Here is a 57671-nt window from a genome sequence, read left to right as displayed (position 1 = left end):
CCGCTGGCGCATGCCGCCTGAAAGCTCATGAGGGTATTGATTAAGGCGAGTCTCTGGAGAAGGAATACGCACCGCATCAAGCATTCTAATTGACTCGGCTTGTGCTTCAACGCGCGACAGTCCTTTGTGAATGATCAGTACTTCGCAAAGCTGCTTGCCGATTTTCATGAATGGGTTGAGTGAGGTCATCGGGTCTTGAAAGATCATGCTGATCTTCTCTGCTCGAATGTGGTTGAGCTGTCGTTTAGACATCGACAATAGGTTTTCGCCATGCAAGTTGGCCTCGCCAGACACCTTGCCATTGTGAGCCGTCAGCCCCATGAGCGCGAATACTGATTGGCTTTTGCCTGAGCCTGATTCGCCGACAATACCTAAAGTCTCGCCAGCACTGATGCTATAGCTGAGATTGTTGACCGCCTTGACCGTACCGTCAGGCGTTGCAAACTCAACGTTCATATTGTTTACCGTTAATATCGTCATAATGTGCATTCCTAGCGGTCTTTAGGGTCAAGTGCGTCGCGAAGACCATCACCAATGAAGTTAAAACAGAACAAGGTGGCGACCAAAAAAGCCGATGGAAACAGCAACTGCCACAAGGCGACATCAATGGTTTTTGCGCCCTCGGCTATCAAAATGCCCCAGCTAGTATCTGGCGGTTGAACGCCCAGACCCAAAAAGCTCAAAAACGATTCAAACATGATGAAACCCGGCACCATCAAAGAGGAGTAAACCATCACAATGCCAAGTACATTGGGCAAAACGTGGCGCCTTACTATGGTGAGCCTTGAGACACCAATAGAGTGCGCCGCTTCTATGAACTCACGTTTTTTAATACTGAAGGTCACGCCTCGCACCACGCGAGCGATGCCCAGCCAAGAAACCATGCCGATGACAACAAAAATTAGGTAGATGTTGTTGCCAAACAGCGTGACAAAGAGAATCACCATGAACATGAAGGGGACGGAATCGAGGATCTCGATGACTCGCATCATGACGCTATCGACGACTCCGCCGAGGTAGCCAGAGATACTGCCCCAAATAGTGCCGATAACCACTGCGACAAGCGCGCCCATAAAGCCCACCATGATGGAGAGCTGTCCGCCTTTCATGGTGCGAGCGAACAGATCTTGCCCTAAGTCATCGGTGCCAAAGTAGTGCTGTGAGGAGATGGATGGCTTACCCAGTTCATACGGTTCTGATACCACGTTCCAGTCGATTTCATCATGGCTAAATGGGGTCAGGTGTGGCCCTGCGGTTATGCATAGCACGATAAAAGCGAGCAGATAGATGGAAGTCATCGCAGCGCGGTTTTTGCGAAACCGGCTCCACGCATCTTGCCAAAGGCTGCGACCTTCGACAGCTTCAATCTGACTGGTTTCAATATGGTTGATGACCTGCTCGGAAAACTGAGAGGCATCGAGTTTTTTAGTAGTGATCATGGTGCCTCCTAGACGTTAATTCTTGGGTCAATCACTGTGTATAAGATATCGACAATCAAGTTGAACAGTATGGTCAGTGAAGCGACGATAAGTGTGATTCCCATAACCAGCCCATAGTCTCGGTTAAGTGCGCCCGATACAAAGTGCTGACCCATGCCGCCGGTACCAAAAAAGATATCGATGATTACTGAGCCCGTAACCACAGCAACAAACGCAGGTCCAAGCATGGCTACGACAGGGATCAAAGACGGCCTTAGGGCGTGATGAAACAGGATGTAGCTGGTGGAAAGCCCTTTTGCTTGAGCGGTGCGAATATAGGGTTGGTTTAGGGTTTCTATCATCGCGCCACGCATGACACGAGCGATACTGGCCACCGATCCAATCGCCAAACTGAGCACCGGCAATACTAGAAATGCCGCCGCGCCATTTTCCCAGCCGCCTGCAGGAAGCCAACCTAAATGAATCGAAAAAATGGTCACTAACACCGGCGCGAGCACAAAGGCGGGGATCACGACGCCTGTCATTGATAGCGACATCAAAAAGTAGTCCAACCGACTGTTACGATTAAGAGCAGCCAGCGTCCCTAATATCATCCCGACCGGTACTGAAATACAAAATGACAATACGCCCAACACCGCAGAGACAGGCCAAGACTGAGCGACCAACTGAGTCACCGTAAAGTCTTGATAAACAAAACTTGGTCCCAAATCGCCTTGAAGGAAATTTTTGATATAGATGCCGTATTGAATCAAAAAGGGCTCGTTGAGGTGAAACTTAGCCTCAATGTTGGCACGTACCACTTCTGGCATTGGACGCTCCATATCAAATGGACCACCGGGCGCAATGTGCATCAGCCAAAACGAGACTAGGGCGATAAAGAGTAGGGTAGGGATGGCGATGCAAAGACGCCGAAGGATGTACCACAACATAATCGTCTCCAATAAAGAAAAAAGGGCCTACCTACGTGCTATGACGTTGCTGTCAGGTCGACCCAAAAGTGGTGTCTTAATGTGCTGTGACGTAGACGTTCTTGCGGTAATAAGAAGACTCAGGATTGGTGCGCTCGTAGCCACCGATATAAGGCTTCACCAGATACTGGTCATTACCAGGGCGGTAGACGGGAATGATCGCCATCTCGTCAATGAGCAGAGTTTCTGCTTCGATGTACGCTTGCGATGGATCCGCCATGACTTTCGATTCATTCATGAGCTTGTCGTAGAGCGCATTGTTGAATTTAGAATCGTTGTACTCACCAGTGGAGACAAATATGTCTAACCAAGTCGATGCTTCGTTGTAGTCTGCTGTCCAGCCTCCGCGGCTGACGTTGCCTGGATCTTTGAGTGCATAGAATACTTTTGGCTCGAGCTGCTGGATTTCAACTTGTACGCCCAAGACGCTTTTCCACATCCCTACCATCGCAGTCGCCATCTTCACATCGTTAGAAAAGGTTGGAACTGTGAAGGTGAGTTTAAGCGGGTTGTCTTTGCCATACCCCGCATCAGCGAGAAGCTGCTTCGCTTTTTGATTACGCTCTTGCTGCGTCCAGTTAGCAAACTCAGGCGTGTGGCTGCGGTAACCATCGGTTTGCGGTGGTACTAGCGTAAACATAGGAATGCCGCCATTTTTCAAAATCGCACTGGTTAGAATGCTGCGGTCGATAGCGTAAGAGAGTGCTGTTCGAACGCGAACATCTTTGGTCGGTCCTTTTTCGGTATTAAGGTAGTAGAACGTCGAACCGAGTGATGCACTGGTATCTGCCACTTGCTCTGGGAACTGCTTAAGAAGCTTATTTTTTTGTGCCGACGGAATCGACAGCGCCTCATCAATTTCACCCGCTAGGTAACGATTGAGGGAGACGTTGGCATCACCAATGGGTAGCCAAGTGATCTCTTCAAGTACACGTTGCCGGCGTCCCAATAATGTGGGTTTTTCTTCATCACCATCTTCTCATTCACTTTCCAGCTCTCTACGCTGAAAGCACCGTTCGTGACGATATTGGCAGGCTGAGTCCATTCGCTGCCGTACTTTTCAACGGTGGCTTGATGTACGGGTGCTAATACGGGGTGGCTTAGCAGCTTAATAAAAAACGGTACTGGCTGCTCAAGAGTGACTTCGAAGGTTAGGTCATCGATGGCGCGTACGCCCAAAGTTTCTGGTGCGGCTTTGCCGGCCATAATGTTCGCCGAGTTTTTGATTTTCGGAATGGCGGCAAACCAAGCATAAGGGGAGGCCGTTTCTGGATTCAGTAGACGTTGCCAGCTGTAGACAAAATCGTGTGCCGTTAATGCCTCGCCATTGGACCAATTAGACTCACGCAGATTAAAGGTGTAGACCGTATTGTCGGCATTGGCACTCCAAGATTTAGCAATACCTGGAATCGTACGACCTTGTTTGTCTTGAACGGTGAGCCCTTCAAACAGGTCACGCCCTAGATTAAACGCAGGTTCTGCAGCTTGCTTTGCAGGGTCAATAGAGGTGACTTCCGCCCCGTTGTTGAGCGTGATTGATTGTTCAGGCGCAAGTTGCGTGCCTTGTGGGTAGGGTTTTGCTATTGCCCCCGTCGCGAGCACACTGGCGACGAGCGTTCCTAACATCAGTAGCTTGGTCTTTTTCATCACTTCCTCGTTGTGTTTGGTTCGTTATCGTTATCACAAGGAGAAAGGTATATTGTATAAAATGTGCTCGCAATAAATTGTTAACACGACATTAACAAAGAGTCGGATGCTAGGCTGGTGGGGCTTAGTTTTTGAGACTGGAGGAAGTTGGCTAGTTTAAACGCCTAATTCGGCATGGAATTAGATTAGTTGAAACCTTTTGTACACAGTTAAATCAATCTGGCTGAAATGTACATACTATTCTTTGTAGCCATTTTAGTGAGTAATACAATACAGATCGTCAGTCTTAATATGTGAAGAGAACCGAGTTGCTTTAATAATTGATACTAGAATGAGAATTTCTTCAGTTTCTAGTGGTAGATTTTAACGACCAAAGTGGAACTATGGAGTAAGTATGAAGCTAGTTTTTTCGATAGGTCGAGCTAGACTAAACTTGATCACGCCGTGCCTATCGTTATCGGTGAAGGCGACAAGTGGAAGAGGTAGTTGTCTTAACAACTCTTCATTGACATGTCAGATGAAGCTTTTGAAGGGCCTCTGCCTGTTGGAAACTACTATATTGATCCAAAAGAAATCAGTGATCCAAACATCGTGGGTGATCTACTTAGGAAAGTTTCGGGTGACTGGGGGACTGGCGAGTAAGACTTCATCCATTGGCTGGTTCAAAACGACATGGAAGAGATAACTTTTTTCTTCATGGTGGCAGTTTAGCTGGTTCAGCTGGATGTATCGATATTGGAGGTGGGCTTACTGGTAGCCCGATAACAGACAAAATACTTAGTTATATAAGTTCTAGCCAGGTGAAAATTCCCGTTGAGGTGACAGAATGAATAGATGGGTTTTTACCTCTGTGTACGCTTTTTCAGCTGTATGCCATGCCGAGATAATAGATAAATTACCATCCTTCGAAAGCATGTGGGCAACAGCTACTTTATTGGGAATCCTGTTCCTCCTAGCTTCGATGAGATTCAGCCTCTCGCCAATAATTGCTGCTTTTGTGTCATTGATATTGGCTTCGAGTTTTTATGATATGTATGTTGAACCATCGTTTAGGCAGGCTGTTCTAAGTGAAATGGGAAGCATGTACTTCTTCAATGGTTATGCATCTTCGCTTACTGTCTTCATTATGTCGTTAATAGGGCTTTATATGCGTAAAGTGCTTCGAAGTTAGCGTAGAAATAGCTTGCTAGCTTTCATTTGAGTGTGAACTATTACTGAGTTTAGCGCTGAAAGTGAAGTCACATTTCATTAACACTTTAGTTTACACCCCATCAGACTCTGTTATTTTCATGCGTGCACCAGTTCATATCTGAAAGGAGTCAGCATGCACGCAACATTGAGTCAAATCCTGGGCATTAATCTCGATATTATTCAGGCGCCGATGGCGGGCGTTCAAAATTGGGAGTTGGCGTTAGTTGTATCTGAAGCTGGCGGTTTGGGTTCGATCCCTTGTGGAATGCTGACACCTGAACAAGTCGTTTCTGAGATTGAAGCTTTCACAGCGCGCAGCATTAAGCCCTATAATCTCAACTTCTTTTGTCACGATATGCCCCAATCGATGAAGAGGCACTTGTGACTTGGCAGTCTACTCTGCAAGGCTATTACGACTTGCTCGATGCAAAAGTACCAAGTGGAATTGGCGGACTGCGTTATCCTTTTGATGTTGATATGGCAGATGCTATTGAAGCGTTTAAACCTCCGGTAGTTAGTTTTCACTTTGGATTGCCTTCACCTGAACTGGTGGCAAGAATTAAGTCTTGGGGCTCGGTGATCCTCTCTTCGGCAACCACACTCGAAGAAGGTGTATGGTTGCAAAACAATGGCGCTGATATGGTGATTGCCCAAGGCATTGAGGCGGGTGGTCACCGAGCGATGTTTTTAACCGACGAACTCTCCAGTCAAATGACCACTAATGACTTGGTAAGTGAGCTAAGGCAACACCTGACAGTGCCGATAATTGCAGCTGGTGGAATCGGTTCAAGCGCTGATGTTGAGCGCTTGATGGTAATGGGCTGTTGCGGCGTGCAGATAGGTACAGCGTTTCTACTCTGTGATGAAGCCAAAACCAGTCAAGTGCACCGTTCGGCCATTCAATCTAGCGATAGTAGAACGGAAGTCACCAATGTTTTCTCAGGCCGTCCTGCGAGAGGAATCATCAACAAGGTCATGATTGAACAAGGTTTTATTTCGACAAATGCGCCTGCATTTCCTTATGCGTCAATCGCTATGGCGCCTCTTCGCTCAAAAGCAGAATCACACGCGAGTGGGGATTATAGTCCTTTGTGGGCGGGAATGAACTTGGACAACTGCGTCGTGGGCAGAGCCAAAGATATTCTGGAAAAGCTGTCATAGTTACTTTTTAGAATGTTAATGATATTACTGTCAAAATAAACCTCTGATTATGTTTCGCTTTATATTTAACATCCAATGTTGATTATAGTGAAAGTGAGTTTTGTGATCTGTCTTAAGCCATTGAGGCTAATATAAACTACATTTATTACTATTCATAACAATACAGTGCAATAAAGCAAAATGTCGACATCGATTGAAGTTTTAGAAGCAAAGAAGTTAGAAGTAGAAATTCAAGCTATTAGAGATGAACGCAAACGACGCTGGCTCGTGAGTATATCTTTGGTGGTCGGCGTATTAGGCACTCTTATAAGTGCTGTCAACATACTTTCAAATATATCAAGATCTTATGATGAGCTTGCGTTAAATACTAGAATGCAAACAACTAAGATATTTTTGAGTGAAATAACACCCTTGATAAAGAGCGACAATCCTTTAGTCGGTGAGGCATTGAGAGAAAGTTCCTATCATCTATCATCTCAGCTGGCAGAAGATTATACGTTCTTAAGTGCACCTGTCTTTTCTCTATTGTGTGCGAGTTCTGACAGTGGTGATGGTGTAGCGAGTAAGGTTCTTGAGGCTAGAGGCAAAGAAGGGGAGTGTAAATGAGATGCTTAATTTTTATTTTGGTTGGTACTGTATCACTTTCTGTTACTGCGACTCCATACATCTCAAAGAGTTCTGTAATAAGAATAGCAGATAGCATTAACTATAGTGTATCGCCCTGGAGTTATTCTTTTATTCCAGCTGGAAAGATTATATATAAACTGAACAAATCTCGTAATCTCGATGGAGAAGAAAGAGAGCTTTTTTTAACAGAAGATGGTTATTATATTTACCTTCATGAAGATAGGTTTTGGAACGCCGGTTCTATTAGTAGTTTTAAACAATGGGATGATGTGGTTTTTATTAAGAGAGAGTATAAATCAAAAATAAAACATCAACATAGTACATTGGAATTCGTACTCACTAGAGGGGAAAGCTACCAGCTAATTAAAGAAACAGCGGATGGCTATGTGGTTGAACTCAGTGGTAATAATAAATTTTCCGGACCATTTTCAAATCTTAAGATCGATGTTGAAGTTCCTAGAGAGTATGTAAACCACGTCAAAGTGTCAGATGCGAGAAAAGTCGAATCAGTATCGCCGATGATGAAAGTTCTTGTTGGTGGTGTCTATGGTATCGAGTCTAGTTGTGGGGTAAGCAGCGTTAGAGCGTACCCTCAGACTAATTCTGAATATAGACTAAGGCAGTTGTATGATGCGGCTGGAGTTGTTGGTACAGAAGAAGTTAATGAGCTAAGTTCGTTAGGGAGTGATGTGATTGTGCGTAGAGAGTATTACAAACGTCTAAATACAGATGGGCTCTATAAAATTACAATAATTAAACCTTGCAACAACACGAATTATTCTTACTTCCGGATCTCGACTCCGTATGTAGATAATATTCTTATTGATAGAGAGTGGGTAAAGAACGCAACTAGCCAAGTTAGATTGAGCTCACCTTACGGACGAGCGCGTTTACAGTGCTCTGAAGATTATTTTGCAATGAAAGAGCAACTAGAGAATGATTTCCTTTCCGAGGATATACCATTTTTAATTTACAAGATGTCAAAGTGGGATAAATTCAAAGATCAGTGCTTAGAATAGCGATAATTATAATCTATTGCTTATAAGCTAAAAAGGGAGAGGGTAAGATTACCTACCACTCCCTCGTAAATCTCTCCGATACTTCCTTTAGCAACCCCCATCAATATTCGGCAAGCCATCAGAAAACAAGATTTGCTTGCCTGGGGTGAAACGCATGAGTACGTTGGTTTGCTCGCCTTCTTCGTTGGAATTGTTGATCGCGTTGAGTTCAATCAACTTGGCGTAGAAGTCTTCCTCGAGTTGCTCGCGTTGGGTTTGCGTCAGTCGGATACGGCCAATGCAAAAGCTCGGCGCAATCGGGTGGGAGAGAGACTCGTCTTGGAAGCGCTGTCGAAATAGGGAGTCTAACTCTGAGCCTTCTTCTGTGAGAAAACGGCTGCCTGATTGGTAGATGACGCCGTCGCCATAATCTTCGATGTAGCCAAGGATCTCTGCGATGCGCAGATAGAAGCGCAGGCTGGTGTCATCGAGGTTGTAGGTTTTAGCGATCTCTTCTGGAGCAATGTTGCGTGCGGTGAGCATGTAGACAAAGTCGAGTAAGTAAGGGTGCTCAAGAAACAGCTCACTGAGATCGCCGCCAATCATTTTCGCATTTTCATGCTGTATTTGGTTGGCGATCTTGGAAAGCTCTACTAGGTCGGTATTGAGATAGTTTACATACATCAGGATCTTGTCGAGACCTAACGTCGGGCTGTGCAAATGACGTTTAATGGTAGACAGTGGGATACCGGTCTTTTCGGACAGCGCACTGTACCCCAGTCTTTCGTCTTTGAGTTTTTTGCGGATCGCCGCAAGTATAAATCGAGGTCCTACATGCATCCTTGCTTACCTCCCAAGCGAGTCTAGTGCTAATTGCCAGCTTTCATTAAGCTGGCGTTTTTTGCCTCTCAAGCAGCAGATCGCGAATGGCGTTACCTGCTTCGATAATGTGTTTTTTCAACAGATATTTTGCGCCGTCGACGTCTTTGTTTCGGCACATATCGAACAGCGCTAAGTGTTCATCTTCCGCCTTTTTAATGCCAGTCGTGAACAGCAGCTGTAAGCGAATATAGCGATCGCATTTGGTGTTGAGATTGCTGATCACATCCATGGTTTCCGGCATGTTGGCTGGGCTATAGAGCGCTTTGTGGAACTCAAAATTGTAGTTGCTCCACTCTTCTATTTCATCACCGCTGTTGACCACGCTTTCGAAACGCTCGCGAACTTGTTGAGCGCGGGCCAGATCGTCTTCTGTCATGTTTTGAATCGCGCGTTCAAGGATGTGGCACTCAATGACGGCTCGCAGTTCAAACAGCTCATCGATTTTATCCGGTGAAAGCTCAGTCACCGTGGCACCTTTATGTGCTTCAAAGCTAACCAGCCCTTGAGCCTCAAGCTGAACCAATGCTTCACGTACGGGAATGCGGCTAACATTGAACTCTTTGGCTAAGGCGTCTTGTCTGAGGGGCTGTCCAGTTTGCAGTTCACCTTTGAGGATTTGCGTTCGAATAGCTTCTTCAACCAATTGAGTTCGAGTTTTAAAAACGGGCTTTTGTGACATCCAAGTCTCCAAGAAAAAGATATTTTATCCAATATACATTGAGTGTAGCGAATTTGGCGATGGTTCCGACTAGATTGCCACTATTCTGAGAAGCGCGAGGCAACAAAGGCACCAATTGGTGCCTTTTTGAACAGTCATTAACCAAGCGCGTCAAAGTTTTGCGGCACCGACAGTGGGTTGCTTGATCTTAACGCTTCAGGTAACAGGGCATCGGGGAGTGCTTGATAGGCAACAGGTCTGAGCCAGCGTTCGATAGCGCTCGCTCCAACCGAGGTTGAGGCTGCACTGGTCGAGGCTGGGTAGGGGCCACCATGAACCATGGCGTAACTCACCTCAACTCCCGTAGGCCAGCCGTTGAAGACGACTCTACCGACCATCTCTTCGAGTCGAGCCAGCAGTTGTTTCGCCGCAGGGTAGTCACCTTCTTGGGTGTGAAGTGTTGCAGTCAATGAGCCTGTTAGCGTTTCACTGATGGTCAACATGTCATCGACATCTTTGCACATTACGACCATGGACTGCGGGCCGAAAATTTCCTCTTCCCACTGTGGTTGGCACGCCACGCATCGCTATCGGTAACAAACAGTGCACTTGTAACCTCGGCAAAACCTTGGTCTTGGGTGGTGCACATCAATCCCGCTTCGCTTGCTCGATGTTTGCTTTGTTCACAGTAACTATTGCGGATGCTAGGGGTGAGCATAGTATGCGGCGCATGCGCAAGAAGCAGTGTCTGAGCAGACTCAATAAACGCGCTGGCAGGGTCACTATCGACAACAAATACCACGCCCGGCTTAGTACAAAACTGACCGCTACCTAATGTCATCGATTGAACATACTGCTCAGCAAGTTGCTGCGGATCATCGAGTGCTGAAGGCAGAATAAAGGTTGGGTTGATGGCACCCAGCTCACCATAGAATGGAATGGGGACCGCGCGCTGCTGAGCAAGATCAAACAAGGCACGACCGCCAGTGACAGAGCCAGTAAATCCAACGGCCTGGATCCTTGGATGCGTCACTAACGATGTACCAAGTTCGCGTTGATTACCTTGAAGTAGCGTGAAGATGGCTTGAGGAAGGTCGCACTCGGTGAGCGCTTGCTCGATACATTTAGCGACCAACTCGCTAGTTCCTGGATGTGCGCTGTGACCCTTAACAATCACTGGGCATCCTGCGGCGAGTGCCGATGCGGTATCGCCGCCAGCCGCTGAGAAGGCCAACGTAGCACGTGACCAAGCACCTTGTTTTAATACCTCAGAAAATAAGCGCAACTGATTGGCGGTTCGGCCTATCTCGCCGTTTAGCCTGACTAAAGGTAGCGCTGTTTCAAGGTGTGCACGCTCGGCAATGACACTGGCGTTTTGTTCTAGTTTGCTGGCGATCGTATCGAGAAGCTGAGCTCGCATATCGGCACTCTGCTGGCGAAATGATCGAGCTACCGCATGGGCATTTTTACAGGCGACATCCACATCCTGCTTACCATGAACGGGAAAGTCATCCGCTAGTGGCTCACCAGTGAAGGCGTTAATGGCTTGAAATGTAGGGGGCTTGAGCATGGTGGTCGTTTCCTTTGTTGTTATTTGACTTCAAATCCGTAGGCGTATGGGTCGTTGTCATCAACCCAAATCGTGTTATGTCCGTAAACCTGAGCCCAACCTTCGATGCTCGGCAATATCGCTGGGCGGCCATCGACGGTAGTCTCTGATTCAATTCGGCCATGAAACAGACTGCCGATGATGCTTTCATGAATAAAATCATCACCAGGTTTGAGCAGTCCCTTGGCGTGCCACTGTGCCATACGTGCACTGGTACCTGTGCCACAAGGTGAGCGATCTAAGCTTTATCGCCATAGAACACAGCATTCTTCGCCGTAGCGTTTGGCTGGGTTGGGGTGCCCGTCCAAAGGACGTGAGAGACCCCTTTCACGGTTGGGTCGTCGGGGTGCACGCACTCCACCGCTTCTGATACTGCTTGGCGAACTTTGGGACTGAGCATCAAAATCTCATCGGGAGAGTAATGTTCGAGTCCCGGGTAGTTTTCTTGTGGATCAACGATTACGTAGTAGTTGCCACCGTAAGAGACGTCGACGCTTATCTCACCCATACCTTCCACGTAAACCTTCACATCTCGATGAGCAAGGTAGGCTGGCACGTTATAGATCTTAACGGAGGTGACTTTGTCCTCTTGCATTTGGTAGTCGATGCGAATTTGTCCAGCGGGCACATCAAGGATCAACTTACCCGGCTGTTTTGGATGGATCAGCTTGTTCTCAATGGCAGAAGTCACGGTGCCAATGGTGCCGTGGCCGCACATGGGCAAACAGCCACTGGTCTCGATAAACAGAATTGAGGCATCGGCATTATCACTGCATGGTGGCAGTACGACGGAACCCGACATCATGGAATGGCCGCGTGGCTCAAACATCAACGCCTGACGGATCCAATCTAGGTTTTCCATAAAGTACTGGCGCTTTTCGCTCATGGTGGAGCCTTGTAAGGGGGAACACCGCCAGCGACGAGTCGCACCGGATTGCCACACGTATGGGCATCAATACAGAAAAACGTGCCTTGTCTCATTTTCAGATCCTCTGATAAGAAATTGGTTGAATTACACTCTAGCAATGTTACTGTGATGTTAAATATATTTTATACAATTTATTTTATGAAGTGTGACACGGAGCAAGATCATGACCGCTAAACAAGGATCAACTCAACAGAATGTCGCCGTGATCGGCGCGGGAGTTATCGGTATCACGTCGGCGCTTAAATTACAGCAGCTCGGATTCAATGTGACGATTTTTGATCCCCAAGGTGCCGCGCAAGGATGCTCAAAAGGCAACGCGGGACACATCGCAACAGAGCAAGTTTTCCCTCTTGCTTCACCCAGTACAATCAAGCAAATCCCCAGTATGTTGTTTGCGCCGCAAAGCCCATTATCCATCCGCTGGCGAGATGTGTTGAGCACTTTGCCATGGATGGTTCGCTTTCTTTTTAGTGCCAGAAAACGGTCATTTGATACATCTGCGCGTGCCCTAACAGAGCTTAATCAGCATTCATTACGGAGCTGGGAAACACTACTAAGTTCTATCAACGAAGAGGGGTTAATCAAGGTCGATGGCTCTCTGCTCGTGTTCGAAAGCGAGACTCTGTTTGAGTCCTACCAAGAGACGCTCAATGCCCTAAACCAAGCGGGTGTTGAATACCAAATTTGGGATCAAATTCGCCTGCGAAGAAAGCTGCCTAAGCTTGGTTTACAGGTTCGCTATGGGGTCTTTTTTCCTAACACTGGACATACCATAGAGCCTTATGAACTCTGCGTTTCGATCAATCAACGCTTTCAAGAATTGGGCGGAAAATTTGTCGAAAAAGGTGTGCTTTCGCTCACCAAGCAAGGCGAAGTCATTACCGAAAATGGTGCTCAACAATTTGATCGCATTGTACTCGCTGCAGGTCTTCATTCTGCGCCTATGGTGGCGTCTTTGACGGGTATCAAAGTGCCGATTCAAGCTGAACGTGGCTACCATGTCATGGTGGAGAAATTCGACCATGAATTACCGATGGCAGTAAGCAGTGCTGACCGAAAATTCATTATGACCCCATGAAGCATGGCCTTCGGTTAGCGGGCACCGTCGAGTACGGTTCGCCTTCCGCTCCCTTTAATCATAAACGTACCGAACTGTTGATAAAGCAGGGCGATATTATGCTGCAAGATGGGATTGATCGTCGCGCAGTTGGCGATCACTGGATGGGGGAGCGGCCATCAACCAGCGACTCTTTGCCGGTGATCGATACGATCTGCGATGACAAGATCGTGTTGGCGTTTGGGCATCAGCATCTTGGGCTTACTCAGGCGGCGATCACGGCGGACTTGGTCAGTCAGTTGATCGCTAATCAGCCAACTTCGATAAATGTGGCGCCATTCACACTACGCCGATTTAGCTAAAAAATTTTAGTATTTAATATTGTATAAAATATACTTCGTCATTATGTTAATTAAAGGTTAACAGAAATCGGGCATTATAAACCATAACAAGATGTTTTCCCCTAGCGTGAGTGCTTTCTGTGGAGGATGAATGAAAACAATTGAATCAGAGTGTATTAGCCAAAGTTTGACGATGACATCGCTTATTGCGGCGATGCGTCAAACTTATGCCAAACCTGCTAGTGTGCCTCAGCGCCAAGTATTGCCACTGTCCGCAGATAGTCACGATGCCTTGGCCTTGCTGCCAGCGTGGAATGATGAGTTGATCGCAGTTAAGACATTTACTTACTTTCCGGGCAATGGTGAACAAGGGAAGGATTGTGTTGGCTTCTCGACTGTTGGCATTTCGGCGCAGTGATGGTGCACCGCTCGCTTCCATGGATGCCAAAGTACTGACTTATTGGCGTACGGCAGCCGCATCGGCGCTTGCAGCGGACTATTTAGCACGTAAAGAGTCAAAGACTTTGCTGATTTGCGGCACGGGGCGATTGGCGCCTTATTTTGCTTGGGCTTACGCAGCGATTCGCCCTATTGAACGCGTCATTGTATGGGGCAGAGATGCTGCGAAGGCTGCGAATGCGGCAGAGCGTATTGTTCATGGTGATGAATACCAGCGCTTGCCAAGCGAGCGTCAGTTCTCAGTGTCGATAGTCACGGATATAGAGCAAGGTATTCAGGCGGCAGACATTATCAGCTGCGTAACGGGCTCTCTCGAACCATTGATATTGGGCGAGCAGGTGAAGCCGGGGACACATGTTGACTTGGTAGGTAATCATCATCGTCAGCACCGAGAATGTGACAGTGAGTTGGTGCTGCGCTCGCGGGTATATGTCGATAGCCGCATCAATGTGTTAGCTGAGGCGGGCGAGTTATTGATCCCAATCGCTGAGCAAATCTTCTCGCCAGAGCAGATAGTGGCGGATTTACCACAGCTTTGCGGCGCCGAGCTAAGCACAAAAACAAGCCCAAAAACAAGTCAAAACGCGGATTTGGGACGAACCGATCCCGAGTCAATAACTCTGTATAAATCTGTCGGTAGTGCTCTCGCTGATCTCGTAGCAGCGCAGGTGGTATTGACGAACTTAGCCCAAGTGGAATTGGGATAGTGAAGAGCTTTTTGCTCACTTCTAAAATTGCATACAATATACAAATGGAAGGATTTCAATGAACGTAGATTGGAAAGGTGTTTACCCAGCGGTCAGTACTCAGTTTAGACGCGACTTAACGATTGACTTAGATGCGACTCAAACTGTCATCGACAACCAAATCAACGACGGTGTTAACGGCATTATTTGTCTTGGCACGGTGGGGGAAAACTGCGCCCTTTACCCAGAGGAAAAGCGTCAGGTACTACAAGCCGCTAAAGAAGTGGTTAACGGCCGAGTACCGCTTATCGCAGGCACTGCAGAGTCAATTACCGCCGCATCGGTTGGTTACATGCAAGATGCGAAAGCCATTGGCGTTGACGGCTGTATGGTCATGCCTGCCATGGTTTATCGTACGTCAGATTCTGAGACGTATGAATACTACCGCACACTTGCGGAAGCAACGCCTGAGATGCCAATGATGATTTACAACAACCCAGTCTCTTATGGTGTGGATGTGAATCTGGACATCATGGAAAAACTGGCGAAGTTCGACAACATCGTCGCTATCAAAGAGTCGACCACGGACACGCGCCGCATCACCGAGCTTTATAATAAGTTTGATCAGCGCTTTACCATATTTGGTGGCGTGGATGATATTGCCCTAGAGTCTTTAATGCTCGGTGCAACGGGCTGGATCTCCGGTCTAACCAATGCGTTCCCAGCGGAATCGGTCGCTATCTACAAACTGGCGAGCCAAGGCCGCTATGCCGAAGCGCTCGAAATCTATCGTTGGTTCTTGCCACTTCTTAAACTCGATACTATTCCAACCTTAGTCCAATGCATCAAGCTCGCCGAGCAAGTTTGTGGTCGCGGTTCAGAGCAGGTGCGCCCACCACGTCAACTGCTGCAGGGTTCTGAGCGTGCAGAGGTGATTGGACTTGTTGAAGCCGCTTTGGCCACTCGCCAGATCTGAGTCGGTATCAGCTCTAGGGGAAGTTGGTACTAATGCGCAGAGTATTAACAACTGCGTACTGGTTTAGGTATATGTTTAAAAAAGCCCGAGCAATTTTTGTTGCTCGGGTTGGTAATTAACTTGACCTAAGTTCGCTGGCAGGATTGCCTATTGACAGAGTTAGTAACCCATCAACTGCAACAAGTTCTCGGCAGTGCTGATCGCCTCTTTACGGTTAGCAATGTTGAGCTTTTGGTACAGGTTACGAATGTGGGTTTTAATCGTTGTGCCTGCAACATCCAACTCTTGAGCAATTTGCTCGTTGCTGAATCCAGAGTAAATCAATCCTAGAACCTGCCATTCACGCTGGGTGAGTGGGCTAGTGCGTACTAACTCAGGGATGTTCGGGTGGTTGACCAGCTTCTCAACAAACTCTTCGTTAAAGTGCACAGAGCGGCTACGCTGAGTGGTGTTGATGTCTTTCATTAGCAGTTGAGCGCGGTGACGCTCAAGATCGCCAAGATCGGACTTCGATACTAGGTTAGCCAGCAAGTGCCCAATGGTTGCGCCATCAATCAGGAAGTTACCAATCATGCCTGTCTGGTTAGTCAGTACTAACGCTTCTTTCAAGAGCTGTTTGGCTCGGTCTTCATTCTTGCTGTGCACATTAAGGATCGCTTCGACAATCAGGTTACGATTGCGATCGGTCACCAACTGATGCTTGCTCGCTTCTTGCTCTAGGAAGTTCAGCGTGCTTTGCGCTTGCTCGTACTGACCCAATTGAATTTGTGCACGGGCAATATTACGCCACTGCAGTTGAGAGAAGTGATTACATGCTTCTGCAGGACGAGTAGCCGTTTCTAGCCACTGCTCAATCGACTCCATGTCGTTTCTTGCTTGCCAATAAAGCAGTAGTGACAATGAAGCATTCGCAGTCCAATCAACGTGATAGGTTGATTGCTTGATAAGGTGTTGAATCTGCTCAATCACCTTCGAAGCTTTGTCGAGCTCACCACGGCCGATGGCAATGCGAGCAATCATGGAATAGCTGTGCAAGTGTTTACTTGGGTCGATGTTACCCAGCACGTCGATGCCTTTGTAAGCGCACTCTTCGGCCTCATCAAGGCGATTCCAACACCAAAGCACTTGTGCACGAACGCGTAATAGGAACTCGTGCAGCGGGACTTGGTGCAGTTGCTGCTCTTCAATCAGTTTAAAGGCGCTTTCTTGGATCTCGAACGCGGCTTGTACATAACCTTGAGCGATCAAGATTTCACTTTGCTGCAGCTGCGCCCACAAGGCTTGATGATATACGTGATATTGACGCGCCAGCTTTTCGGTCTGCTGCATCATCGACAACGCACGCTGAGATTGCCAATTACGTGATTCACCTCGCCAACGACGGACGTCGCGACAATACGGCTGCGATATTCAGAGTGGTCGAGCTCGCTCAGTGCGAGTTCAGCCAGCTCGATAGCTTGGTCTGGTGAGTTTTGGTTGATGGCCACCTGAGCACGAAGCGCGTGGAATTCGCCCTCCTCTTTTTTGCTCAAATTGACTTTGCGCGCGGCCATCTCTTCACCGGCTCTGGCAATCAGCTCGCCCACTTCATTGTATCGGTGTTGGCTCTGTGCCAACCAAGCTTGCAGTACACATAGCTTAGGCTGACTGTAAAGCTGATCAGCACTTAACACACCAATGGCATCTTCCAGCGTGGTCAATTCACCGTGGTTAAACATCTTCCAGCCAAACTCCAGCAAAATACTCGCCACCAAATCTGCGTTGTTCGCAAGGCGCGCGTGGCGCAGTGCTTGGTGCGGGACTTTTTGCTCTAACCAAGCGTTCGCTGCCGCTAGGTGCAAGTCGTGCTCTTGTTGTGGAATTCGTGCTTTACGCTCGTGGGATAAGAACTCTGCAAATAGGTTATGGAACCTAAACCAGTTGTTCTCACCCTCTAGGGGATAGATAAACAGACCAAAGCGGTTGAGTGACTCGATCATACTGAGTGCATCATCACGTTTGGTAAGCGCGGTGACCAAGTTGTCATTGAAGTGATCAAGCACCGAGCACTGCATTAAGAAATGACGGGTTTCTTTATCAAGCAGATCAAACACTTCTTCAACAAGGTAGTCCCAAAGGTGTGCGTGATTGAACTGAGAGATAGTCTCCACCGATTGTGCCAGTGTGCGCTTTTGATGCTGCGCTTGCAGTGCGAAAAGTTGCAAGGCCGATGGCCAGCCTTCCACATAGGTACGAAGTGTATTCGCGGTTTCGTTATCGATCTCACTGGCAAGGCGCTGACTAAAGAAACGTGTGGTTTCTTCAGTATCGAAGGCAAGAAGCTCGTTACCAATTTCAATCATGAGATCGCGAACGCGTAGGTTCGCTGTACCCAATGGCGGATTACCTCGGCTGGTGACGACCAAAGTAATGTTATCTGGCATGTGCTTTAGGAAAAAGCGCATTGCTTCATGGATGTCTTCATCGCTAATTAGGTGGTAGTCATCCAGAACGATGTAACACTCATGGTGGTAGCTGGTTAACTCGGCGAATACTTCACTAAACAGGGAATGCAAAGAAGAAAACTGTCGGCGCTCTGCAAGCTTTTGTGCATTCGGGCAACTGTTGCTGGTGGCTTTGTTAATGGCCTGCAGCAAATAGTTGACGAAGCGAAATGGGTCATTATCACTTTCATCAATGCTGTACCAACCTACATGAGGTTTGTCCGATAGCCATTGAGCGGCCATGGTGGTTTTGCCGTAACCGGCTGGCGAGCGGAATAATACCAGTTTATAAAAAGGTGCCTGTGCAAGCAGGTCTAAAACTCGAGGACGAACAATGGCATTGTGCAAGCGGCCAGGTCGAGTCAACTTTGAAGGAATCCACATAAGTTATTTCCTACGATTATTATTTTTCAATGCCCCGGGGTGGAGGGCGTGTTTACCACAGCTTTGTTGAGCCAGCTCGAAGATATAAAACAGTGGGTTATACAGTTTTTGATCAAGCGCTCGGTTTTGATTATTGTGTGGCCAATCCCGCTACTACGCCTCGTATTTGTGATCTCTGTCACTATATCCTTGGTGTGGAAGGGGGATTGGTCTGCCATGTATACAAAATTTCGGGAAATTTTGATTCTTTTTTGCGGGTAACTGTGATCTTCGCAACAATTTTTGTAATTAGTTATCCGCTTGATAGCATTTCTTTCTTAGTTCGTGGCTAGATTAAAAACTGAGCTTGGCGTGATCGCTATCACCAGAAAAAACCGAATCAGATAGCGGAATGGGAGATCGATCACTAAGTGGAGGGGAGTACGCCCTCTACGCCCTCCTCACTCATCCTCCAGGGAGTCGGACTTAGGAGGATGTTTATGGATACGTCACCATGCACGATATGTGACAGATGGATAAAACTTGAAAGTGAGATTTCGTAATGAAACCTGCGCAACAGAAAAAATTTGATAAAGCTTCTTTCCAAGAAAGTGTTAAAAAACACCTATCAGCAACTTACGCAACGACAGTAGAAACTGCGACTGAACGTCAGTGGTATCTAGCAATGGGTCGTGCGCTTGCTGAGCTAACGACTTTTGACCTGCTTGAAACTGAAGCAGACGAGCGCATCAAGAGCGCAAAAAGTGTTAACTACCTATCTCTAGAATTCCTAATCGGTCGTCTGACGGGTAACAACCTAATCAGCATGGGTCTTTACGAGCAAGTAACTGACGCAATGGCTGAACTAGGTCACAACCTAACTGACCTTCTAGAAGAAGAGCGTGACCCATCACTCGGTAACGGTGGTCTAGGTCGTCTAGCAGCATGTTTCATGGATTCATGTGCGGCTCAAGAATTCCCAACTGTTGGCTACGGTCTTCATTACGAATACGGTCTATTCAAGCAATCATTCGAGAACGGTCGCCAAAAAGAAGCACCAGACGCATGGTGTGGTGTTGAAGGTTACCCATGGGAAGTGGCTCGTCCAGAACTTGCACAAGAGATCGGTTTCTTTGGTCACGTTGAAATTGTAAACGTTGATGGCAAAGAAGTGCGTAAATGGGTTCCTGGCATGACAGTGAAAGCAATGCCTTGGGATCTTCCAATTGTTGGTTACGAATCTGACACGGTATACCCACTACGTCTTTGGGAATGTCAGGCAATCGCACCATTCTCTCTAGAAAGCTTCAACAATGGTGATTACTTCGAAGCACAGCACGCGCTAATCGATGCGGGCAACATCACTAAAGTTCTATACCCGAACGATAACCACGAGAAAGGTAAGACACTGCGTCTAATGCAGCAGTACTTCCACTCAGCCGCGTCTGTACGTGACATTCTACGTCGTCATGAAGCTGCAGGTTACACGCTTGCGGATCTTCCTAAGCAAGAAACCATTCAGCTTAACGATACGCACCCAACCATTGCTATCCCTGAACTCATGCGCATCCTTCTTGATGAGAAAGGTTTGAGCTGGGATGACGCGTGGGCGATTTCTTCTAAGACTTTTGCATACACAAACCACACGCTACTTCCAGAAGCACTAGAGACTTGGTCTGAGTCGCTAATCCAGCGTCTACTTCCACGTCACATGGAAATCATCTTTGAAATCAACCACCGCTTCCTACAAGAAGTACGTGCAATGTGGCCTGGTGATGGTGAGAAGCAAGCGAAGCTTTCTATCATCCAAGAAGGTTTCCACCGCATGGTTCGTATGGCTAACCTATGTGTTATCGGTTCGTACGCTGTGAACGGTGTAGCGGCACTTCACTCTGAGCTAGTGAAATCTGACCTATTCCCTGAGTTCCACGAGATGTACCCAACTCGTCTACACAACGTAACGAACGGTGTGACACCACGTCGTTGGTTGAAGTTCTGTAACCCAGGTCTATCGGCTCTTATCACTGACAAGATTGGCAGCGAGTGGCCAGCTAAGCTTGAGCAGCTAGAAGGCATCGCGAAATACGCGGATGACGCTAAGTTCCAGAAAGACTACATGGCTGTTAAGAAGCAGAACAAACAGCGTCTAGCGGACTGGGTTAAAGAGAACATGGGTATTGAGCTAGATACGAATGCTATCTTTGATGTAATGATCAAGCGCCTACACGAGTACAAGCGTCAGCAACTTGATTTGCTACACGTGTTGTCTCTATACCACCGTCTACTGAATGACCCAACATTTGATATGACGCCACGCGTTGTATTCTTCGGCTCTAAAGCTGCACCGGGTTACCACCTAGCGAAAGAAATCATCTTTGCGATTAACAAGGTGGCTGAGAAAGTAAACAACGACCCACGCCTAGGCGGTAAGCTGAAAGTGGTATTCATCCCTGACTACCGTGTAAGCATGGCTGAAATGTTGATTCCAGCTGCTGACGTTTCTCAGCAAATCTCTATGGCAGGTAAAGAAGCATCGGGTACAGGTAACATGAAGATGGCGCTTAACGGTGCCCTAACTATCGGTACGATGGATGGTGCGAACGTTGAGATCCGTGAAGAAGTCGGTGACGAGAACATCTACATCTTCGGTCTTGAGGTTGATGGTGTGAAACGCACCAAAGCGGCAGGTTACAACCCATACGACTTCTACAACGCTGACCCACTACTGAAAGCATCTCTAGACCTACTACTAGGTGAAGAGTTCACTCCAGGTCAACCAGGTCTGCTACGTGCAACATACGACAGCCTACTAGATGGCGGTGACCCGTACCTATGTCTTGCTGACTTCGCATCTTACGTGAAGGCGCATGAAGACATGGACGCGCAATACCGTGACCAAGCGGGTTGGGCGAAGAAAGCGATTCTTAACACGGCGCTCGTTGGCAAGTTCAGCTCAGACCGTTCGATTCGCGATTACGTGAACAACATTTGGAAGCTTGAATCAGTTTCACGCTAACAAGTTTAACCAAGGTACCCCAGTTTGAGTGGGGTACCTTGGCTTTTTATATAAATTAATAACAACCCTACCGATTTGAAGGTTAAGAGAAGTCCTTCGGAGAGAGCGATGACAGAACAAACAGCATTAAAACAAGTTGCTGAGATGGCAAGAATAGCCGACAGCTACGTAAGTGCGTGGGGCGATGAAGCCAAAGTTGAGGACGAAACCATTCTTCGTCTGCTTGCGTCTTTAGGCTACGACACGACAAATGATGAATCACTACTAAAATCTGCTGAGAAAAAGCACAAGAAAGAAGTGCTCGATCCAGTACTGGTTGTTAAAGACGGTGATGCAGTAGAAGTAGAACTTCATTTAGGTGTAAGCGCGAGAGAAAGTGATTTCAGCTGGCGTCTAGAGACTGAGCAAGGAGAAGTACTTGAAGGCTATCTTCAATCTCAGATCGTTCGTGATGAACGTGCTGAGGGTGGCCCTTTAGTATTTGCGTTACCAAACAACCTTCCATGGGGTTATCACAAGCTTTACCTAGAGCGTAAGCGCCGCAAAGCGCCTTACGAGATGACGCTTATTCGCACACCTCGTGCCTGCTACAAGCAAAGTGCAATTGACGAAGGTAAAAAGCTTTGGGGTCCAAGTATCCAGCTTTACACACTTCGCACTCAGCACAACTGGGGTATTGGTGATTTTGGCGATCTTAAACAGCTGGTTGCCGATATCGCGGCACGTGGCGGTGATTTTGTGGGCCTTAACCCAATTCACTCGCTATTCCCAGCAAACCCAGAAGGCGCGAGCCATACAGCCCATCTTCACGTCGCTGGTTAAACATTCTTTACATCGACGTAAGCTCGGTTGCGGAATTTGCACTAAGTGCAGACGCACAACAAATCGTTGGCGGCTCTGAGTTCCAAGCACGCCTACAAAAAGCGCGTGAGTCACACTGGGTGAACTACACCGAAGTGGCTGAGCTTAAGATGAGCGTATTGCCGCTGCTATTCGATGAGTTTAAGACTCGTCACCTAGACAAACAGTCTGAGCGCGCGAAACTGTTCCTAGACTTCATTGAAGCAGGCGGTGAGAGCCTACTGCATCAAGCCGCGTTCGACGCGATCCACGCTGAGCTTCATGCAGAAGACAGCAACATGTGGGGCTGGCCGGTATTCCCAGAGAAGTACCGCCGTTTCGAAAATGCAGCGACACAGAAGTTCATTGCCGATAACCAAGACAAAGTTCAGCTTTACATGTACTTGCAGTGGATTGCTGATGTTCAAATTAACGAAGCTCAAGCACTAGCAGAAGAGAAGGGTATGGCAGTCGGTCTATACCGTGACCTTGCTGTAGGTGTGGCAGATTCTGGTTCTGAAACTTGGGCGGACAATGGCAACTTAGTGATGGATGCTAGCATCGGTGCGCCACCAGATATTCTTGGTCCTTTGGGTCAAAACTGGGGTCTACCGCCACTCAACCCACAAGTACTGCAAGCAACGTCTTACGATGCGTACATCCAACTGTTGCGCGCCAACATGAAGCATTGTGGCTCATTGCGTATCGACCACGTTCTTGGTCTACTGCGCCTTTGGTGGATTCCAAAAGGTGAGAACGCAACAAAAGGTGCGTACATCTACTACCCAGTAGAAGACATGCTAGCCATCCTAGCGCTAGAGTCACACCGTCATCAATGTAGCGTTATCGGTGAAGACTTGGGTACTGTGCCTGATGAAATCGTAGAGATCCTTCGTGACGCAGGCGTACACTCGTACAAGGTGTTCTTCTTCGAAACAGCAGAAGACGGCGGCTTTATTTCTCCTGAGCACTACGCAGATCAATCAATGTCTGCACTGTGTACGCACGATATGCCAACGCTACGTGGCTTCTGGCACTGTGATGATCTGAAGATGGGTCGCGAAATTGGTCTGTATCCAAATGAAGAACAGCTCGCAGGGCTATTTGATGATCGCCTAGTGTGTAAGCAAGGCATTCTAGATAGCGTGGCATGGCACGGTTACCTGCCTGAAGGTGTGGGTCGTGATGCAAGCCTTGTCCCTATGGATGCGCATTTAAGCGAAGCACTACAGCTTCACGTAGCAGCGGGCTCTTCTGCACTACTTAGTGTTCAGCTAGAAGACTGGCTAGAAATGGATAAGCCAGTCAACATTCCTGGTACGGTTAATGAGTACCCGAACTGGCGTCGTAAACTGTCGATGAACCTAGAAGAAATCTTCGCTCAAGAAGGGGTAAATCGCATCGCTAAACGCCTAACGGAAGTACGCGCGAAAGCCAGCTAATTATAGATTATTGAATCGCTAACAAAGCACGACTCTCTTGGATATTTGTTCTGTCATTTCCAAAGAGTCGTGCTTTTCTTCGTTTTGGCGTCTGGCTTATATCATTCTCAAATTTATATTGTAAATTGTCGGTGAAATAGGCCAATTGCAATGCAAAATTGGGCGCTTGTCACTTCCCGTACAAGATGTTTCCAGTACAATGAAATCTTGCAGATAGCCCGCGTATCGCGGGCTTTTTATTTTGTGCCTCCGACGTCTTTGCCATTGGCTGAGACTCAACAATAAAAAGGGGGGCACAGTGTTAGGTCGAGGGAGATGAACGTTGAACAAAAAAGGGCTTAAAAGACAACAACAGGCGTACGATCGACTCTCGAGTGCATCGTTTGCTGACCCATTCTCATTTCTAGGTCCATACCTACAAGATGAGACTCATGCGCTAAGGGTTTGGATGCCCGGCGCGGACGCCGTAACGGTTGTTTTGAAAGATGGCACCAGAATGCCAATGGTGCGAGACAAAGCGTCTGGATTTATCCTTGAATCGGATCTCGATTTACGATTTACCCACTATCAGTTGGCGATTGATTGGAATGGCACTGAGCAGTTGCTCGATGACCCATACCAATACCACGGTTTGTATGCGGAGTATGAAGAGCTGCATACACCAAAAGAGATGTATCACCACATGGGTGCGCAATTTATTACCCAAGAGCGTGATGGAGAAACCATCGAAGGTACGCGTTTCTTGGTGTACGCACCGCATGCATCCGCGGTCAGTCTAGTCGGTAACTTCAACGCTTGGGATGGTCGTCGCAACCCAATGCAGCGACTTGACTACGGTATTTGGGGATTGTTTGTACCGAACTTGCCAGAAGGCACTCAGTATAAGTTTGAACTTAAAGGACCGGATGGTGAAGGTCTGCCGCACAAAGCGGATCCTTGGGGCTTTTACTCTGAGCAATACCCATCGTTTTCTTCCGTTACTTATAACCATGACCGCTATGACTGGCAAGACAGCTCTTGGCAGCAGCGTCCGGTAACAGAAAAACGCAAAGAAGCACTGTCATTCTACGAGCTGCACGCAGGCTCTTGGAAACGCAATGACAATGGTGACTTCCTAAATTATCGCGAACTGGCTGATGAACTGATCCCTTACTTGACCGATATGGGCTACACCCATGTTGAATTGATGCCAGTGTCTGAGCACCCGTTCTACGGTTCATGGGGCTATCAGCCAGTAGGTTTGTTTGCACCGACCAGCCGTTTTGGTTCACCAGATGACTTTAAGTACTTTGTCGACCAGTGTCACCAAGCTGGCCTTGGCGTAGTACTCGACTGGGTTCCAGCGCACTTCCCATCGGATGATCATGGCCTAGCGAACTTTGATGGCACGCCATTGTTCCACGATCCAGATCCACGTCGCGGTTGGCACCAAGATTGGAACTCGTACATTTACGATCTTGGACGCGAGCACGTTCGTCGTTTCTTGGTATCTAATGCCCTTTACTGGTTTGAGCAATTCCATATCGATGGCATCCGCGTCGATGCGGTAGCTTCTATGCTGTATCTTGACTACTCACGTAGTCATGACCAGTGGATCCCAAATGTCGATGGCGGCCGTGAAAACTACGATGCGATTGCGACGTTGAAATGGATGAACGAAGAAGTGTACAAGCACTTCCCGAATGCCATGACGATCGCTGAAGAATCGACAGCTTTCCCTGGCGTATCTGCACCAACCTTTGCTGGTGGTTTAGGCTTTGGGTTTAAGTGGAATATGGGTTGGATGCATGACAGCTTGTCGTACATTCAAGAAGATCCAGTTCACCGCAAATACCATCACGATACCATCACATTCCCGCTTGTTTATGCGCATAGTGAAAACTACGTTCTGTCTCTATCACACGATGAAGTGGTATACGGCAAACGTTCTATCCATAACAAGATGCCGGGCGATGAGTGGCAACAAACAGCGAACCTTCGTGCTTACCTAGGTTACATGTACGCTCAGCCAGGTAAGAAGCTAAACTTCATGGGTGCTGAGTTCGGTCAAACCGGTGAGTGGAACCACGATGACCAGCTGCAATGGTTCTTGCTTGATTTTGAGCGCCACCAAGGTGTGAAAGCGCTGACGAAAGACTTGAACTTACTCTATCGCCGAGAAAAAGCGCTGTTTGATCAAGACTCAGATCCGCAAGGTTTTGAGTGGCGACTGCAAGATGCCGCAGAAGCGAGTATTTTAGCGCACGAGCGCATTAGCGAAGACGGCGAACGTGTGCTGGTTATCAGCAACTTTACGCCAGTGCCACACGAAGCGTTCCGATTGGGTGTACCGCTAGCGGGTCGTTATGAGCTATTGCTAAACACCGACGACAGCTCTATGCAGGCAGTGGTTTTGGTGTGGCTCAGGTGGCAGAAACGGAAAGTGTTGAGAGTGAAGCGCAGCCTCAGTCTCTATCACTGCGTTTGCCACCGCTTTCAACAGTATTCTACAAATACCAAGGCTAAATGAGTTGAAGCCCCAGCACTTTGCTGGGGCTTTTGTTTATCACGCTCTGCGAGAGAGGTAGATTCGTTAACGAGTATGAAGACCCGAGATAAAATCATTCAAGCCAGCTTGAAGCTATTCAATGAGAAAGGCGAGCGCGCCATCACCACCAACCATATTGCCGCCCACCTAGGATGAGTCCTGGCAATCTCTATTACTACTTTCGCAATAAAGAAGACATCATAAAGTCGATATTTTCCGACTACATCGCCTACGTACGTGAGTCCTTTGTTCCGGTATCCAGTGACACGCCTGCGGAGGTTTACCTGCAACGCTATTGCGAAGAAGTATTTGGCAGTATCTGGCGCTTTCGTTTCTTCCACGCCAGCATGCCTGAAATCGTGATGCGCGATAAAGCCCTGCATCAAGCCTACTTGCAAGCGCATGATGTACTGGTCGCCAGAGCTCACGAGTCGGTGCTTAATCTGCGCCGCGACGGATTTATTGTCATCGACGATGATCAAATCGATGAGCTCATTGAATTGATGCGCGTCGTTGGTGGCTTCTGGGTAAGCTATTTAATGGCAAACTCCGTGAGCAAGTCGATAACCAAAGCCGATGTGAATCGCGGTGTTGTTAAGTTTATCGTTCTGTTGTGGCCTTATAGTACCGATAAAGGGAAAGAGGTGCTGACTAAGTTGAAATTGAAATATAAGACAGAGAACTAGTTGTGCCTAGTAACGTTCACTCTTACATGTAGACCAATGAATCATTACCAAATTAATTATAAATTTCTGTTATCATAATAATAATTTTTGATAATTTTTTATTTAAGTTCATCGTGCTTATACTTCTCCACATCGAAACGAAACACGAAACAAATAATCAAATCAGTTTTTGGAGAAAGTTATGAAAATGAATCACGTTGGTATCATGGTTGGCGATATGGACAAAGCGGTAGAGTTCTACACTAAAGCGGTAGGTCTTCGCGTTGTAATGAACAATACAAAAGTTATCGAAGAGCGCGAGTCAGCAATCGGTCGTATGTGTATTGCCGTATTTGGTGAAGGCTTTAAAGGTTTCAACATTGCTCACCTAGTGACAACTGATGGCATCGGCGTGGAGTTGTTCGAAATGGTTGACCGCGACGAGCGTCACAATGTTGATTTTTCTCGCCTAGGTATCTTCCACTTCTGTCTACAGCTTCCAAAAGAGCAGTTTGAATCAGCAATCAAACGTGTAGAAGAGTTCGGCGGTAAAGTGCGTATGGATATTCACCGTTACCACCCAGAAGATGATTCTAAGCAAGCGCAGATGGTTTACCTAGAAGACCCGTTTGGCAACCTATTCGAGTTCTACTCTCACTCTTACGAAGACACTTACGCTTCTGATTACGAGTAATGCTCTTATCTGATAAGTGAAAGTTTTCATGCCCACGAGATGCCAGGTCTTGTGGGCATTTTAGTTCTGTGGCCTAAAAAACGTTGAGGGAAAATCTGTACTACATCTCCACTCGGCATTGTTCTGGACATTTCCGTGTCAGTGAATCTTCTGATTTAGATATGTACGGATTACTTCGAGCAAGGCGAGTAGTGTTATAGCCGTTTGTTATTTACTCATTTCCAAAGGTTATTGCTTACTCAGTAGGAACTTGCGCAAATCTCTCTCAACTCGCATGACAAACAGAATAAAAACTTTGTCACCATCTTGCTTATAGAAAACACGACAGGGATTAACGACAACTTCACGATAACGTAGATGTTTTAGCTCGGGAGGAATACGACCAGACTCCGGGAAAGTTTGTAAGCGCTCGACTTTGGAGAAGATCATTTGTACTAACTGCTTTGCCGCAACAGTGTTTTCAATTGCGATGTATTCAGCTATATCGTTAAGGTCAGATAACGCTGGGTCAGTCCAGATTATTTTAGCCATTTAGACATTTTGTCCTTGGCTTCATCATGACTTACAGTTTTGCCGTCAGCTAATGCGCGCTCGCCTCGTGCTATACCCTCAAGAATAGCCAAACGATTTTGCATAAACTCGTAATCATCAACATCAACGAGATACGCGGATGGTTTGCCATGCTCGGTTATTAACACAGGCTCTTTAGTTTCGTGGAGGTCTGCGAGGATCTTAGTTGCTTGACGTTTAAGTGATGTAACTAGTTCTACTTTCATGAGAGCTGCTCCAAAGGAATACTAGAGTGATACTATTCTATCACTTTCAGTTTATCAAGCTCCATGACGGTTAGCGCTTTATAGGTGGACTTCTTCCACTTTTGCATTCCATTTATGTTTCTGCCATTCAACGAGTCGTCAATCCAAAATGTTACTGAGCCTCGCTGGCACAAGGCTTCATTGCACTCACTATAGTTTGCTAACTTCCTTTTGGACTTACCCATAAAGACACCATGCTTCGACTGCATGGGATCAGATCGCAGGCCTGGGGAAAGGTTCAATTGATTTGGTCAACAACGCAGTTTCACGCTGGCAATGCAGTGCATCAATCGTGATAACAGTTCAACCGCATCGTAGGGCAATGGCTTGTCGAATCGGATGCTTTATTGGCGCCATTAGATCTGCAAAATACAGCCTAGCGAACGAAGTTAATATTCCATTTAAAAAACTAAATCCCCTGCCATTAACGCCGCTGCTCCTGAGTTTCGCGGCGTTTTCTTATTTGAGTCTTGTTTCTGGGAGGGGGGATTGCCAGTGGAGATACCGAGATTCTTGTCTACACTCAATAGACTTAACTTAATAAAAAATAAGGTTTATTGATGATAACTGCGTTGTACGGCTCTCTTCTTGCGTCACTAATGATTTGGCTTTCATTTCAGGTGATCAAACAGCGACGATCGAATCAGGTCGCCTATGCCGATGGAGGCGTGGAAGCCTTGCAGATTGCGAGAAGCGCACAAGGCAATGCTGTCGACTATATTCCTATTACTCTAATTCTCATGGCCTTCGTTGAGTACAACGGCGCCCCCGCGATTTGGATTCATGTCATTGGAGTGAGCTTTGTTATTGGGCGCTGCCTGCACGCTCACGGGATACTCAACAAACGCTTCAAAGGTCGGGTGAGGGGAATGCAAATCACTGTTTTTGCGATGGCGGGGCTTATCGTCTCAAACCTTCTTTACCTTCCTTTTGATAAGCTTTGGTAGTGAAGCCATTATTACTTTCCACTTTGGGGTGAAAAGAGGCTAAAAACCAGTCGAGTACTTAGCCTCAATCTCGGCAATTTTCTTCTCTATGTCTTTAAGCTGCTGTTTGAGTCGAACAAGCTCAGCCTTGTCTTTCGGAGTGACGGCGAGCTTGATCGTTCCAACCCCACAAGCGTCTCTGGTGGCTTGGCTAAATCGGGTAAACCCAGAGAGCGATACCGAGTATTCAATAAACTGACTTTGGTCTTTATTGGAGGCTCGGATATCCACCGTGCGGCCTTCCTTACTTTGTAATATCAGTCGATTGATCAGCGCCAAGTTTTGCTTGTCGGCTCTCACAAATCCTGATTCTTTGCTGTTTGAGAACAGTTGCCCTTCAAAAGCCAGTGGTTTGTTGTCGTCGACTTTAAATACCAAATCCACTTTGGCGTTTTCTTCATCCAAGTCTTGAGCAAGGCCGAAGGTGATGAGCAACTTCGAGCGATCATCGCAGCGAATACCGTAAGTGGTAAATTTATCTTCAACTAGATCACCAAACCCCCACACCCTGTGGGTTTCGACGCGGTCAAACTTATCAATATTGTGCTCGTTGAACCAGCTTGCGCTAGCTGCGCAAGGAGTAGAAGCAACAATGATGAACAGTAGTTGATACAGGGTCAGTTGGTACATTTTTACTTGATGCATAGACACTCGATACATGGCCACTCAGCTGGTTTCACTCGGGTAAATCTCAGTACCGCTACTATAAGGTTAGGTACCTGATTGATTTTATGCCAGTTGTGTGACGAATCACGATTGTTGCCTACACTGAATAAAAACGGAGGAAGATAGGGATGACACGAGCATTACTGCCGCCAGCTTGGGTGATGGTCTCCATTGGTCTTATCCTTAATGTGATGGCGATTGTGCTTTCAAGCCAAGTGCTGGACAGAATGTCGAGCGATATTGCTGTAATACAGGAACGCAAAGAAGCAAATCTGTATTCGATGCAGCTTGCTTGGAATCAAGTAGAAACGCTGGAAAGAAAACGTGAAGCATTGCTGCTGCACCTTGATGGTGATGATATTGATACTGATATAGCGGATATGTTGAGGGGGCAGCTATCTCAATGGGTCACCGCTCAAGTTCCTCTGATTCATCGAAAACACCTCCCTGAATTGATGGCTATGATCAATAGCGCGCAAGATACGCAGCGTGACTTGATTGATGGGCTCTATCTCGACAATTTGGAGCTCTCAGAAACGCTCGCAAGCGTCGAAGAAGACATGGCGTATTACAAAAACATCGCGGTGTTTCTGCAAATTCTCGGACTGGCGCTGATTTTAGCTCGTGATCTTTCTCGCCGTTCGTTGCCGAATTGATATACTTTAAGACATCACTTTTGCAATTTAAGAAATAAAGATGCTCACTCGTTCTGATGATCTGGAAATATTACTCTCTGTTGTCGATAGTGGCGGTTTTTCCGCTGCCGCAGAAGCGCTCGACATTCAAGTGGCCAAAGTGTCGCGCAGTGTGAGTAAGCTTGAGACCCAACTTGGAGTGACGCTATTGAATCGTACCACTCGCCGCATTGAGCTCACTGACGAAGGTCGTCAGTTTGTGGAGGGCGTCCGTGAAGGGCTACGTATTCTACAGCAGACCGAAGAAGAGATTGTGGCTAGAGGCGAACTGCCAAAAGGGCGATTGAGAGTCGATGCAGCTAGCCCATTTGTACTGCATCAACTGGTGCCGCTTATCGCGGAGTTTAATAGAGAGTACCCAGATATTGAGCTTGAGCTGACCTCCAACGAAGGGTTTGTTGATTTACTTGAGAAGCGCACCGATGTTGCGATTCGCATAGGTAAGTTAACTGACTCAACGTTGCATGCTAAACCGCTAGGAAAGAGCCTGTTGTATCTCGTCGCGTCACCCGATTACCTTGCACAGCGTGGTTACCCCAAATCGGCCGTTGATTTGAGTACGCATAGTTTAATCGGGTTTGTCGGTGCAAAGGTGCTTAACCAATGGCCACTCCCCGGCAATCCAACGATTCAGCCAAGCATGGTGTCGAGTAACGGTGAGACGGTGCGCCAGTTAACTTTAGCAGGTAATGGAATTGCGTGTATGTCGGGCTTTATGGTGAAACAAGATATTGAAGAAGGGCGCTTGGTGCCACTTCTTGAGTCAGAAAAACTCACTACGACGGGTCGCGAGCAAGTCAATGCGGTCTATTACCGCTCATCGTCGGTCGCGCGCCGCATTACGGCGTTTATTGAGTTTATCCAGCCTAGGCTATCGCTGTAGTCGTTATCTCCTTCTTTGCTTCCTTCTTTGTTCCGGCGGCTTTTGCATTTTTGACAAAAGCCATTTGCGATTATTGCTCTCAATCTAGAGGTCACTCGTCGCTAAAATGTCCCCATTACGATATTGAGGGCATACGACATGATCTTTTCTAATTTTAACTACGGCCAACTTGAGCTAAGCAATCGCATCGCGATGGCACCGATGACCCGTTCTCGCACCACTCAACCGGGTGATGTGCCGAATGACATGATGGCGACTTACTACGCACAGCGCGCCAATGCAGGTCTTATCATCACAGAAGGTGCGCCGATCTCGGCCATTGGTCGTGGTTACTCCATGACCCCAGGTATCTATACTCAAGCACACATCGATGGCTGGAAAAAAGTCACGAAAGCGATCCATGAACAAGGTAGCAAAGTCTTCATTCAGCTTTGGCACGTGGGTCGCCGTAGCCATGAATCCATCACGGGTGAGCAGGTTTTGTCTGCGTCGGCGATCAAAGAAGCTGACCAAGTATTCGGCCCGCTACCGGAAGGTGGTTTCGGTATGATTGAAACCGGCGAACCTCGCGCAATGACTGAGCAAGATATTCAGCAAACTATTACCGATTATGTGCAAGCCGCGAAAAATGCAATTGAAGCGGGTTTTGATGGTATTGAAATCCATGCTGCGCACGGTTACTTGCTTGACCAGTTTATGCGTATTTCTAGCAACCAACGTACCGACCAATATGGTGGCACTCAAGAAAACCGTATCCGTCTACTTGTTGAGGTGATGCAAGCGGTGGTGAATGAAATCGGCGGTGACAAAGTCGCGATTCGTGTTTCGCCGCACGTCATGGAAGGCTTTGCTGAAGAAGATCCAGAGATTGTCGAAGTGGTGAAAAAGGCACTCGTTGCGCTGGCTCCAATGAATCTTGCGTATGTGCATTTCTCTGAAAATATCTCGCGTTATGTTGAAGCGCCAGAGTCATTCCGTAAAGAGGTGCGCGACATTTACCCGAACCCTATTATGATTGCAGGCAAGCTAACGAAAGAGAGTGCCATTGCACTGCTTGAAAACAACTACGCCGACCTTGTGGCATTTGGCACGCCGTATGTGACCAACCCAGATCTTGTGGCGCGCTTTAAAAACAACTGGCCACTGGCTGAGTTTGATGCCGATGCAAGACTGAGTTTGTATGGTGGTGATGAGAAAGGGTATATCGATTATCCCGAGTACAGCGCTTAGATTTGAGGAAGGGGGCAGTAGACGCCCCCTTTACTATTTTATAGTACTGTTACCGTTATGGCGCTTGCACCGTAGTCGACAGAGAGTTCGACATTATTGTCTGACTCAATAGAGTTAAATTCACCATGGATCTTGTTTGCGGTGAGGATGGTAAAGCGCTCTCCTGGTTGGGGAGCATTTTCTCCAAATGTTAGTGTTAACGAAGCGCTATCAAGGTAAGCGAGACTTGCGATTTTAAGAGAGGCGTCTTTTGAAACCTCTATCGCTAGATCGCCACTACTGATCGTTAAATTGTTGGCGAGAGTCAACTGTATATCGCTGTCGACTTTCAATGTGCCACCATTTATATAGACATCACCAGTTCCAAATGCGGTCGGTGAGCCAGCTACTAACACCCCTTGTTCGATAATAGTACCACCTGCATAAGTGTTCTCGCCGGTAAGCGTTAGTATGCCACTACCAGACTTTCTCAGCTTACCTTCTCCTGCAATGTCATTTCTCCAACTATCGTTGGCGTTGAAACGTCCTCTTTCGGCATCCATATACACTTTTACATCACCTTCGAATGCTCCGTAGCCGTCAGCCGCAGTCACAAGATCGATTCTTCCCCAACCGTTAGACTGATCAAGAATAGGGTAGCCAGAATCGATGGATGTCGTATAGAGAACCGCTCTTCGCTGAGCATCGGACAGGTAAGGCAAGCGCGTTTCGAGCAGTCTCTCAGCACCTTTTGGAACGATAGGCTTTTGACCTGCTTTACTGAGGTCTTGTTCAAATCCATATGTCATTCGTTCTCTATACAACTTTTTGTTTTCATCGTTGTTGGAGTAACGATTGTTGTCACCTACATAAACAATCGCGTGTTCGCCATCGACGTAACCTACCTCGTTCTCAGGTGCTACTTTGCGATGAGCATAGTCATAAAGAGATGAGTAGCCATCAGCATGTGCTAAATCTGTAAAGTACTCGTGGGTGTTTTCATAAGCTCTTTGAGCATTGTCGTACACATTCTGCTGTGAGAGGGCGTACGCTGAAACTGCCTGAAAGTGAATGCGGGCGCCAATGACATCAACTGGAGAATGCATTCCAGTCAATATTCTATTTTCACCCATTTGTGAACCGCGCGTAATGAATTCAGCGAATCGCTCAGGAAATGCATAGGCATAGCCCATCGCAGCGAGATAGCCTGCGTTAGTGTGACCGCTAGGATAGCCTCCATCTTTTCTACGGTTTTCACCATTGTCAGTTAATGGATCAGAACCATGGTGACGGCCTGCGCAGAACACTCCAGGTAGAACATCGACGCTACTTTGGTAGTTGTCGTAAATTCTCTGTTCAATCTCCCCATTTAGTTGCACGCATGAATGGCTGCCGGAACCGAGATGAACGACATCACCATCGTCGTCCATTCGCCAAGGACGAGGGGTAGAGTAGATGTATTTTGACGGGTTTGTTGAGGCAGAAGAGTTACGGAGATCCCTAACTAATCGAACCACGTCGCCGAGAGGCGAGGTTTCGTTGCCAGTATAGTCTCCACCATCATTGTGATGCGCAAAGAAATGATAGTTTTCGGTGATATCCGTGACCTTAGGTACATCAATATCTACATAGGCCTCAGAGCCATCAAGATAGGATTGTGTCAAAGGGCCGAAAGCGTCAATAACACTGTAGTTTTTGCTTCGGCGATCATCAGAGTAACTTTCAATGGCTTGCTCGAGTGTTCTGTTGTTTGTCACATCGACAACATATTGAATATTGTGACGCCAAACGTCAGCATCTAAGATTTCTTGGTGAGCAAAAGACTCAGGTCCATCACCATTTGCATTGTTTTGCCAACCATCTACCCCAGCAGTCCATATATCGTTCATGCCAGATAGTAACGTGGTTAGCGGGTTATGATCGATATTGAACTGAACAGCACTGTCACTATTATTTTGACCATTGCTCACCATAGGGAGTGGGTAGTCAGTTTCTGGAACTGGAACATGCAGTTCGTATCCAATACCTGAAGGAGCATTTGGTTTAAGGACTGTATTTGATTCAGAACTTTTGCATCCCATCAAACTTGCAGTAAAGACGGATCCGATAATAATCGCTAGAAGATTTTTGTTGGTGTGTATTCTCATAGTTTCCAATCACAGAGTTAAAATTTGGATTGGACTTTAGATTTTGATTATTAATGTTTTATTAAACTGTTGCATATCATACAGTTATGTTGGGTGCTGCTGTAATATCTTATTTTTTTCTTTTTCTTTTAATTCAATGGCTTAAGTTTTTTTGGTTTTAGTTTATTTTTTATTTTTTGAGCGGGAAGTTGAATGAATGTCACATATCAACTTGGCTAACTTTACGATAGATGAAATTTTTGATGCCTTCTCGAATGCTATTGTGTATGCCCCAGTGTTTACTAACTAAATGTTTGAGTGATACTGCCTCTTGCCTCGTTATTGAGTTCTACTTTTGCTATGGCGCCATTTACTAAAGATAGGTTGGGCGGCTTGTGGCCAATATCGAGATCAATCATAACTGGAATCGGGATATCGCTGAGGTATTGTCTTAGACACTCGTAATAACTGAGGCGATTAGGATCGGTTTCATCTGGTGCTGCACTGCGGCCTATAAGTAAGCCGTTAATACATTCAAAGACGCCACGATATTCCATGCTTAGAATGCTTCGTGCCACTTCCGTTGGCGGCATCTCTGCATTCTCCAAGTAGAGAATTAGCCCTCAGGATGGCGTTCTGACATCGCTTTGAGATCGAGGTACTCCGTGCCGAAAAGATGTGACAGCGTATCCCAGCACCCACCAATCAGTCGACCTTCGATGACTTCAGCGTGCTGCGGTTTTGTTAGCCATTGCCATTGAGTCATAGTATCAAGGTTAAACCCGGATTCTGGCTGATTCACAAAATCCGGCCATTGACTGGCGTAGAAAGGGAGTGAAACCTGGGTAAAACGTTCTCCTGACGGCGTCGCAAAATAGGTTAGGGTGTTAGAAGTGAGGGGATCATTGGAGTTAGTCGAGAGATCCATAAGATTAGAACAATGCCCAGTCGCCCAGCCTAGCTTGCAAGCAAAGGTCGCCGATATCGTGCTGACATCGGAAAATCCCAGAATCCATTTAGGGCGAGCCTGCTTGAGTCTTTCAAAGTCAATCAGCGGCAGTAGCTCCATCGCAACCTCTCCGCCCCACGGTGGGTAGATCGCATCAATGCGGTCATCCAGTAGCATTGACATCAGCTCTTCGGCTCTTTGCTTTGCCGAGCCACTGACATGTTTTCCTTGGTCGTACAAGCAGTCTCCAACCACTATGTGATAGCCCAGCGACTTGAGGTGGTTGGTAACGCATTCAAAACGAGCATTGTGTTTAGGTGAAATACCGGATGAGAATGCGGTGATACCTATGGTGCGGCCTTTGGTGAGAGGATTGGGGTATTTCATGGATGGCTCCGGCTCAAAAGTGTTAAAACCAGAGTAGCGATTTTGTGTATGAGTGACAATTAGTTAGCGGATTTGAATTGAGATTAAGCCAGCTCTCGATAGAGAGCTGGCCATAGTATTACTCGCTGAATGCTAAATTGTCGTTTTCAGGCTGCCAACTGCGCGTTCGCAAAGAATGCGAATGCAAGTTATAGGTGATGGTGGTTTTGTTGCCATCTTGATTAATACTGAATGTGATTTCAGTGTCGCTCCAAGAGACGTCTTCAAGTAGAAGCTCTGCGTTTTCCGATAGGTCGTGTAGCACCAAGGTGTTTAACGCGGTCGCATTGGAGCGAATCAAGGTGTACGCAAGGTTTGATGTTGCTGGGTTATCTGGCGCTTCACCTATCAAGACGTCGCACGGCGAACTGAACACCATTCTCTGATTAAATGGCGTTTGTCCTTCAATGGTGTAGCGATGGGAGTGTGCAGAAACCGAACTTAACTGACGTGTATTTGTCATTCGGTTTAGTGCGCCCGGTAGCGGGTTAGAGCAGTTCTCAAAGCTATCCGTGTCGGTATGCTCACCGCGAATGTGGTAAGTCAAATCCAACTGTTGCTGATGTGGGTTGGCAATCAGGTTTGCTTCGACATACGCTTCGCCAACACAGAACAATATACGTCTGAACATAATGTTCTGATAGGCCTTGCTATCCCACTGTTCGATAGTGTGGCTATCCACTTCCGCTGGTGGTTGGTTCCAATCGGCAAGCGTATCAATGACTTTGCAAATAGGTGAGTTAGAGAAGTGAAGCAATGTAGGGTCGATTGGCGATTGGTTCTGCTGATTAACGACAAGAGTGTTGTGCGTAGCGGTATTCTTGTAGTAGCCATAGTGCAGCTCTGCACCATATCCGGTGGTGCCGAGATCGGGCAAGATCTCCTTGCCATTTCGAACAATGATCAAGCCCAATCGATCGTAGTGATCGTGTTCACCGCCATATGGACTGTGCTTGAGAAGTAGCGAATGATCATTGTTTTGGTCGTAATGAATCGTTACGCCCGCTTGAGCGGTATGGATAGATTGACATTGCAGTGGCGCAGCTTTTGGAAGCTCATCGACGCCGTAAAGAAGTGCATCAATGTTATCTCTGGAGATATTTTGATAGATGCTGGTTAGAACACTCGCAAACTCATCACAAGGGTACTGCGCGTAGGCAAACTCAAACAAGTGGGAATGAGTAATGCGCTCTTGCCCGGCAATACAGTCATTAAGGCGCGGGAAGTCACCCGTATTCAGCACCAAGTTAAGTGGGAACTTGAGCATCTTCAGAAAGTTAGGATTTGAGCTTACTGAATGAGGCGTCGAGTAGGCGATCTTTTCAAAGTTCAACAGCGCTTGTAAGGCGTAGTAGTGATAGTGAATTGAGCCTTCAAACCACATCCCCTCTTCTGAGCAGCCGTGGTTAAGTTGATAGTGGATCCCGTAGTCAGTATTCAGAGCAAAATCGATGTAGCGGCTCTCTTCTAAGATAAGCCCAATGACACCAATCGTGGCGTTGATTTTCATCTCATGGTTGTGGAGCTGGTCAGTTCGGTACTCCATCAAAAACTCAGCCCCTTCACGAAGTAGGCGCTGTTCGATGTACGACTGCTCGTCAGCTGTTAGTTGCTCACGAATAAAGTCATAACCGCGAGCAAGGTCTAGGTGACAATTTGCTTCGCATAGGGTTTGCGCATTGGCTTTACCGGGGCCGTTGTAAGGGATACCACCATGAACTTCGTAATCCGGATAGTATTTAGCGGATTGAAGTAAGATGTCTTTAACCTTATCGAAGAAACGTTGCTCACCGGTTAGATTCCACAGTAAGCCAAGGTCGTAGCACGCTTTTGCATTCAGGCCATTTAGCCATCGCCACCAAGCGCCATCATAAGGTTCACCCGTGAACTCTTTGCCGTCAACAGGGCAGCAGTGCGAGAGGGGCTTTTCACGATCCCATGTTAGACGGACGCCATGCTCAGGGCAAAAGTAATAGAGGTTCCAAGTCGCACGGCCATCAGGCGGAACCAAGGTGTCGCTATTAAGCACAACACGATTGTCTTCTATTAGTTGGGCGATGGTTTGCTCAGAAGCGCGCTGTTTGATGGATTGAATTTGTTGTTCGCTAAACTGGATCATTGAGCATCCCCTGTGAGTTTGGATTGATGAAAATTAAAGTAGCGCTGTGCGTTGTAATAACAGATGTTTTCGATGGTTTCTTTGAGCAGAGCGTCGCTATTTGGAAGCTCGCCATTTTCAACCCAAGAGGCGAGTTGATTGCACAGTACACGGCGGAAATATTCGTGACGGCTCATGGAAAATACGTTGCGAGAGTCGGTTAACATACCGATGAATCGACCTAAGGCGCCCAAGTTCTTTAACGTGGTGAGCTGCGCTTCCATGCCGTCTTTGTGGTCGTTAAACCACCATGCTGCGCCAAACTGGATTTTTCCTGCGGCGGAGTCACTGTCTTGAAAAGCACCGGCAATACAACTGAGTAACGCATTATGGTTCGGATTGATGCTGTACAGCACCGTCTTCGGTAGTTGGTTGGTTAAATCTAATTGACTGAGAAGCTGGGTGAGATTTTCAGCAATGAGGCGATCATTCATCACACTAAATCCGGTGCCACCGCCAAGCTCCTGTTTTCTGCGTTCGTTAACGTTAACCAGCACACCAATATGAAGCTGCATTGCCCAGCCACGGCTGTGATAGTGTTGACCCAATTGGTTGAACAGATAAGAGCTAAGCTGTGTGCTTTCGATATCTTTAAGGGCTTGTCCGGTTAGAAGCTTCTCAAACAGTTGCTGAGCAACTTTATGGGAGCAAGGAGCAAAATTGACCTGCGTGAGACCAAGATCGGATAGTCGGCAGCCGACTTCATGGAATGCTTCGATTCGCTTTGAAATCGCGTGGAGGAAGTCGTTGATAGATACAATATGTAGCGAGGTCATTGTGCTTAATGTATCAATCATATTGCGAAAAGCGCTTGGCGATCCAAACGCAAATAAATCGTCGGCTCTGAATGTAGGGAGCACTTCGACGTCAAAGTCGGACTCTGCAATCAGTTTGTGATAGCGAAGATCAGAGAGTGGTGAGTCTGTCGTGCAAACTGTCGTGACCTTACACTGCTTCAATACACTCTGAGTGGTGAGTTTAGAAGTCCCAAGTTCAGCCTCACAGTGTGACCAAATGGCATCACAATTGTCTGGGTTTAATAGTAATGAGCAGTTGAAGAATCGCTCTAGCTCTAAGTGAGACCACTGGTAGAGCGGGTTTCCGAGTAGATAAGGAGCGGTTTTGACACCATTTTTCAAACTTTTCTTTGTCTGGCGCGTTGCCGGTTATGTAGTGTTCTTCAATGCCATTGCTTCGCATCGCCCTCCACAAATAGTGATCACTATGCAGCCAGCATTCGGCGATGTTACTCGCGCGATGGTTTTCCCAAATCTGCTTTGCATCTAGGTGATTGTGATAGTCAATGATCGGCATGGTTTTGGCATAGTCATGGAACAAGCGGCGAGCCAAATCCGAGGTTAAAAGAAAATCGTCATGGATGTATTGGTTCATGGGTCTCATCTCGAAATACTTTTTGTAACGTAGTGGTGACTAGTGGATTGCTAAACGCAAAATAGGGGCTGGTGGTCAGCCCCTTGTCACTCCGTTAACTCTGAGTTTGCAGGTTAAGTACTTTGGTTTCCTTGGCGCTTTTTAGCAGCAGAGCTCCTACGGTCAGTACCACGCCGCCACAGAACAAGAAGGCCATGCGACCCCAGAATGGATTTGGTATCAGTACCATGCAGACAACCAACACACCGAAGATTAAGATGAGCTTACCAAGCATGCTGCGCTGCTGGCGGTCGACCGCATCTTGTCCTTCTTCTTCAATAACAGGCGTTGCCACATCCGTCCAAAACTCGTTAAGTTCCGTTTTACGCTCGCCTTGTGGCTCTTTGTAGAATTTAGTGGTTAGGCAGAAGAAACCGCCGGTGAACACAAGGTGACCGATGATGCCATTCATGACCGTTAGGTCTGACGCCTCACGACTGGTGAAGCCGCCCTCGATACCGAGTAGGTTCGCAATGACATCAGGTGTGATGACAAAGCTCACCATGTAAGAGACCACCATACCGACTGCTAGCGTAGCCCAAGCTGCCCAATCCGGCGTCTTCTTAATAAACATGCCGAAGAACAGCGGTACTAGGATAGGCATTTGTAGCAATGTACTAACGTACATCATGGCATCAAATAGGCTTAATCCACGAAGCGAGTTGATGAACAGAGCAACTGCGATAATCAGCGCGCCAAACACCATAGTGACGCCTTGACTGACTCGCATCAGTTTTTTCTCAGATGCATTCTTATTAATAATAGGACTGTAGAAGTTACGAACGAAAACACCCGCGTTACGGTTAAGGCCTGAGTCCATTGACGACATGGTTGCCGCAAATACCGCTGACATAAGCAGGCCGACCATACCGACAGGCATTACTCGTTCAACGAATACCAGATAAACCGCATCCGCCGCTTTGCCGCCGAGTGCATCTGCGTGGGCTAGCGCCGCATCAGGGTAAAGAACCGCTGTTACCCATGGAGGCATGAACCAAATCGCCGGACCGATTAGCATAAGAACGAAGGCTAGAAGCGCTGCTTTACGCGCGTTGGTCGAGTCTTTAGCCGTCAAGAATCTGTAAGAATCTTGCATGTTGTTGATGTTTTGGAGCTGCTTAACAAACATGAAGATGAACCAGGCTACGAACAGTAACGGGTAGTTCATGTTTGGCCCCATAACAGAGTCTGCTGGGAACTGCTCAATTAAGTTGCTTGGACCGCCGATCTTTATGAGAGCTGCAACGGCACATACAACGGTGACCGCCATGATGACCACCATTTGCACAAAGTCGGACGCCACTACACCCCAAGAACCGCCGATCACAGAGATAAACAGAACAATCAGCCGGTAACGACAATGGTTGTTTCGATATCGATTTTGAATACTGCACTAACGAATAACGCCAGACCGTTTAGCCAAATACCGGTGTAAACAATGCTGGTTGGCATGGTTGCCCAGGTAAATACCTGCTCGTTTGTCGAACCAAAGCGGCGACGAACCCCTTCTACAGGTGTCACAACGCGCATTTGACGGAAGCGGTAAGAGAAAAACAGCCAAGACAGCAAAAAGCCGAATGCATTGGCCATGAAAATAACCATGATAGGGAAGCCATCAGTAAAGGCTTTGCCTGCTGCCCCGGTGAATGTCCAAGCACTGAACTGGGTCATGAAGGCTGTAGAACCACCATCCACCACAGCATTTTGCCGCCCCCGCGAAAGTAATCACTGGTCGAGCTACCCGCTAGACGTTTGAATATGACACCTACAGCGATCATGAAGACGAAGTAGACACCGACAACAACAATGTCAATATTCATTATACTTACCTCTAAAATGAAATTACTTAAATCAAAAAAATAAAACACCGGTTCATTATTGCTTTAAGTGTGTCGCTATTGCCAAAAAACTGTGCATTTTTGTGATGAATGAAACGGTTTTTCATTTTTTTTAGATTGTGCTTGGCTTTTTGTCATGAGGTTTCATCAGCGCACTGTAGGCTTCTCGTCTTGGTTAACGTGCCTTATATGTCGATCTAGTCACCCAGTCCCAAGCTTTGTAAGACTAAGGCTAGCGCCTTCAGGCCATGTTGAGTAGGCATCTAGACCGTTTGTTTGGACTACCTATGACAATATCAGCAACCATCATTCATGTGTGTTGCGCATTTTTTGATCGCGTTAACACAAAATCATATCTCCAGAAATAATTAGTTACACAGGTCACATTATGCCTAAACGGCCTTTATAAAAACGTCATTTATCAAATAATGAAACGGAGTTTTAAAAATGATTTTAGATTAGAAAGAAAATGTGAAAGGAGTTCAGAATGAATGTCGATATGCTCGTCGTGGGCGTTTACTTTATCTTTATGATAGCGATAGGCGTCATCTTTAAACGCTTCGCGGGTAGTTCTACCAGTGACTACTTTAGAGGCGGCGGTAAAATGCTCTGGTGGATGGTCGGCTCAACAGCCTTTATGACCCAGTTTAGTGCGTGGACCTTTACTGGAGCAGCAGGTAAAGCGTTTACCGATGGTTTCCCTATCATGGTCGTATTTATGGCCAACGCATTTGGCTTCCTACTTTCTTGGTTGTTCTTCTCATATCGTTTCCGCCAAATGCGTGTAGTAACACCGATTGAGGGCGTTCGTCGTCGTTTTGGTGGCACCAACGAGCAAGTATTTACTTGGGCAACGATGCCAACCAGCATTGTCTACACCGGTATTTGGTTGAATGGTCTAGCCCTGTTTGTCAGTGCGGTATTTAAAGTAGATATCGAGACGACCATCGTTGTTACTGGCTTGATTGTTCTGTTTATTTCCGTAATTGGCGGCGCTTGGGGCGTTGTGGCATCTGACTTTGTTCAGATGGTGGTCATCATGGCGGTGACCGTCGTGTGTGCGGTAGCAGCCTTAGTTAAGATTGGTGGTCCAACCAACCTTATCGAGCAGTTCCCTGCCGATTCAATCATGGGTTCTGATATGAACTATCCATTGCTGTTCGTGGCATGGTTCATCTTCATGTTTGTTAAGCAGCTCCAAAACATCAACAACATGCAAGACTCTTATCGCTTCCTTACGGCTAAAGATTCGACCAATGCGCGCAAAGCAGCATTACTTGCGTTTGTTCTTATGCTGATTGGTCCAGCGATTTGGTTCTTGCCACCTTGGGTAACGGCGGTGATGTACCCAGATGCAGCCACGGTTCATGCGGCAGAGCTGGGTAAAAAAGCAGCGGATGCGGTTTACCTAGTCTTCGTTGAGAATGCGATGCCTGTTGGTATGGTGGGTCTACTTATGTCAGCGGTATTTGCGGCGACCATGTCTTCTATGGACTCTGGCCTTAACCGTAACTCCGGTATCTTCGTTCGCAACTTCTACGCGCCAATCCTTGATAAGAAGGCTGACGACAAGAAACTGATGCGTGTGAGCCAAATCGTCACTATGTGTTTTGGTGGTCTGATTATTCTCGTCGCACTGTTCATCAACTCACTTCGCGGATTGAGCCTATTCGATGCGATGATGTACGTTAGTACATTGCTGCAGATGCCTATCCTAGTTCCACTGTTCTTCGGTATTTTCATCAAGAAGACGCCAGACTGGGCAGCATGGGCAACACTGGTTGTCGGTATCATCGTTTCTTACCTTGTTAGCTTTGTGATTACTGCTGATGTGGTAGCTAACTGGCTGAACCTCGATACGCCATTTACCGGTCGTGAAGCGAAAGATCTTAAGGTTCTACTGGGCATCATGGGTCACCTATTCATCACTGGTGGTTTCTTCTGTTTAACAACTCGATTCTACAAAGAGCCAGTGGGTGAGCGCGAGTCTGAGCTAACTGAGTTCTGGAATGATGTTGCTACTCCAGTTGTAGAAGAAGCTGGTCAAGACGAGCTGGATCGTCAACAGCGCAACATGCTAGGCAAACTAATCCTCGTCTTCGGTGTGCTAGTGACGCTAATGGTGCTCATCCCGAACCCATTCTGGGGACGAATGGCGTTCGTCTTCTGTGGTGCGGTGATTGTTACAGTAGGTAGTTTGCTTCTTAAGAGTGCAAAACAAGCGGATAAGCTAACAGCAAGTACCGCTACATAATCTGATTAACCCCCATTGAGGAGCTACGCAGTTCACAGTAGCTCCTTTTTTTTAACCATTAACAAAAAGAAAAAATCTAAAACACGGAAGGGAGATCCAATCGTGAAAATGAACGTGAACACACTCGCCATACTGATACCTCTAACACTATATAGCGCTTCTGGTCTTTCTGCTCCAGGTTATAAACAAGGCGCAACGTTACCTGCGACATTTCAAAACACTATTTACGCGGCTGATCATGGCGTTATCGCAGATGATGGCATCGATGACTCTGCAGCACTGCAAGCCATAATTGACAATGATGTGACTGCTTCCACAAGTCAAAATACGGTGATTGTATTGCCAAAGGGCATGATCAACCTGAGCGATGAAATCCATATCGATAAGTCAGGGTTGGTTATCAAAGGGGCAGGTAGCGATCCTGCCACGGGTACGCAAATTGTCGTCAGATCTTGGTCACCTTATGGTGTGGATGCGAGCAATGCGCCTGAGTTTGATAAGAAATACTGGCCAGGCTTTGGCGTATTTCGTGTCGAAACTCGAGAAAAGCATGTTAAAGAACCAGCTTACGAAGGGAGCGTCAACTTTCACTGGAAACACAGTATTGAGTTTTCACAACCAGCCAAAATGGGTGACACAACGCTTTTCTTAGAGTCCGGGAAAGCTAGCGAGTTTAGTCAAGGCGACCTCATCTACGTAGGCGCAGCAAGTGACAAAGCGTTTTTAGACAAGGGACAGGTGCCAGAGTCGAGAAGAAGTGGTAGTCACTTGAAAACGGGTCATATGCGTACACAGATTTTTAAAGTGGCAGCAGTGAATACTGGCAATAATACCGTCACACTTGATGGCGCTCTAGAGTTCGATATCCCGCTAAACAATGAAAGTGGTTATAACAGCCGTGTTATGCCTGTCAGTGCGGTAGAAAACTTTGGCCTGCAAGACTTCTTCCTGACCATGGATACAAAAGGCAGTCATTGTGAAGGCTACAACCGCAACCAGTTTTCGGCGAGCAACCCCAATGGGGTCTTATATCGGTATGAGAATGTATGTGCACAAGATGCAATTCACGGCATCATTCTCAAGTGGGCATACAATGGCTGGGTTGATAATGTTCGTATCGACATGATTGGTTCACACCCTATTGTTAGTGAGTTTGCTAAAGCGGTCACTATCTCCAATAACATGATCGACGGTTCGTGGAATAAAGGTGCTGGTGGCAATGGGTACGTTCGTGGCTCCAAGTTGTACAACAGCTGGATTCACAATAACGATATTCGCAACATTCGACACCTAGCCCTTCAGTGGTCTGCGACTGGAAATGTCGTTGAGCACAATACACTCAACGTTGATATGAACTTCCATGGGGGCTGGGAGCGCAACAACTTAGTTCGCTCTAACGATATTGCAGTGCCGTTTGAGCATCGCAGTTGGTCCAATGGCGCGCCAGAATCGGGAGCAACGTGGCAACCGATTTGGGTTGGGTCGGGCGACCATGCAAGTAAGTGGTCAGGACCAACAGGACCCAACAATGTTCTAGTTAACAATACGCTGAAGAAGGCAAAGAGCTCGGGTGACAGTATTACTCGCTGGGGACTGTTTGATGAGCCGGATGTAGAGTATGCGCTCAACTGGGATGGCAGCAATTACCAACATCTCAATATTAATGGAGAGCCAATAGCGACTTGGAATCAAACATTGGCAGAGGGCGTGCATCAACAGATACCAACCTCTGGTGTTACTGTTGCGGGAGGTTCTTGGCCTCCAGAAGGGGTTGAACCAGAAGAGCCGGTTGATCCCGTTGATCCTCCCGTATCTGAAGGGTGTGATGCTGTAACCCAATACAGTTGGGGGCAGAAAATGGAGTTGGATCTATCCCAAGCAACCTGTTTAGCGATTGATAGAGATCTCGCGGGGAAAACCGTACAAGTATGGGATAGTGATGCAAATAGTCACTGTGATTTTAGGGGAACGTTATCCAGTGTTGATGGCAGCGGTTCAATGAGCGTGACATCAAACTATGTCAGCGGAAACACTCTCACTGGCAAAGTAGTGAAATTTAGTTCAAGCAACAATTGCCAGTACGTAAAATTTAGATCTTATTAGAACTAATTTATCTAAAGTAATATAAAAGGGCTCTTTATGAGCCCTTTTTATATTTATAGCGGCAGGAATTAGTCATAGATTAATAAATTTGACCGAAGTCACAATTATCACTATTAATATATATCTAATTTAATAAAATGATCATGATCGACTTTTTGAACCGATGTTTCACTTATCATTGTTTCAGTTTCAATAAGGAGGTTTATAATGATAAATAAAAGTGTGGTTGCTATTTCGCTCGCCCTGTCCTGGGGAGCAATAGCGGGTGGTGTCGACTTTATTTCATATGATTCAGCTGCGCTTGAATATAACAAGCAACATCTAACGATGAAACAAGGCTCTATAGATACATTAGTTGAAAAAGCAGAGCAGGCGCTCAACGCCGAAATAGATCCGGTGACGAACAAAACTCTGTTGCCAGCCAGTGGTGACAAACACGATTATTTTAGCTTTGGCCCATATTGGTGGCCGAATCCGGATACTGAAGATGGCTTACCTTATGTGCGCCGTGATGGTGAATACAATATGGCCACTAAAAGCGCAGCAACGGATAAGCAGCGTTTTATCCGCTTTGCTAAAGATGTGACAGACCTGAGTCTCGCTTATTATTTCACGGATAATCAAGCATATGCAGATAAGGCGAAAGCTCAGCTTATAGCATGGTTTGTTGATCCAAAGACACGAATGAACCCTAACCTCAACCATGCTCAAGCAATCCCAGGAATTGTTGATGGCCGTGGTATTGGCATAATTGATAGTCGCTTACTTATCCCAGTACTGGATAGTATCAACATCTTACAAGAGCAACTAGATCCGAAAGACTATCAGGCCATGGTTACTTGGTTTAGTGAATTTAATCAATGGCTTCTAACCAGTAATCATGGTTTTGAAGAGGACAATTGGCACAACAATCACGGTACGTGGTATGACGCACAAGTGGCTGCTTTTGCCATTTTTGTTGGGCAAGAAGATATTGCAAAGCAGCGCTTGAGAATCACGCAGATGCGCCGAATCGGCAGTCAATTTGATATGCATGGTCGTCAACATGGAGAGCTAGAACGGACTCGCCCTTGGCATTATTCAAACTTCAACCTAGAAGCCTACAGTCATCTTGGTCATTTTGGAGACAAGCTTGGCATTGACGTTTGGAATTATGAAGTTGATAAGCACTCTTTAGCAAAAGGTTATCAATATATCGCTAAACATGCTAATCAACCGGATAAGTGGCAATACAAAGAATTAAAAGGCTTTGATGGTTCGAAAGCCTATGTGAATTTACTTTATGCGCAGAAGGCATATGGTGAGCCGGTATTTACCGACGCTATTTCTGAGCTGAGTAAAGAAAAAGTAAATAGCAAAAAAGTTGCAAATCTATTATTCAAATAAAAGGAATTAAACTGTGTCTAAGGTTTATAAAATAGCTACAACTGCGGTTGTGGCATTGGTTGCTAGTGCCTCTGTTTCTGCGGCATCTCTCGATTTTCGTCAAGAATATAAACATGAAAGTGAAACATATGCTAGTCGCGTTAAGCTTGGGGCTGGCGTTGGGAATATGTATTTTGGCGTTGAAGCGATGCAGAAGGGGAAACCATTTTCAGAATGGCAATCGAAAGGCAACGAATTCGACTTCGGCTACAAATACAAAATTGATGACAATTGGATGCTTATACCGGGTATGCCAATTACGTTCTTCCCTGTCACGTGACCTATAAACCGCAGCTTCGCGCTCAGTACTCTTTTGATTCAGGGGTTGTCACTAAGCTTCGCTATCGTCATGAGTTCCGTAACTTCTCTGATGATCGTTCTTCTGAACAGAAGAGCAAAGTCACGGCGAACCTTGATTATAAATACAATGGGTTTCAGTTTGGCCTAGAAGCGAACTATGAGAAAGGTTTGGATGACCAAGTGTTATTCGACAACGGTGACACCAACTGGGACGCATTGTTCAAACTTGGCTATAAAGGCGAAGACTGGAGTTGGCGCCCATATGTTGAGTTCGCCAATGTTTCGGTATCGAGCTCTTCAAGCGATCGTCAGCTACGAAGCCGTATCGGCATTACTTATAGCTTCTAGAGTAGAGGTCTACTTTAACTGATTGTCCGCATGGCCACACTAGATTGTTAGTGTGGCCATTTTTTATAGTGAGGGATTATGACATTGATAAAAAAGGGCGCACTGCTGCTGATTACAGCGATGTTGGGTATCGCGTTGATTGTGTTTGTCAGCTTGGATTCAATAAAAACATCTTTAGTCGAAACCAAAAAGCATGAGGTGGCCTCGCTACTCTCGTTTGCAAAGAAGCAAGCATCGGATGCCATCTTGCAAAGCCGCTCTCCAGAAGAGGCTGAGCAGCGCGTTATTGCGGTGCTGTCTACCTATCGCTTGGGTAACGCTTACATTTGGGCGAATGACCATAATGCTATGGCTCGCGTGCATGTGCGTGGCGAAAAACTGGGGACCTTCCAAAGCTCTTATGCACGGCATGTAAACCTACTGAGGGATAAGGAGTTCAACTATGTTGTCGGCGAGGTGAGCAAACCAAACTCGTCAGAAAAAGTGACCAAGGTGAGTGCGATTACGATGATCCCTGAGCTGAAATGGGTGATGGGGCTTGGAATATATATGGACGATGTTGACGAAAGTTATCAGCAGCTTGTGACACGTCTTTTGATCTACAGCGGCGGAATCTTAATGGTGATATTGCTGATAATCGGTCTCATTGCGCGCAGTATTTATCGTTCTGTAGGTGGTGAGCCGAGTATCGTTGTTTCGTTAACGAAGCGAATAGCAGATGGGCACTTAGCTCAATCTGTTGCTCAGTCAGTACCACGAGGCAGCATTCTAGAGTCGGTTCGCCAGATGCAGGCTTCATTGAAGCGGTTTGTCGATAAAATCAGTTCGGTTTCGGTGATGATCAATCAGTCCACCGATAGTTTAGATCGTAATGTCGCGGCAACAACGGAGAGTCTCGGTCAAATCCGTTCGATTTCAGATGACACTCTCAACTCTATGAAGGCTCTTGAACTCAGTATTGAGGAAATCAATATAGGTATTGATAAGGCACAATCGAATAGTTTGCAGTCTCAAACTTTGTCTGAGGAGGGAGTTGCGGCAATTCAATCCATGGAGGGCTCGGTTGAGGACATTCGTGTTAGTCTAGATGGTTCACTGCACAGTTTTGGTCTGTTAGCAGCAAAATACGAGCAGATCACAGGGGTTGTAGAGGTGATTCAAGGTATCGCAGAACAGACCAACCTGTTAGCTCTCAATGCAGCCATTGAAGCAGCGAGAGCGGGCGATCAAGGGCGTGGTTTTGCTGTGGTCGCTGATGAGGTTCGAAGTCTAGCGGCTAGGACGTCGGATGCAACGGTGGAAATCTCTAAAATGAGTGAGCATATTTTGTCGGAGTCAGAACATGTTTCCAGTGACTTGAGAGGCCTACTTGAAAAAATTTCGCAAAGCGAGGTCAAATCTGAACAGGTTGGTGTGATTTTCAGTCAAGTGAAGCAAGGTGCGAGTGATGTTCAGAGTATTGTCGCTGATTTAAAGCAGTCGACAAAAAATGAGTTGACCATTTCTGAGCAGGTGTATCTATCCATTGAGCAACTGCTCAAAGTTCAAGAAGCAAACTTGAATCGAATTGAGCAGTTTTCATTGAGCTCCATCGAACTCAAGCGGTTATCTGACGACCTACAATCCAACAGTCATGGATTTGAGAAGAGCGTATAGCGGCACGTTAAAAAACAGCTGCGTAGTATTTTAAGGTCGATAAATTACCTCACTGAGCGGACGATGACAGAGCTTTAGCCTTTTGACCTGTGCCAAAAATAGCTCGGCACATCCTAGTGCATCACTGGCCGCTGAGTGAGCGTAATAATCAGGTAAATTATAATGTTGCCGCAGGTCATCGAGTTGAAAGCTGGAATGTCCTCGATTTTTCCCTAAGTAGCTAAATCGTTTCTCAAGCAATAAGGTGTCTACCATGTAACAAGGTAGCCTTTCAATTTGGTAGCGCCTTTTAAGGTATGATGACAAAAAGCCAAACTCAATACCTGCGCTGTGGGCAATGATGGTTTTGCCCCGAAGAAGCTCGATCAATCGGTCGAGCGCAAGCTCAGCTTCTACGCCTTGTTCTCGAACTTGCGTCGGCATAATTTCATGAACGACGGCGCTTTCCGGTCGAATAGTCACATCTTGTCGCAAAATCACTTCACTGACACTGGTTAAATCAATTTCTTCGTAGTTTAACTCCACCGTTCCAATCGACAGGATCCTATCAGAGTTTGGTTCTAACCCCGTCGTTTCAAAATCGAGGGCAACAAACTGTTGTTCGGACACAGGGCGCTGTGCATTGGGGAGAGGGTGGGCAAAGTAATGCTCAAGTGCATGAGAAGGCCAGTGTTTGGCTTGCATGGATTGGTGCAGAGCTTCGATGTTATCGCCTTTCGAGAAGAGCTTTTGTAGGGTTTTGGCCAACATATTAGAACCCGCTTAAAAATTTGAGTTTAGCGACATCCTGCAGTTCACTAATGATCTTGAAGGCGTCTTTTAGGTGCTTGCGTTCAAAACTGCTGAACTCATCAGGGCGGATGTTGTTATCTGGGGTATCGCCACGCACTTGGGCGTTGAGTTGGTGTCTAAACCGAACCTGCATCAGAAAGCGGTAAGCGCCAATGATGTTATCGCAACTGTCTTGAGACAAGGTGCCTTGCTCCACGGCATACCGAAAACGCTCTTCTGTTCCTGTCAAAGAGCCTCCAGCGGCTAGGCTGTATATGCGAGCGAGGTCGATAATCAGGTTCAAGGCAAACTTTTTGATGTTGAGTGACTTAGTGTTGTCTCCGCTTTTTTCAAGAACCAGACTGTTGAAAATGCCAAGTGGTGGCGACGTTTCGATGGCATCACGTGTCAGGGCTGGGATAAAGCGAGGGTTTGCATGAATTGTCTGGTGTAGATGGTTTTGAAGCGTATCGACAAGTTCTGCATTCCCGTAGACACAGCGTATCTCCATGAAGACACTGATACTGAGCAGTTTGTTGTACTCAGGACTGGCTACCCATTTCGTATAGTAGTCTTTCCAGCGACTTACATTCTGGTTCCACTTGGCTGTAGCAGCCATGTATTTACCGCTGCACAAAGGGTAGCCAACGGCTGCGAGTCCGTTACACACGCGCATGGCAAAGTAGGCAAAGTAGTATCGGTCATTCTCGGTTGCATTTTCTGCAAGAACCAAAGCATTGTCTTGATCTGACAGCATATGCACTTCGTTACGTGCATGAGAACCAGCTACCATCCATGCATAATCACAAGGCGGTGGGCCGAGCACTTCTTCGGTTAGTTGGATTATTCGCCTATTGAACGCATCCATGATCATCGACATGACCTGGCCATGAATCTCGGCACTCACGCCACTTTCGACTAAGGCTTGGAAAATGGATTCCTTTTCATCTCGAAGATTCGCAAGGGCACTTATCGAGTTCGCGTATTTGATCTTTTCAATCAGAAATAGCGACTGAGTTCGATGGTTGTGAACTAAGTGAGTGGTGGTCAACAAGCCCTTTACCTCGTGATTAGCAATAACGGGCAGGCAGCGAATATTGTATTGCAGCATAAGTGAAATCGCTTGAATTACTTTGTCTTCGCTGTTTATCAAGATTGGATTGCGAGTCATGACTTCATGTATCGGTTGATGGGTATCCACCCCTTGGGCAACAACATGTTGTGTCATATCTCGGTCCGTGACCAAACCAACGATTTCGCTTCCTTTAAGTACCACGGCACATGAACTGCGGCGTTTGCCACACATGGCTTTGGCGACGTCAATGATTGAGTCGTCATAGTTAGAGACTGTGATATTTTCGCTAGCGACTTCACCAACAGTCCGAAAAAACAGGCTTTTGTCTTCTTTATTGACGATCGAGCGTATCGCAGAGTGTAATCGTGTTTTGGCCGTAGCCGCAAAGTAGTCTTTGATCTCGGGATGCTGTTCGCACGTTTCTTGGATGTTAGCGTGCGGTATGAGGTAAAGCAGCGAGTCTTCAATCGCTTCAGCTCGATAGCCATCTTCAGCTTCTTTAAGCGGCTCTAGGAAAGTAAATCCAAATTGATCTTCCTCTCCAAGCCGAGCTCGCAACTTATTGATCTGGGTTCGCTGCTCAATAGCACCTTTTCGAATCACATAGAGGTAACGCTTCTCGCACATGGAATGAAATTCAATACTTTCCCCTTTGGCGAGGTATTTGACGGTCACCGAGCTGGCCAGCGATTCAACGACGGGTTTTGGAAGAAGATCGAAAGGATCGAGATGAATCAAGAAATCAAGAATATTGTTTGAAGCTGAGGTTCCCATATTAATCCCTTAAATGAAATGGCGTTTCAATAAATTCTTTGGTGGCAAAAAAAGCAGCACGTGTGCTGCTTCTTTCTTTTATCAATGTCAAATAGGGTACTTATGGTAGCCCAAATGCTCAGAAACGTTACGTCCTGCTGCATGGAGAAGAGCGATATATTCTTGTTTACGGCTTTCCTCGAATCGAATCGTAGGGAATGAAACTGAGATAGCCGCAATAGGAGCGCCAAATCGGTCGTAAACCGGAACCGCTATACAGCGCAGTCCTGGCTCTTGCTCTTCATTGTCTTCACCAAAGTGTTGCTCACGAACGAGGTTTAACTCTTCAAGCAACTGGTCTACGTTTTCATGCGTATGTTGTGTGTGTTTCTTAAACTCAACGTCAGCCAATAGATTTCGCACTTCCTGCTCATCCATATGAGACATGAGTACTTTGCCAATCGCGGTGCTGTAAAGCGGATTACGGCGACCGATGCGAGAGTGCATACGTAGATGATAACTAGAGTCAATTTTGTGCAGGTAGATGATGGAATCTTCGTCAATGGAGCTAGGTGAACCGTCTCATTGATTATCTTAGAGATTTTCGCCATCTCAGTGTTGGCAAGGTCAATAAGGTCGACATGCTCTAGAGCCTTTGAACCCAGCTCAAACAATTTTAGTGTCAGTGCGTATTTATCGGCTTCCCCTTCCTGCTCAACAAAACCAAGTGTCTTCATTGTCTGCAAAAAGCGATAGGTTGTCGCTTTTGACATCATTAAACGTTGAGAGAGCTCTGATACTCCGATCTCTTTTTGATCAGCCAGCGCTGAGAGAATGTTAAATACTTTTAGTACTGACGATACGGCTTCTGGTTGAGTTGATTTTTCCATTTCACGCTCTGTGTCATTTTCAATAGCTGCAGATTATACCTGACATGTTTAAATGAGTCAGTAGTTTCGAAAAGCCATTTCATTTATTTAAAACCAAGTTGTGAGACATTTATCACATTCAAGAGAACGAAACTAAAAAATTAAAACGCAATTTCAAAAATAACTTTCAGGTGTGTCATTTTTTGTGTAATGTAGATTTCAACAGAGTGAACACCCCCTTTAATCGTTCACCACACATTCACTACAAAGGAACAGACTATGATTCTTGATTCGTTTAGCCTTGAGGGCAAAGTAGCAGTAGTAACTGGTTGTGATACTGGCCTTGGCCAAGGAATGGCTCTTGGACTTGCTAAAGCAGGTTGTGACATCGTTGGTGTCAACATTGTTGAACCGTCAGAGACGATTGCGATGATGGCGGAGACGGGTCGTAAGTTTATTGATATTCGCGCTAACTTAATGAAGCTAGACGACATTCCAGGCATCGTTGATCGAGCGGTTACCGAGTTAGGTCGCATTGACATTTTGGTAAATAATGCCGGCATCATTCGTCGCAATGACGCCATCGACTTCTCGGAGCAAGATTGGGATGACGTGATGAATATCAACATCAAGTCGGTGTTCTTTATGTCACAAGCGGTGGCTAAGCAGTTCATCGCCCAAGGCGAAGGCGGCAAAATTATCAACGTGGCTTCCATGCTGTCATTCCAAGGTGGTATTCGAGTGCCGTCTTACACGGCTTCGAAAAGTGGTGTAATGGGTGTGACTCGCTTGATGGCCAACGAATGGGCAAAAGAAGGCATTAATGTGAATGCGATTGCACCGGGTTACATGGCGACAAACAACACAGCAGCGCTTCGCGCCGATGAGAAGCGTAACGCTGAAATTCTAGAGCGTATTCCAGCTGACCGTTGGGGCACGCCGGAAGATCTCGCTGGCCCATGTGTGTTCCTAGCATCAAAAGCTTCAGACTACATTAATGGTTATACCATTGCCGTTGATGGTGGTTGGCTATCTCGCTAACGGGATTGAGAGAAGATGATTGACCTATTTTCTGTCGGCCAGGCATTGGGTTTTTTGAGTTTTGGGTTAGGAATCTCCACCTTTTACCAAAAAGATGACAGGCAGCTCAAAATTTCGATGTTGGCCTTTAATATCAATCATCTTCTCCACTTTTTATTACTAGGTTCAACCGTCTCAGCGGTTGCAGCTGGATTGTCGGCTGTCAGAACGTTGGCGTCGATACATACTCGCTCCAAACTTGTGGCGGTATTTTTCATAGTTGTTGCTGGTGGTTTTGGGTTCTGGATTGCTGATGGTATAGGGCAACTGTGGTCAATATTTGGCACTGTGATAGGGACATTCTCAATGTTTGTCCTCAGCGGTGTGGCCATGCGTATCGGCTTTTTGATGGGCGCCACATGTTGGCTTATCAACAACATACTGGTTGGCTCAATTGGTGGTACGTTATTGGAAGCGACGATTATAGTGACGAACCTAGTGACCATTTATCGTTTACGTAAATCAAGTGATTTAGTGGTGAGCAAATCACAAACACAATAGGCTTTTACCCATGTTCGTATTTAACAAAGATATACAGTTAGAAGATTTAGGTGACGGTGTAAGCCGCAAGGTACTTGCACACAACGACAACATGATGTCGGTTGAAGTCCATTTTGAGAAAGGTGCGGTTGGCGCGATGCATTCTCATCCTCATGAGCAGCTTACATATGTACTGTCGGGCGCTTTTGAGTTTACGATTGGTGAAGAAAAGCACATCGTCAAGGCAGGTGACACTATGTATAAGCAGCCAGATATTGAGCACGGCTGTGTGTGTGTTGAAGCGGGTGTGTTAATTGATACGTTCACACCAATGCGCAAAGATTTTGTTTAAGATTTAACTATTGACGAACCTTTTCGTCGGGGAATTACTATGAAAATTGCACTAATGATGGAAAACAGCCAAGCACCTAAGAATGCTATGGTTGCAGCGGAACTGAACTCTGTAGCAGGTGGCCTAGGTCATGACGTATACAACGTTGGTATGACAGATGAAAATGACCACCACCTAACTTACATTCACCTTGGTATCATGGCGAGCATTCTTTTGAATTCAAAAGCGGTGGACTTTGTCGTGACTGGCTGTGGCACAGGCCAAGGGGCGTTGATGGCAAGTAACCTTCACCCAGGTGTGGTATGTGGTTACTGCCTAGAACCATCTGATGCATTCCTTTTTAACCAGATTAACAATGGTAATGCGATTTCATTGGCATTTGCGAAAGGCTTTGGCTGGGCTGGTGAGCTGAACGTTCGTTACATCTTTGAAAAAGCGTTTACTGGCGCACGCGGCGAAGGTTACCCAGTTGAGCGAGTTGTGCCTCAGCAGCAAAATGCAGCGATCCTTAATGATGTTAAGGCTGCTGTTTGCAAAGACGTTGTGGCGTCACTAAAAGCGATTGATCAAGATCTCGTTAAACAAGCTGTTGGCAGCGCTCAGTTCCAAGAGTGTTTCTTTGCTAACTGTCAAGTCACTGAAATTGCGGAATACGTTCGCACTTTGATTGACTAGTTTGATTTGACTCCAAGTAACCTCAGAACCCTCGAATCCTTGTCTCTGGGGTTACTTTAATCAAACGTTGCACCACGTAGTGGTTTTTTATTATTTGTTTTGATGTCCATATCGGGATTTCTCCAGCCAGTGTTATTACTGGCTTTTTTTTATCGACAATAATGAGCTGATTTTATTGTCAATTTCTCACCATTTCATCGGTAATTCATGCTCACTCTCAAAACCAAAATCTGATATTGAACCACAAGAATGTACTCTTAAAGTTGTATATTAAGTTTACTTTTTGAAATGGAATGTTCAGCATGAATAGTGAGTATTTTAACAGCGTTAATCGCTATCGATACTTTTACAACATCCGCCCCGGAGACACATTAAGCAAGGTCATTCTCAAAATCTACCATCATCGTTATGGCAGTGATGGCTATCGTCTGGCGCTTGATCAAATCCTCACCGACAACCCAGAAATCCAACACCCTGATAAAGTTCGTATTGGCCAAGCGATTTCACTCCGCCCCCTGAATAGTCAACCCGCCTCTACCTCTCCCGTCGCGAGTCAATTCGCGCCAAACCCAGCCATTTCAAAGGAAGATAAAACGCAGTTTGAGCGAACCATGAAGCAGATGCCTCAAGAGCAACAAGATCTGTTTTGGGCTCTGTCCTGGTTAGAGGATGCCTGGGGACCGGCGAGTACGGGCGCTGGGGTGACGTTTGCGTCTATGGGGATACTGTTGGGAGGCGAAGGGAAAGGAAATATAGCTAAACTCGCGGAGATTGAGAAAGTCTACCAACAGTACAAATTAGGTGTGTTGACAAAAGGTCAATATGATTATCATCGCAGCAAGATTCTGAAATCCGTTGCCCAAAACTTTGGACCTATTGAAAAAGTACTTTTTAAAGGGAAAAAGGCACGGGAAGCTATGCGGATATCAAGAGCTGGTGGAGTCTCTAGCACAGTCGCATTACGCAAGAATACGCAGAGACTAGCAGCACTATCATCTGGAGCAGCACGAGGTGGTACGCTTCTTACAGCTGTTGGTATAGGCGTTTCCTGTCATCAAATCTCGAGTTCGAGTTCCATAGCGAAGAAAAATGAAATTTTTGTAGAGACGGTAGCAAGCAATTTAGTGGGGATAGCCGCTGGTGTCGCAATATCACTTGTTGTTGGTGTCTCTTCGATTGGTTGGTTTGCGGCGCTGAGTATTGCTGCCGTATCTGCAGGTATAGGTTATGCCAGTGGAAAAACAGGAGCCCATTTCTATAAGAAGTTAGTTCCAGATTTGAATCTTGTTTCGATAACCGGTGTAGATAAAGTATGCTCTCAGTAGTTCAGATACTTTTTGTTAGCTTCTTAGTAGTGGGTATATTCATGGCCTTTTGGTTCGTGGTTGTCGGAGCAATATTATGTTTTGTTACTCCCAAAAGTATAAAACAGTACGCATTTACCACGGATCATTATACTGAGGTAGAGCTGGCAGTCGTGTCGGGCTTTCATTTTGTGGCCTTAATACATGGTATCGCATTGATGACAGTGATAGTTATGCCCAAGCTAGCGAAACGCAGAGGACTAACAGAAATAAGAACTGTCTGTCCTACTAGATTTGTTAGGGTTTGCTATTGCTATATTGGAATTTTATGGACATCAGCTATAACAACCATATTGTGTTTCGTTTTGGTTATTGTGCTTGAACTTC

Annotated in this window: 36 protein-coding genes and 14 pseudogenes (1 of these 50 running past the window's edge); 27 read left to right on the top strand and 23 right to left on the bottom strand. The window is 46.5% G+C overall.

Annotated elements, in window-relative coordinates:
* The 4 genes and pseudogenes from TZ48_RS00310 to TZ48_RS00295 form a co-directional block, all read right to left on the bottom strand.
* Positions 1–480, bottom strand: a pseudogene (locus tag TZ48_RS00310) (ABC transporter ATP-binding protein) (it extends 524 nt beyond the left edge of the window).
* A gap of 11 nt (positions 481–491) precedes the next feature.
* The gene (locus TZ48_RS00305; protein WP_112477830.1) at positions 492–1439 is read right to left on the bottom strand and encodes an ABC transporter permease subunit; all 948 of its coding nucleotides are present in this window, start codon (positions 1437–1439) and stop codon (positions 492–494) included.
* An 8-nt stretch (positions 1440–1447) separates the two neighbouring features.
* Positions 1448–2368, bottom strand: coding sequence for an oligopeptide ABC transporter permease OppB (gene oppB, locus TZ48_RS00300; RefSeq protein WP_042500145.1), 921 nt, complete (start codon positions 2366–2368; stop codon positions 1448–1450).
* Between the two features lie 76 nt (positions 2369–2444).
* Positions 2445–4054: pseudogene (locus TZ48_RS00295) on the bottom strand (peptide ABC transporter substrate-binding protein).
* A gap of 1324 nt (positions 4055–5378) precedes the next feature.
* Between TZ48_RS00295 and TZ48_RS25635 the strand changes: the two are divergent.
* From TZ48_RS25635 to TZ48_RS00275, 4 genes are all read left to right on the top strand, one after another.
* Entirely contained in the window at positions 5379–5630 is a 252-nt protein-coding gene (locus TZ48_RS25635) for a nitronate monooxygenase (protein WP_275426385.1), read from the top strand.
* A complete protein-coding gene (locus TZ48_RS00285) occupies positions 5627–6406 on the top strand; it encodes an NAD(P)H-dependent flavin oxidoreductase (protein ID WP_275426384.1) in 780 nt (259 codons plus the stop codon). Before TZ48_RS25635 ends, TZ48_RS00285 begins: the two co-directional genes overlap by 4 nt.
* A gap of 180 nt (positions 6407–6586) precedes the next feature.
* Positions 6587–7012, top strand: a complete 426-nt coding sequence (locus tag TZ48_RS00280; RefSeq protein ID WP_112477828.1) for a hypothetical protein — start codon at positions 6587–6589, stop codon at positions 7010–7012.
* Positions 7009–8052, top strand: a complete 1044-nt coding sequence (locus tag TZ48_RS00275) for a hypothetical protein (protein WP_112477827.1) — start codon at positions 7009–7011, stop codon at positions 8050–8052. Before TZ48_RS00280 ends, TZ48_RS00275 begins: the two co-directional genes overlap by 4 nt.
* Before the next feature lie 87 nt (positions 8053–8139).
* Here the strand turns inward: TZ48_RS00275 and TZ48_RS00270 are convergent, their stop codons facing one another.
* From TZ48_RS00270 to TZ48_RS00255, 4 genes and pseudogenes are all read right to left on the bottom strand, one after another.
* Entirely contained in the window at positions 8140–8871 is a 732-nt protein-coding gene (locus tag TZ48_RS00270; RefSeq protein WP_112477826.1) for a transcriptional regulator, read from the bottom strand.
* A 46-nt stretch (positions 8872–8917) separates the two neighbouring features.
* Positions 8918–9592 (bottom strand): GntR family transcriptional regulator, encoded by a 675-nt coding sequence (locus TZ48_RS00265; protein WP_112477825.1) that lies wholly within the window; start codon positions 9590–9592, stop codon positions 8918–8920.
* A gap of 137 nt (positions 9593–9729) precedes the next feature.
* A pseudogene (locus tag TZ48_RS00260) lies at positions 9730–11141 on the bottom strand (aldehyde dehydrogenase (NADP(+))).
* Between the two features lie 20 nt (positions 11142–11161).
* A pseudogene (locus tag TZ48_RS00255) lies at positions 11162–12161 on the bottom strand (4-hydroxyproline epimerase).
* Between the two features lie 110 nt (positions 12162–12271).
* Here TZ48_RS00255 and TZ48_RS00250 point away from each other — a divergent pair.
* The 3 pseudogenes from TZ48_RS00250 (at position 12272) to TZ48_RS00240 (ending at position 15644) form a co-directional block, all read left to right on the top strand.
* Positions 12272–13527 (top strand): annotated as a pseudogene (locus TZ48_RS00250) (NAD(P)/FAD-dependent oxidoreductase).
* A 130-nt stretch (positions 13528–13657) separates the two neighbouring features.
* Positions 13658–14672 (top strand): annotated as a pseudogene (gene lhpI, locus TZ48_RS00245) (bifunctional Delta(1)-pyrroline-2-carboxylate/Delta(1)-piperideine-2-carboxylate reductase).
* 58 nt (positions 14673–14730) lie between these two features.
* Positions 14731–15644: pseudogene (locus tag TZ48_RS00240) on the top strand (dihydrodipicolinate synthase family protein).
* Positions 15645–15786: 142 nt separating this feature from the next.
* Here the strand turns inward: TZ48_RS00240 and malT are convergent.
* Positions 15787–18494, bottom strand: a pseudogene (gene malT, locus TZ48_RS00235) (HTH-type transcriptional regulator MalT).
* A 541-nt stretch (positions 18495–19035) separates the two neighbouring features.
* Between malT and TZ48_RS00230 the strand changes: the two are divergent.
* The 6 genes and pseudogenes from TZ48_RS00230 to TZ48_RS00210 all read left to right on the top strand — a co-directional run bounded on the left by TZ48_RS00230 (position 19036) and on the right by TZ48_RS00210 (position 27657).
* Positions 19036–21489 (top strand): glycogen/starch/alpha-glucan phosphorylase, encoded by a 2454-nt coding sequence (locus TZ48_RS00230; RefSeq protein WP_112477824.1) that lies wholly within the window; start codon positions 19036–19038, stop codon positions 21487–21489.
* Between the two features lie 108 nt (positions 21490–21597).
* Positions 21598–23771 (top strand): annotated as a pseudogene (malQ, locus tag TZ48_RS00225) (4-alpha-glucanotransferase).
* Between the two features lie 322 nt (positions 23772–24093).
* Positions 24094–26276: pseudogene (gene glgB / locus TZ48_RS00220) on the top strand (1,4-alpha-glucan branching protein GlgB).
* Between the two features lie 76 nt (positions 26277–26352).
* On the top strand, positions 26353–26454 hold the full coding sequence (locus TZ48_RS24540) for a TetR family transcriptional regulator (RefSeq protein WP_239670617.1): 102 nt from the start codon (positions 26353–26355) through the stop codon (positions 26452–26454).
* Positions 26451–26984, top strand: coding sequence for a TetR/AcrR family transcriptional regulator (locus TZ48_RS00215; protein WP_239670616.1), 534 nt, complete (start codon positions 26451–26453; stop codon positions 26982–26984). The genes TZ48_RS24540 and TZ48_RS00215 overlap by 4 nt, the downstream gene beginning before the upstream one ends.
* Before the next feature lie 181 nt (positions 26985–27165).
* A complete protein-coding gene (locus TZ48_RS00210) occupies positions 27166–27657 on the top strand; it encodes a VOC family protein (RefSeq protein WP_112477823.1) in 492 nt (163 codons plus the stop codon).
* Between the two features lie 228 nt (positions 27658–27885).
* Here TZ48_RS00210 and TZ48_RS00205 read toward each other — a convergent pair whose 3' ends face one another.
* The 3 genes and pseudogenes from TZ48_RS00205 to TZ48_RS00195 all read right to left on the bottom strand — a co-directional run.
* Entirely contained in the window at positions 27886–28188 is a 303-nt protein-coding gene (locus TZ48_RS00205; RefSeq protein ID WP_112477822.1) for a type II toxin-antitoxin system RelE/ParE family toxin, read from the bottom strand.
* Entirely contained in the window at positions 28176–28433 is a 258-nt protein-coding gene (locus TZ48_RS00200) for a type II toxin-antitoxin system Phd/YefM family antitoxin (RefSeq protein WP_112477821.1), read from the bottom strand. The genes TZ48_RS00205 and TZ48_RS00200 overlap by 13 nt, the downstream gene beginning before the upstream one ends.
* Positions 28434–28564: 131 nt before the next feature.
* Positions 28565–28657: pseudogene (locus TZ48_RS00195) on the bottom strand (IS5/IS1182 family transposase); the annotation flags it as partial.
* A gap of 375 nt (positions 28658–29032) precedes the next feature.
* On the opposite strand from TZ48_RS00195, the gene TZ48_RS00190 reads away from it, so the two are divergent.
* Positions 29033–29419: an MAPEG family protein gene (locus TZ48_RS00190; RefSeq protein WP_112477820.1), complete on the top strand. Its 387-nt coding sequence runs from the start codon at positions 29033–29035 to the stop codon at positions 29417–29419.
* 39 nt (positions 29420–29458) lie between these two features.
* Here the strand turns inward: TZ48_RS00190 and TZ48_RS00185 are convergent, their stop codons facing one another.
* Positions 29459–30103: a hypothetical protein gene (locus tag TZ48_RS00185; protein WP_112477819.1), complete on the bottom strand. Its 645-nt coding sequence runs from the start codon at positions 30101–30103 to the stop codon at positions 29459–29461.
* 149 nt (positions 30104–30252) lie between these two features.
* Here TZ48_RS00185 and TZ48_RS00180 point away from each other — a divergent pair, with 149 nt between their 5' ends.
* The 3 genes from TZ48_RS00180 (at position 30253) to TZ48_RS00170 (ending at position 32932) form a co-directional block, all read left to right on the top strand.
* Positions 30253–30780 (top strand): DNA mismatch repair protein, encoded by a 528-nt coding sequence (locus TZ48_RS00180; protein ID WP_112477818.1) that lies wholly within the window; start codon positions 30253–30255, stop codon positions 30778–30780.
* A 40-nt stretch (positions 30781–30820) separates the two neighbouring features.
* On the top strand, positions 30821–31702 hold the full coding sequence (locus tag TZ48_RS00175; RefSeq protein ID WP_112477817.1) for a LysR family transcriptional regulator: 882 nt from the start codon (positions 30821–30823) through the stop codon (positions 31700–31702).
* A 138-nt stretch (positions 31703–31840) separates the two neighbouring features.
* The gene (locus TZ48_RS00170; RefSeq protein ID WP_112477816.1) at positions 31841–32932 is read left to right on the top strand and encodes an alkene reductase; all 1092 of its coding nucleotides are present in this window, start codon (positions 31841–31843) and stop codon (positions 32930–32932) included.
* A gap of 38 nt (positions 32933–32970) precedes the next feature.
* Here the strand turns inward: TZ48_RS00170 and TZ48_RS00165 are convergent, their stop codons facing one another.
* From TZ48_RS00165 to TZ48_RS00145, 7 genes and pseudogenes are all read right to left on the bottom strand, one after another.
* Positions 32971–34992: an autotransporter-associated beta strand repeat-containing protein gene (locus tag TZ48_RS00165; RefSeq protein ID WP_162674422.1), complete on the bottom strand. Its 2022-nt coding sequence runs from the start codon at positions 34990–34992 to the stop codon at positions 32971–32973.
* A 347-nt stretch (positions 34993–35339) separates the two neighbouring features.
* Entirely contained in the window at positions 35340–35630 is a 291-nt protein-coding gene (locus tag TZ48_RS24535) for a S66 peptidase family protein (RefSeq protein ID WP_239670615.1), read from the bottom strand.
* A gap of 23 nt (positions 35631–35653) precedes the next feature.
* A complete protein-coding gene (locus TZ48_RS00160) occupies positions 35654–36373 on the bottom strand; it encodes an LD-carboxypeptidase (protein WP_239670614.1) in 720 nt (239 codons plus the stop codon).
* Positions 36374–36491: 118 nt separating this feature from the next.
* The gene (locus TZ48_RS00155) at positions 36492–38531 is read right to left on the bottom strand and encodes a heparinase II/III domain-containing protein (RefSeq protein ID WP_112477814.1); all 2040 of its coding nucleotides are present in this window, start codon (positions 38529–38531) and stop codon (positions 36492–36494) included.
* Positions 38528–39709 (bottom strand): glucuronate isomerase, encoded by a 1182-nt coding sequence (gene uxaC, locus TZ48_RS00150; RefSeq protein WP_275426383.1) that lies wholly within the window; start codon positions 39707–39709, stop codon positions 38528–38530. Before uxaC ends, TZ48_RS00155 begins: the two co-directional genes overlap by 4 nt.
* Positions 39591–39962, bottom strand: coding sequence for a glucuronate isomerase (locus tag TZ48_RS25630; protein WP_275426382.1), 372 nt, complete (start codon positions 39960–39962; stop codon positions 39591–39593). The genes uxaC and TZ48_RS25630 overlap by 119 nt, the downstream gene beginning before the upstream one ends.
* A 94-nt stretch (positions 39963–40056) precedes the next feature.
* A pseudogene (locus tag TZ48_RS00145) lies at positions 40057–41821 on the bottom strand (sodium:solute symporter family protein).
* A gap of 505 nt (positions 41822–42326) precedes the next feature.
* Between TZ48_RS00145 and TZ48_RS00140 the strand changes: the two are divergent.
* The 5 genes and pseudogenes from TZ48_RS00140 to TZ48_RS00120 all read left to right on the top strand — a co-directional run bounded on the left by TZ48_RS00140 (position 42327) and on the right by TZ48_RS00120 (position 49925).
* The gene (locus TZ48_RS00140) at positions 42327–44093 is read left to right on the top strand and encodes a sodium:solute symporter family protein (RefSeq protein ID WP_112477813.1); all 1767 of its coding nucleotides are present in this window, start codon (positions 42327–42329) and stop codon (positions 44091–44093) included.
* A gap of 102 nt (positions 44094–44195) precedes the next feature.
* The gene (locus TZ48_RS00135; RefSeq protein ID WP_112477812.1) at positions 44196–46196 is read left to right on the top strand and encodes a pectate lyase family protein; all 2001 of its coding nucleotides are present in this window, start codon (positions 44196–44198) and stop codon (positions 46194–46196) included.
* Positions 46197–46403: 207 nt separating this feature from the next.
* Positions 46404–47582 carry an alginate lyase family protein gene (locus tag TZ48_RS00130; protein WP_112477811.1) on the top strand — a complete coding sequence of 393 codons (1179 nt, stop codon included), beginning with the start codon at positions 46404–46406 and terminating at the stop codon, positions 47580–47582.
* A 13-nt stretch (positions 47583–47595) separates the two neighbouring features.
* Positions 47596–48269 (top strand): annotated as a pseudogene (locus tag TZ48_RS00125) (oligogalacturonate-specific porin KdgM family protein).
* 78 nt (positions 48270–48347) lie between these two features.
* Positions 48348–49925: a methyl-accepting chemotaxis protein gene (locus TZ48_RS00120; protein WP_112477810.1), complete on the top strand. Its 1578-nt coding sequence runs from the start codon at positions 48348–48350 to the stop codon at positions 49923–49925.
* 30 nt (positions 49926–49955) lie between these two features.
* On the opposite strand, the gene TZ48_RS00115 is transcribed toward TZ48_RS00120, so the two are convergent.
* The 3 genes and pseudogenes from TZ48_RS00115 to kdgR all read right to left on the bottom strand — a co-directional run bounded on the left by TZ48_RS00115 (position 49956) and on the right by kdgR (position 53414).
* Entirely contained in the window at positions 49956–50675 is a 720-nt protein-coding gene (locus TZ48_RS00115; RefSeq protein WP_112477809.1) for a 3'-5' exonuclease, read from the bottom strand.
* A gap of 1 nt (position 50676) precedes the next feature.
* Positions 50677–52545 carry a DUF294 nucleotidyltransferase-like domain-containing protein gene (locus TZ48_RS00110; protein WP_112477808.1) on the bottom strand — a complete coding sequence of 623 codons (1869 nt, stop codon included), beginning with the start codon at positions 52543–52545 and terminating at the stop codon, positions 50677–50679.
* A gap of 87 nt (positions 52546–52632) precedes the next feature.
* Positions 52633–53414: pseudogene (kdgR, locus tag TZ48_RS00105) on the bottom strand (DNA-binding transcriptional regulator KdgR).
* Between the two features lie 258 nt (positions 53415–53672).
* Here kdgR and kduD point away from each other — a divergent pair.
* The 5 genes from kduD to TZ48_RS00080 all read left to right on the top strand — a co-directional run bounded on the left by kduD (position 53673) and on the right by TZ48_RS00080 (position 57305).
* Positions 53673–54434 carry a 2-dehydro-3-deoxy-D-gluconate 5-dehydrogenase KduD gene (gene kduD, locus TZ48_RS00100; protein ID WP_112477807.1) on the top strand — a complete coding sequence of 254 codons (762 nt, stop codon included), beginning with the start codon at positions 53673–53675 and terminating at the stop codon, positions 54432–54434.
* Positions 54435–54449: 15 nt separating this feature from the next.
* Entirely contained in the window at positions 54450–54974 is a 525-nt protein-coding gene (locus tag TZ48_RS00095; RefSeq protein ID WP_112477806.1) for a YgjV family protein, read from the top strand.
* A gap of 10 nt (positions 54975–54984) precedes the next feature.
* Positions 54985–55305, top strand: coding sequence for a cupin domain-containing protein (locus TZ48_RS00090; RefSeq protein WP_112459914.1), 321 nt, complete (start codon positions 54985–54987; stop codon positions 55303–55305).
* A gap of 39 nt (positions 55306–55344) precedes the next feature.
* The gene (locus TZ48_RS00085; RefSeq protein WP_112477805.1) at positions 55345–55980 is read left to right on the top strand and encodes an RpiB/LacA/LacB family sugar-phosphate isomerase; all 636 of its coding nucleotides are present in this window, start codon (positions 55345–55347) and stop codon (positions 55978–55980) included.
* A 302-nt stretch (positions 55981–56282) separates the two neighbouring features.
* Complete coding sequence (locus TZ48_RS00080; RefSeq protein ID WP_112477804.1) at positions 56283–57305, top strand: alpha/beta hydrolase family protein; 1023 nt, start codon at positions 56283–56285, stop codon at positions 57303–57305.
* Positions 57306–57671 lie beyond the last annotated feature (366 nt).

This window comes from Vibrio variabilis, assembly GCF_003263785.1.
In the GTDB taxonomy this organism is placed as follows: domain Bacteria; phylum Pseudomonadota; class Gammaproteobacteria; order Enterobacterales; family Vibrionaceae; genus Vibrio; species Vibrio variabilis.
This window is presented reverse-complemented; position numbering and strand designations above follow the sequence as displayed.

Excerpts from the sequence above, each read along its gene's own strand:
- TZ48_RS00305 (WP_112477830.1), bottom strand. The coding sequence starts at position 1,439 with ATGATCACTACTAAAAAACTCGATGCCTCTCAGTTTTCCGAGCAGGTC.
- oppB (WP_042500145.1), bottom strand. The coding sequence starts at position 2,368 with ATGTTGTGGTACATCCTTCGGCGTCTTTGCATCGCCATCCCTACCCTA.
- TZ48_RS25635 (WP_275426385.1), top strand. The coding sequence starts at position 5,379 with ATGCACGCAACATTGAGTCAAATCCTGGGCATTAATCTCGATATTATT.
- TZ48_RS00280 (WP_112477828.1), top strand. The coding sequence starts at position 6,587 with ATGTCGACATCGATTGAAGTTTTAGAAGCAAAGAAGTTAGAAGTAGAA.
- TZ48_RS00275 (WP_112477827.1), top strand. The coding sequence starts at position 7,009 with ATGAGATGCTTAATTTTTATTTTGGTTGGTACTGTATCACTTTCTGTT.
- TZ48_RS00270 (WP_112477826.1), bottom strand. The coding sequence starts at position 8,871 with ATGCATGTAGGACCTCGATTTATACTTGCGGCGATCCGCAAAAAACTC.
- TZ48_RS00265 (WP_112477825.1), bottom strand. The coding sequence starts at position 9,592 with ATGTCACAAAAGCCCGTTTTTAAAACTCGAACTCAATTGGTTGAAGAA.
- TZ48_RS00230 (WP_112477824.1), top strand. The coding sequence starts at position 19,036 with ATGAAACCTGCGCAACAGAAAAAATTTGATAAAGCTTCTTTCCAAGAA.
- TZ48_RS24540 (WP_239670617.1), top strand. The coding sequence starts at position 26,353 with ATGAAGACCCGAGATAAAATCATTCAAGCCAGCTTGAAGCTATTCAAT.
- TZ48_RS00215 (WP_239670616.1), top strand. The coding sequence starts at position 26,451 with ATGAGTCCTGGCAATCTCTATTACTACTTTCGCAATAAAGAAGACATC.
- TZ48_RS00210 (WP_112477823.1), top strand. The coding sequence starts at position 27,166 with ATGAAAATGAATCACGTTGGTATCATGGTTGGCGATATGGACAAAGCG.
- TZ48_RS00205 (WP_112477822.1), bottom strand. The coding sequence starts at position 28,188 with ATGGCTAAAATAATCTGGACTGACCCAGCGTTATCTGACCTTAACGAT.
- TZ48_RS00200 (WP_112477821.1), bottom strand. The coding sequence starts at position 28,433 with ATGAAAGTAGAACTAGTTACATCACTTAAACGTCAAGCAACTAAGATC.
- TZ48_RS00190 (WP_112477820.1), top strand. The coding sequence starts at position 29,033 with ATGATAACTGCGTTGTACGGCTCTCTTCTTGCGTCACTAATGATTTGG.
- TZ48_RS00185 (WP_112477819.1), bottom strand. The coding sequence starts at position 30,103 with ATGCATCAAGTAAAAATGTACCAACTGACCCTGTATCAACTACTGTTC.
- TZ48_RS00180 (WP_112477818.1), top strand. The coding sequence starts at position 30,253 with ATGACACGAGCATTACTGCCGCCAGCTTGGGTGATGGTCTCCATTGGT.
- TZ48_RS00175 (WP_112477817.1), top strand. The coding sequence starts at position 30,821 with ATGCTCACTCGTTCTGATGATCTGGAAATATTACTCTCTGTTGTCGAT.
- TZ48_RS00170 (WP_112477816.1), top strand. The coding sequence starts at position 31,841 with ATGATCTTTTCTAATTTTAACTACGGCCAACTTGAGCTAAGCAATCGC.
- TZ48_RS00165 (WP_162674422.1), bottom strand. The coding sequence starts at position 34,992 with ATGGGATGCAAAAGTTCTGAATCAAATACAGTCCTTAAACCAAATGCT.
- TZ48_RS24535 (WP_239670615.1), bottom strand. The coding sequence starts at position 35,630 with ATGCCGCCAACGGAAGTGGCACGAAGCATTCTAAGCATGGAATATCGT.
- TZ48_RS00160 (WP_239670614.1), bottom strand. The coding sequence starts at position 36,373 with ATGAAATACCCCAATCCTCTCACCAAAGGCCGCACCATAGGTATCACC.
- TZ48_RS00155 (WP_112477814.1), bottom strand. The coding sequence starts at position 38,531 with ATGATCCAGTTTAGCGAACAACAAATTCAATCCATCAAACAGCGCGCT.
- TZ48_RS25630 (WP_275426382.1), bottom strand. The coding sequence starts at position 39,962 with ATGAACCAATACATCCATGACGATTTTCTTTTAACCTCGGATTTGGCT.
- TZ48_RS00140 (WP_112477813.1), top strand. The coding sequence starts at position 42,327 with ATGAATGTCGATATGCTCGTCGTGGGCGTTTACTTTATCTTTATGATA.
- TZ48_RS00130 (WP_112477811.1), top strand. The coding sequence starts at position 46,404 with ATGATAAATAAAAGTGTGGTTGCTATTTCGCTCGCCCTGTCCTGGGGA.
- TZ48_RS00120 (WP_112477810.1), top strand. The coding sequence starts at position 48,348 with ATGACATTGATAAAAAAGGGCGCACTGCTGCTGATTACAGCGATGTTG.
- TZ48_RS00115 (WP_112477809.1), bottom strand. The coding sequence starts at position 50,675 with ATGTTGGCCAAAACCCTACAAAAGCTCTTCTCGAAAGGCGATAACATC.
- TZ48_RS00110 (WP_112477808.1), bottom strand. The coding sequence starts at position 52,545 with ATGGGAACCTCAGCTTCAAACAATATTCTTGATTTCTTGATTCATCTC.
- kduD (WP_112477807.1), top strand. The coding sequence starts at position 53,673 with ATGATTCTTGATTCGTTTAGCCTTGAGGGCAAAGTAGCAGTAGTAACT.
- TZ48_RS00095 (WP_112477806.1), top strand. The coding sequence starts at position 54,450 with ATGATTGACCTATTTTCTGTCGGCCAGGCATTGGGTTTTTTGAGTTTT.
- TZ48_RS00090 (WP_112459914.1), top strand. The coding sequence starts at position 54,985 with ATGTTCGTATTTAACAAAGATATACAGTTAGAAGATTTAGGTGACGGT.
- TZ48_RS00085 (WP_112477805.1), top strand. The coding sequence starts at position 55,345 with ATGAAAATTGCACTAATGATGGAAAACAGCCAAGCACCTAAGAATGCT.
- TZ48_RS00080 (WP_112477804.1), top strand. The coding sequence starts at position 56,283 with ATGAATAGTGAGTATTTTAACAGCGTTAATCGCTATCGATACTTTTAC.